This is a genomic window from Bittarella massiliensis (ex Durand et al. 2017), assembly GCF_017566145.1.
GTDB lineage: Bacteria > Bacillota > Clostridia > Oscillospirales > Ruminococcaceae > Bittarella > Bittarella massiliensis_A.
The window spans coordinates 114,401-170,224 of record NZ_JABFCL010000005.1 but is presented as its reverse complement, the minus strand read 5'-3'; the positions used below and the strand labels follow the sequence as shown (position 1 = coordinate 170,224).

Sequence of the window (55,824 nt, the reverse complement as noted above, 5' to 3'; positions counted from 1 at the left end):
GCCTCCGGGTGGTTGTTTTTCACCGTGGAGCGCACCGTCACCACGTCCCCGTCCTTCAGGGCCATCTTCTCCGCGTCGGTCATGGTGTTCCCGTCTTCGTCCAAAAGCTCGGTGCTCACGAACTGCGGCTGGTAGTGGGTGTATTTGGCGGAGGAAAAGGTGCCGCCAACGCTGTACACCCTGTCCAGGCCATCGTGGTTGGCCTTGGGCCAGCCGCACTCAGCAGTGAACGAAAAGTTGGCTTTGTCGTGTCCCGTCTTGGCGGTTTTATAGCTGCAGGTCGTCCCCCCAAAGTCAATTGTCATCGTTTGGGTAGCAGCGCTGTATTTGATCGTAAAGGCCTGGCGACCGTTGAGCAGGTCTGGCGAAAGGGCCTCCGAAGCGTATGCACTCATATCTGAACCGTGCGGATAAAAGCCGATTGTATTGGTGTTCCCGATTAAGTGTCCCACCCGTGAAAAGAAAATATAGGGTTCAGCGGGGGTCCCTACCTGCGCAATAAGGGAAGCATAGGTCATCTTATCGATGTACTCAACTGAAAAAGAGCTGACAAACTCCCAGTCAGCTTTCAGAGAGACCATATTTTTGCTCGTAACCGAACTGATGCAACCGTAATCGTTGGGAAAAGCTGCTGCCCAGTGCGGGGTAGTCTCGCTGGTGTCCGCCAGGTACATGTCGTTGCCCGACACATACCCGCCGGAAAAGCTGTTCTTGTTGTAGGTGAATATATCCAGCAGGTTATCGCTTCCCACAAATTCCGAGGAGCTGTCGCCGCCGGGGGCTTCCCCCTCTCCCTCGGCCAGGGCCGAAACGGGGGGCAACCCCAGACAGAGGGCCGCCGCCAAACCCAGCGCCGCAAGCCGCGTGGGCAGCCCCCGCCATTTTTGTTTCTTCATTGTCTGCTCTCCCCTTTGTTTCCATTATTTTTCTGTCGCCTGTTCGGGGGGTGTTGCCGCCCGCTGCCCAGCCCGCACCGGGGCTTTGTGGGCGGCATATTTCCCCCCTCTTTTTTCTAAGAGAGGGGACCGGCGAAAAAGTGGTCACAACTTGAAAAGAAAATTTTATTTGTTACAATGGGGAAAACCGACTTGTCGAAAAAAGGGGAAATAACAGGTGAAAAAGGCAACACACGGGCAGCTTGCCCAGTGGCTGGAAGGGGCCCGCCAAGGGGACGAAGCGGCCTTTCGCGCCCTCTACGACGCCACCGCCCCCCTGCAAAAGAGCCGGGCTTTGGGGATCTTAAAGGACCCGGAGTTGGCCGGCGAAGCGGTGCAGGAGAGCTATCTGGCCTTTTTCCGGTCGATGGGGAACATCCACTCGGGCAAGGCGGTGGTGGCCTACCTCAACAAGACCACCTACTACGCCTGCCTGGCGGTGCTGCGGCGGGAGAAGCGCCCCGCCGAGGGGGAGCAGGCCCTGCTGACGCTGGCCGAGCCGGAGGAGAACGGCCCCGAGGCCCAGGCCGACCGCAGCGACCGGCAGCAGCGGCTGCAAGCCGCCCTGGAAGCCCTTCCCCCCCGCCAGCGCCGGGCGGTGCAGCTGCGCTACTACCAGGGCAAAAAGCTGGCGGAGACCGCCCGGGAGATGGGCTGTTCCCAGAGCACTGTGCAGCGGCTGCTGCGGGAGGCGCAGGGCGCTCTCCGCGCCGCCCTGGGGGGCGGACTGCTCACCGTTTTGCCCCTGGGGGTGGCCGTGCGGGTGGCAAACCGCGCCCCCCAGCCGGGCCGCCGGGTATCCCGCTGGGCGGCGACGGCCGCCGTTTTGGGGGCGGGGGCCCTCACCGCCGCCGTCTGGCAGGCCCTGCCCCCTTCCATCCAGTCGGCAGAGGCCCAGGTGAGCGCCCCGGCCAACGCCGCCACCGTCGCCGTGCGCCTGGCCGGGCGAACGGCCCAACAGGTGCGGCTGATCGACGCCCAGGGGAACGCGGTGGACTTTGCCCCCCAGGGGAACGGCCTCTACCTGGCCACCGCCCGGCAAAACGGCGCCTACCGGGTGGAGGCGGCGGCCGGCGGCCACCTGATTACCGCCTCGGTGACGGTGGACGACCTGGACACCGAGGCCCCCGCCCTCCTCTGGGTCAAGAGGGAGGGGAGCGACACCCTGATTGCCCTGCAGGACGGCGACTCCGGGGTGGACTGGGCGTCCGCCGTCGCCTGCGCGCCCACAGGGGAGGTCTACGCCCCCCAGCCCCACGCACAGGGCGAGGACGCCGTCCGCTTTTCCCTGCCGCCGGGGCGCTACACCCTGAAGGTGCGCGACCTGGCCGGCAACTGGGCCCAGGGGCCGCTGCAGGTGCTGGGGTGACCGGCCAGAGGGGGGGGACGCGTCCCTCCCTTGCGAACAGCTGATCCTCCGCCCGGAACGCCCCCACAACCCCTCTCTCCGCCGCTGTCAAAAACGCCGCCCCCAGCAGTCTGCCGGGGACGGCGTTTTCGGCGCGTCACTGTGGGCGGTTCACACTTTCTGCCCCAACGGGGAGGCAGGGCAGATACTTCCCGCCTGCCAGGCCCGCAGGTGGTCAAAACTGGGCAGCGCCCCGCCCCTACCGGGAGAGGGGGGCCCCCATCTGCCGCACCCGCACCCGTTCCAGCAGACGAAGCATCCCGTAGAGCAGGGCGGTGTCCACCGGGAACATCACCAGCTGCTTGGTCAGCCGCACGGTGGAGATGAGGACAAAGGCCTTGCCGTAGAGGATGGAGAGAAACAGGGGGTTGAGCAACAGGTTGATGACCAGGGAGACGGTGAGCTTGGCGCAGACCGCCCGCCAGAGTTTCACCGGCTTTTTGTAGAGGTAGAGGCCATAGAGGAAGCCGGAGAGGCAGGCGTTGAAGGTGAAGCCGATGAAGTAGGGCCCATCGGGGTGGATGAGGTATTTGACGATGTCGCCGATCCCCCCGGCCGCCGCCCCCAGCAGCGGGCCGTAGAGGAAGCCGGTGGCCGCCACTGCCAGAAAGCTGAAGCCCACCTTGAGCAGCTCGGAGAGGCGAAGGGTGAAAAAGCTGAGCACCACGTTGAGGGCGGTCATCATCGACGCCCCGGCCAGGCTGGAGAGGGTTCGAAACTCCCTCGCTGCCAGCCGAAATCGGTTTTTGGTCTTGGTTGTCTCCTGCACGGGACACACACTCCTTTCTTGACAGCAGAAAGGGGCGGTGCGCCAAAGCGCGCCACCCCGTACAAGCCGGTATTGCCACATCGCGTAAAGGAGCGCCCCCGGCCCGGCCAATCTCCCCCAAAAGCAGGGGGAGCGGCCAAAGCCGGAGAATTTGTCAGGGGCGGGACAGGCCCGTCCTCCCTTCACCGTGCAGCAGCGGGATGCGGGGGCCGCACCGCAAGTTGCCTTTTCGTCCGCCCGACAACTCCCCGTTCGAGCGGCACTTAACGCGCGGTCCCCTACTCTGCTTAAGCAAGGCCAGTATAGCAGTTTTTGCCCCCCGCCACAAGGGGAATTTTGCGGCGGCCCCTCACTTCCACCGCAAAAAGCCGGGCAGGCCGCTGCCGTCAAAGGGGGGGATGAAGCTCTCCTCCGCCGTGTCCCCCTCCTGCACAAAACCCTTTTCCACCCCGCAGTCCACCGCGTAGTCCACCCACTGGTCGTACTCGTCGGGGGTGACGGTGCGGCAGAGCTCCGGCCAGGACGCCACCTGGGGGAGGATGGGGGTGTACTGGTTCATCAAACTCAAATAGACCCGGTCGCCGTAGCGCGCGTGCAGGGTCGCCGTCAGCCGCTGGGCCTCCCCCACCCGGCCGGGCAGCAGCAGCTGGCGGATGATGACCCCGCCGGTCATCACCCCCCGCCCGTCCAGCCGGGGCGGGCCAGCCTGCTCCACCATCTCGTCCAGGGCGGCTATGGCCACCCCAAAGTAGTCCCCCACCCCCGAGTAGCGGCGGGCCGTCTCGGCCGAGAGGTACTTGCAGTCGGGCAGATAGATCTGCACCTTCCCCCGCAGCAGGCGCAGGCACTCCACCCGCTCATACCCGCTGGTGTTGTAGACCACCGGCAGGCAGAGCCCCTGCGCCCGGGCCAGTTCCAGCGCCCAGAGGACGGAGGGCAGGTAGTGCCCCGGGGTGACCAGATTGATGTTGAGGGCCCCCTGCTCTTGCAGGTGGAGAAAGACCCGGGCCAGCTCCTCCTCACTGACCTCCTGCCCCTGCTGGCGGGCGCTGATGTCGGCGTTTTGGCAGTAGACGCACCGCAGGGTACAGTGGGAGAAAAAGACCGCCCCGCTCCCCGCCTGGCCCGAGAGACAGGGCTCCTCCCAGTAGTGGAGGGCGGCCCGGGCGATCTTGGGGACGGCCCCCGCCCCGCAAAAGCCGGTCTCCCCCGCCAGCCGGTTGACCCCGCAGCGCCGGGGGCAGAGCCGGCAGTGCTCGTAGAGAGGCAGATAGGGGTTTGTCCGCTCCACCTCGCCCCCTCCTTTCTCCTCGTCAAAATCTCCCCCCGTGCGCAGGGGGTGCCCTTTTGTGACACTGCCGAGCGCGCAGTGGTGTGTGGCCATGAGGCGGGGAGCAGACAAAGGTTGCGCATCTGCCCGGCCGTCCTCGGTATCACAGCTGCTTTGCGGCTATTATACCACATCCCCTCCCGCTGCAAAAGGGGACCTTTCCCCCACTCTGTTGCCGGGAGAACGGCCGTTGGTTTTTCCTCGATGGCCTTGAGAAGAGTCGGCCGATATGATAGGGTGTGGGAAAATGACAGGCCGCTTTTGGCGGAGAAATCACCGCGCGAAAAATCGCCGTTTGCCATTGGTTTTCGGCCGGCAACAGGAGGGGACAGACCGTGTATATCTACAAAACAGAAATTTTAAAGGTGGGCACAAAATGGCTTTCAGACAAGGCGGACGCAGGCGACATCGCCCTGTTGGACCAGTTGATCAACGAGAGGGCCGCCAGCGGGTGGGAACTTGTGACCTACAACTATATGGCCACGTCCATGCAGGTCAAGGGGGCCTTTGTCGTTACGTTCAAAAAGTGCGAAGGGTAGGCGAAAAGCCGCCTACAGAACTGTTTTAGGGCGTTTTCCCGGCGTTTCCCGTCTGTGGGGGAAGGGGGCTTTCCACCCGGTGGAAAGCCCCCTTTTTGACTCCCTCGGCAAAGGGCAGCCTGCCCCATTTCCCATCCGCGCACCTCTGCCGGCAGGGCCTTTCCCCTCGCCCGGCCACTGCCGCCGGGAGGGCGCGCCCTCCCATTTTGTGCGGAAAGGGGATTGACAAACAAATCACAGATATGTATCATTGTATTATTCCAGTAATACAATAGACAGATCACACCCGTGTTTCCCCCGTTGGGGGAGGAGGAGACCAGATGACACAGTTGACGCTGCAGGGAATCACCAAGTCCTTTGGGGAGAAACAGGTTCTCAAGGGGGCCGATTTTGCCTTTGAAAAGGGGAAGATCTATGGCCTGCTGGGCCGAAACGGGGCGGGCAAGACCACCCTTTTCAACTGCCTGTCGGGGGAGACCCCGCCGGACGGCGGCCAGGCGCTGCTGACCGACGAGGCGGGGAGCCGTCCCCTGGAGGAGGGGGATATAGGCTATGTCTTCTCCACTCCCATCCTGCCCGAATTTCTCACCGGGTACGAGTTTGTCAAGTTCTTCATGGACATCAACCGGGAGAAGATCCACTCCTCCATGGGGATCGACGACTACTTCGACTTGATCCGCTTTGCCCCGGAGGACCGGCACCGCCTCATCAAAAACTATTCCCACGGAATGAAGAACAAGGTGCAGATGCTCTGCTTCATCATCGCCAAGCCGCCGGTGATCCTGCTGGACGAACCCCTCACCTCCTTCGACGTGGTGGTGGCCCTGGAGATGAAAAACCTGTTGCGGGAGATGAAGGGCGAGCACATCATCGTCTTTTCCACCCACATCCTGCAGTTGGCCACCGACCTCTGCGACGAGATCGTCCTCCTCACCGGGGGCGAATTGGAGCCGGTGGAGACCTCCATCATCCACAGCCGCGAGTTCGAGGACCGGGTGGTGGAGCTGCTGAAGGAGGAAGGCCATGATTGACACCCTTCGCCAGAGCTTTCAAATCGGGGCGGCGGTGACCGGCAACACCCTCATCTACTGGTGCCAGCGCCTGCCCCTGGTGGGGAAACTCTTTAAAGACCGGCTCTACGCCGAGGGCTCCCTCAAAGACGGGGTCTGCGCCGTGGCCTTTTTGCTCAAGGCCTGCACCCAGGTGCTCTACAAGGGCCTTTACGTCTGCCTGGCCATCTGGCTGCCGGCGGCGGTGGTGATGGAGACGATCACCCCCCAGCAGCGGGTGGACGCCTTCCTCTGGTTTCTGCTGATGATGAGCTTTGTGGGGGGCGCCCTCATCAAGACCGCCATCGGGGACACCAGCGCCGTCAAGTACACCTGCGTCAAGTTGATGGGGATGCCCGCGCAGGAATACCTGCCGGTCAACGGCCTCTTCTCCCACCTGATGGACATCCTCTACCTGCTGCCCTCCACCGCCCTCTTTTCAGCCCTCGTCGGCTTTGGGGCCCTGCGGGGGCTGGTGCTGGCCCCCCTGTGGGTGGCCGCCCACCTGGTGGGGGAGCGGGTGCAGCTCTGGCTGTTTGACCGCTTCGGCCTGCTGACCCAAAAGAAGATGGCCTACCAGTGGGTGCTGATCGTCCTCATCCCCCTGGCGGCCTACCTGCCGCCCTTCCTGCAGGCTGTCCCCCCGGTGGGGCGGGTGGTCTCCTCCCCCCTCTTTTGGGCCGCCCTGCTGGGGCTGGGGGCGCTGGCTGCCCGCAGTCTCTTTCGCTACCGCAACTACCCCGCCTTTGCCCGGCAGGCCCTGCCCCTGAGCGAGGTGCAACTGGACGCCAAAAAGGCCTCCAACCAGGCCCAGTTCGCATCGGTCAAACTGCGGGACAAAGACTTTGCAGGCGACGCCCTGCAGACCGGCAAATACGACCGAAAAACGGGTTACGACTACCTCAACGCCATCTTCTTCGACCGGCACAAGCGGCTTTTCTTCCTGCCGGTCTGCCGCCGGCTGGCAGTGGTGGCGGTGGCCGCCCTCCTCTCCTTCGGCTGCCTTCTCTTCTTCCCCGAAATGGCCCGCGACCTGGGGAGCTTTCTCCCTAAGTCCCTGCCGCTGATGGTCTTTTTGATGTATCTTCTCTCCATCGGCGACCAGGCCTGCCGCGCCATGTTCTACAACTGCGACATCAGCCTGCTGCGCTATGGCTTCTACCGGCAAAAGGAGGTCGTCCTCCGCAATTTCCGCATCCGGCTGCGGCGGCTCTGCGGCTTCAACCTCATCACCGCCGGGGGGATCTGTCTCTACGTCCTCTCCTTTGGGCTGGCGGCCGGGCTGCACTGGCCCCCGCTGGACATCCTCTCCTACTGCGCCACCGTGCTGATGCTGGCCGTCTTTTTCTCGGTACACCACCTGTTCCTCTACTACGTGTTTCAGCCCTACACCGCTGAGCTGGACATCAAAAACCCCTTTTACACCCTGCTGAACACGGCGGTCTACATCGCCTGCTTCGTCTGCCTCAAGCTGGACAGCCAGCCCGCTGGCTTTGCTTTCATCGTTCTGGGGGCCACCGTCCTCTACACCGCCGCCGCCCTGGTCCTCATCTACCGCTGGGCGCCCAAGAACTTCCGGGTCAAATAAACGGCAACATCGCAAGCGCCGCGCCGCCCCATTTTGGGGTGGCGCGGCGCTCGCTTTTGGCGGGGGCGGGAGGGCGCCCCCCTTCCCCCTCTGCCTGGAGCCGGGAGAGAAAAGCGGCCCGGGGACGCCCCGCTAGCCGGCCGCCCTCTCCCCCTCCAGCCGCCGGCGCTGCCGCCAGAGGCAGAGCGCCGAGCAGAGGAACGCGCCCCCCTCTGCCAGGGGGACCGCCAACCAGATGCCCGCCGTCCCCCAGACCCGGGGCAGAAAGAGGATGGCGGGGGCCAGCAGACCAAAGGTGCGCAAAAAGGAGAGCAGGGCCGACGTCCTCCCGTCCGACAGGGCGGTAAAATAGGCCGAGGAGAAGAGGTTTATCCCCGAGAAGAGGAAGGAGTAGGCAAAGAGGGAGAAGCCCTCTGCCGCCAAATTTGCCACCGCCCGGTTCTCCCCCGCAAAGAGGACGGCGATCCATCCGCCCCCCAGCAAAGCCGCGGCGAACACCGCCAGGGAGGCAATCCCCACCGCCCCCAGGGCCAGGCGGGCGGTCCTCGCCAGGGCCCGCCGGTCCCCCTTTCCCCACTGGTAGCTGATGATCGGGGCCACCCCCATGGAAAAGCCGATGGAGAGGGTGCTGAAGACAAACTGGGAGTAGATGAGGACGGTGATGGCCGCCACCCCCTCCTCCCCCAGGCGGGCCATCATGGCGGCGTTGAAGAGGAAGGTGGTCACCGCCGCCGCCAGCTGGCCCACCATCTCGCTGCAGCCGTTGTGGCAGCTCTCGGCCACCGTCCGCCACCCGCCGCCGGGTCGGGCGAAGCGCAGGCTCCCCCCGTCCCGGGCGAAAAAACAGATACCGGCCGCTGTGGGGATGGCATAGCCGATCCCCGTCCCGAGGGCAGCCCCCGCCACCCCCATCCCCCCGGGGACGATGAAGAGCCAGTCCAGCAGGGCGTTGGCGCAGCCCGAACCCAGGGTGAGGCCCAGCCCCAGCCCGGGGCGGCCCGCCGTCACCAGCAGGTTTTGAAAGAACACCTGCCCCAGCCCCGCCGGGGTGAAGAGGAGGATGACGGCCAGGTAGTCGCGGCAGTAGGGGTAGAGCCGGTCGCTGGCCCCCAGCCCCCGGATGAGGGGGGAGAGAAAGAGCAGCCCTCCCAGGGCGATCAGCACCCCGAGGGCCCCGCCGAAGAGGGCCAACAGGGTAAATTTGCGGCGGGCGGCCAGGGCGTTCCCCGCCCCCATCTCCCGCGCCACCAGGGCGCTCCCCCCGGTGGCGAGCATGGTCCCCAACCCCACCGTCAGGTTGATGACCGGGCAGACGATGTTCACCGCCGAGAGGGCGTCGGCCCCCACCAGCCGGGCGATAAACAGGGTGTCCACCACCGTGTAAAGCCCCATGAACAGCATGGTCCCCACCGTGGGCAGGGCAAAGCGCAGCAGGGCGGCAGGGCCGAAGGGCCGGTCCAGCGGGTTTGCCCCCTCGGCCTTCTTACCCATCCCGCCGCCTCCCCTCCGAGGGAAAGAGGGCCATCTGCTGGGTGGGGTAGCCAAACTCCACCCGCAGCGGGCCCTCCACAAAGCCCAGGCGCAAAAAGGCGGCCCGGTAGCCCGGGTCGGCCCGGTCCCCCGCGCGGAAGGTGGTCAGGTAGAGGGGGCTGCCCGGCCAGCGGGCGGCGGCAAAGCGGAGCATTGCCCGGGCCGCCCCCCGCCGCCGGCAGTGGGGGGACACCGTCAGGTAATCGATCCAACCGGGGGTCCGACCCAGGATCAAGGCACCCGCCAGCTCCCCTTCCCCGGTGGGCAGGAGAAAGGCCCGCCCCTGCGCCACCGCCGCGGCGAGGGCGCGGCGAAAGGGCCCCTCCTCCAGGTGGGGAAAGCCCTCCACCGTGGAAAAGGCCAGCTCCATCCAGGCGGGGATGTCCCCCCTTTGGGCCGGGCGCACCGCCCCAAACCGCCGCGCCCCCCTGGCTGGGGGCTGCCAGGGGCGATGGCGCAGCTGGAGGGGGTAAAAGCGGCCCTCCTCCCGAAAGGCGCGGGGCGGCTGCTTGTAAAAGGCGGCAAAGGCGGCGGTAAAGGCCTGCTGGCTCTCATACCCCGCCGCCAGGGCGATCTCCGCCAAAGGCTGGCGGGTGTAACACAGCTGCAGCGCCGCCCTCGGTCAGCCGGCGGCGCTGGGCGTAGCGGGCGGGCGGCAGCCCCACCGCCCCCACAAAGGCCCGCTGCAGGTAGTAGGGGGAGTAGTGCAGCCTCTCGGCCAACTCGGCCAGCGGAATGCGGCGCTGCAGCTCCCCCTCGATGATGGCGACTGCCTCCGCCGCCAGGTTTTGCGCGCTGTTCAACGGTGCTCCCCCCTCTCTGTTTTTTTCAGTATAGCAGATCGGCGCGCGGGGCGCTTTCTCCCCCTTGCCCATTTTTCGGGGAGAAGCGCAAAAAATCGCTTAAAAGCGGAAACGGTTTGCCGTCGAAATGCCCCGCCGCTGTCAAGGGGCCGCCCTTTTTTCAGGACAGATGCCAACGGTGCCAGACTGCCCCCGAAAAATCGGCGGATTTGTGAGCAGTTTGCCCATTTCTTTCTGTCCTGCCGCCGTGGTATTCTGGGGGTACTTTGGAAAATGGAAAGCAGGAGGAAAGACGCCTATGGAGCTTTTGAAGCAGCGCATCTTACAGGACGGAAAGGTCAAGCCCGGCCACATTTTGAAGGTGGACAGCTTTCTCAACCACCAGATGGACATCCCCCTTCTCGACGAGATCGGGGCGGAGTTTGCGCGCCGGTTTTCGGGGACGCCGGTCAGCAAGATCCTCACCATCGAGGCGTCGGGCATCGGCATTGCCGCCATCGCCGCCCGCCACTTCGGCAACGTGCCGGTGATCTTCGCCAAAAAGACCAAGTCCAAGAACCTGGACGGGGACATCCTCACCGCCCAGGTGACCTCCTACACCCGGGGCACCACCTTTGACATTCAGGTGGAGAGCAAGTTTGTCAACCCGGGGGATCACATCCTCATCCTCGACGACTTTCTGGCCCGCGGACAGGCCCTGCTGGGGCTCATTCAGCTGGTGCAGCAGGCGGGTGCCACCATCGCCGGCTGCGGCATCGTCATTGAAAAGGGCTTTCAGGACGGCGGCGAACTGGTGCGCCAGACCGGCGTCCGGCTGGAGAGCCTGGCCGTCATCAAGGAGATGAGCGACGACAGCCTGGTCTTTGCCGACTGACCACCCGCCCAGACGCCACTGCCGGGGACGCCCCCTCTCGACCGCCGAGGGGGGGCGTCCTTTTTTTCGCGCAGAGTTTACAGTTTTTTCATAGCTGTCGCCAGGCCGCCCACTACAATAGAAAACACGGCCCGGCATATCTCCCCGGGCCGGGGACTAGACTACTGTATATCGGCCGCCCTCCCCGGCGGCACAGAAGAGAAGGGTGAAACGCAATATGTCACAAACGCTCTACTACAACGGCCACATCTACACCATGGAGCCCGGCGACCAGTGCCGCTGCGAGGCTGTTTTGGTGGCGGGCGGCCGCATTTTGGGAACCGGCTCCCTCGCCGCCATGGAACAGCTGGCCGACGCCGGTGTCCGCCGGGTGGACTTGGGGGGAAAGACCCTCCTCCCCTCCTTCATCGACCCCCACAGCCACCTCTCCATGCTGGCAAACACCCTGCACGCCGTCCCCCTGGGCGACTGCACCAGCCATCAGCAGATCGTGCAGCGGCTGCGAGAGGCGGTGGCCAGCAGGAATTTGGAGCCCGGCCAGTGGGTCGTCGGCTTTGGCTACGACCACAACCGCCTGGAAGAGGGGCGCCACCCCACCCGGCAGGTGCTCGACCAGGTCAGTTCCACCCGGCCGGTGCTCATCACCCACCAGTCGGGCCACATGGGGGTGGCCAACACCATCGCCCTGAACCAGAGCGGCTACACCCCCCAGACCCCCGACCCCGAGGGGGGCAAGATCGGGCGGGATTACGCCACCGGGGAGCTCAGCGGCTACCTGGAGGAAAACGCCTTTATCTCCTTTTCCTCCTCCGCCTCCGGGCTGGCCCCCACCTTCGCGCAGATGCTGACCCTCTGTGAAAGGGCGCAGGAGGTCTACCTCAAGCACGGCATCACCACCGCCCAGGAGGGGATGGTCAAGCACCAGAATTTCACCCTGCTGCGCACCCTGGCCGAGCACGGCAGCCTGAAACTGGACCTGGTGGGCTATGTCGACTTAAAGGACGAGGCGGAAATCGCCAGGGAAAACCCCGAATACCTGCGCCAATACCGCAACCGGCTGAAGATCGGCGGCTACAAGATCTTCCTCGACGGCTCGCCCCAGGGGAAAACTGCCTGGCTCTCCTCCCCCTATGAGGGGGAGCGGGACGGCTACTGCGGCTACCCCATCTACAAGGACACCGAGGTGGAGCGGTTTTGCAAGATCGCCATGAACGAGGGGATGCAGCTGCTCTGCCACTGCAACGGCGACGCCGCCTCGCAGCAGTACCTGGACGCCTTCACCGCGGCCAAGGCCGCCCTGCCGGACAGGGACACCTGCCGCCCGGTGATGATCCACGCCCAGACGGTGCGCCCCGGCGACCAGGTACCCCGGATGAAGGAGCTGGGGATGATGCCCTCCTACTTTGTCGCCCACACCTATTTTTGGGGGGACACCCACCTGAAAAACCTGGGGCAAGAGCGGGCCAAGCGCATCTCCCCCGCCGCCTCCACCTTAAAGGCGGGCATCCCCTTCACCTTCCACCAGGACACCCCCGTGCTGGAGCCGGATATGCTCCGCACCGTCTGGTGCGCGGTCAACCGCATCAGCCTCTCGGGGGCCGACATGGGGAAGGAGGAGCGCATCTCCCCCCTGGAGGCGCTGAAGGCCGTGACCATCAACGCCGCCTACCAGTACTTCGAAGAGGACGAAAAGGGTTCCATCGCCCCCGGCAAGCTGGCCAACCTGGTCATCCTCGATCAAGACCCCATGGAGGTGGACCCCATGGCCATCTGCGACATTCGGGTGGTGGAGACCATCCGCGAGGGCGAGACCCTCTACCGCGCTTGAGCGACTGGCAAAAAAAGAGTGTGCGAATGCAATTCGCACACTCTTTTTTCGCTTTAATCCTGGTGAAAGAAAACCCCCATGACGGTTTTCCACATCAACTTCAAGTCCTCTCCGAGGCCGAAGTTTTGCAGGTATTCCAGGTTGTAGCGCATCTTAGCGGGCAGTACCCGGGTGACATAGGCCTGGTCAATGTCGCCACAGCCCTCCTCCATGGCCTGGTTGAGGATGGTCTGTTCGTCCTTGAACTTGATGCTGGCGTTGGAGGTGATCCCCGCCGGCAATAGCAGGGTGGCCCGCATCTCGTCGGTGTAGGCGTCCACGTACTGGGGCACCTCGGGGCGGGTGCCCACAAAAGTCATCTGCCCCAAAAAGACGTTGATGAGCTGGGGCAGTTCGTCCAGCCGGTAGACGCGCAGCTTGTCCCCCACTCGGGTGACCCGGCTGTCCCCGGGGGCGGTGACGGCGCTGCCCAACTTGTCCGCATCCTGCACCATGGTGCGAAACTTGAAGATGCGAAAGGGCTTGCCGCCGGTGGTGATCCGCTCCTGCCGGAAAAAGACCGGCCCGCGGGAGTCGCACTTGATGACGATCGCCAACACCAGCAGCAGCGGCGACAGGCAGATGAGCATCAGGGCGCTGACGATCAGGTCAAAGGCCCGCTTGCAGAGAAGGCTCCCCCTTTTTTTGAGCAGCCTGTCCCTGTATTGGTGGATGATGGGGGCGTCCATTGCCCCCGTCAGTTTCCCTGGTATCATACATCTTCCTCAATGCTTTGCAAGACCGCCGCGATCACATAGTCCACCTGCTCGTCGGTGAGGGTGCTGTACAGGGGGAGGGTCACCTCGTTTACAAACTGGGCGTAGGCGTTGGGGTAATCGGCAATGTCAAAGCCCAAATTTTTATAGGCGCTCAGCAGCGGCAGCGGCTTGTAGTGGACGTTGGTGGCGACCCCCTTTTCGGCGATGCGCTCGATGAGGGCGTTCCTCTTTTCCAGGCTGTACCCGGGAACCCGGGTCAGGTAGAGGTGGCCGGAGGACTGGTATTCCCCGGTGTAGTGGGGCATGATCTCCAGCTTGCCGGCAAGGGCGGCGTCGTAGCGCGCGACCACGGAGCGGCGCTCGGCCAGCAGCTGGGGATAGCGCTCCAACTGGCTCTGGCCCAAGCCCGCCAGAATATCGGTCATATTGCACTTGTAGGCCGGGGAGACGATGTCGTACTCCCAAGCGCCCAACTTGGTTTTGGAGAGGGCATCTTTGGTCTGCCCGTGCAGGGAGAGCAGCATGAACTGGCGGTAGATTTCCTCTCCATCGATGCCGGGGAAGTCCAGCCAGGTGGCGCTCCCCCCCTCGGCGGTGGTGAGGTTTTTCACCGCGTGGAAGGAAAAACAGGTGAAGTCGGCCACAGAGCCGATCCGTCTGCCCTTGTAGGTGGCCCCCACCGAGTGAGCGGCGTCCGCCACCACGGCCACCCGGCCGATGGCCCTTTGCAGGTCGTTAGACGGGGTGAAGAGGTCCTTTTTTTGCTCCAGCACCGAGAAGATGGCGTCGTAGTCGGCGGGCACCCCGCCGATGTCTACCGGAATGACCGCCTTGGTTTTGGGGGTAATGGCCTTTTCCAGGTTGGCGGCCGACATGTGGTAGCAGCCCTCGTCCACATCGACGAGGACCGGGGTGGCCCCCACGTGGCAGATGACGCTGCAGGAGGCCGTATAGGTATATGCAGAAGTGATGACCTCATCCCCCGGGCCGATGCCCAGTACCCGCAGGGAGAGTTCCAGCGCGGCGGTGGCCGAGTTGAGGCAGGCGGTGTGGGAGGTGCCGCAGTAGGCGGAGAGGTCTTTTTCCAGCTGTTTGGTCTTGGGGCCGGTGGTGATCCAACCCGAACGGAGGGCATCGACTACATTGGCGATGTCCTGTTCGCTAATATCCGGGGGAGAAAAGGGAATTTTCATTACAAATCGCACTCATTTCTCTTGATTACTCGGTGGATAAGCCACAGAAGAAAGGACGGCACCCTGCCCGAGGCAGCATTGGGCCGACCTTGCTTGAATCAATTGTAATCGTTTCCCCATGGCCTGTCAAGAAATGGGGGCGGTTTATCACGGAAAATTCATTTTCTCCCCGACTTTTCAGGCAGCGTTTACACGGGGTTCACCTTCTCCCTTTTGCGGCCACCTCAGGGCCATTTTTTGCCCATATTCTTCCCTTTTCCACAGCTTCCTGTACCCGGCTGCTGCTGCTTGTGGTATAATGGCCAGGCAGGTGGGCAAATGCCCTTTGTTCCCTGCCCGATGGCCCGATCCCGCTGTGTGCAACACCTGCCCTCCGGCGATCCCCTTGCGCTTGCAGGGGGTTGCCGCCGGGCGGTGGATCTGCTGGGCCCCCGCCCCGCAAACTGGAAGCCGCCCATGCTGTCCGGCTCCCCGTTCCAGAGGTGGTAGAGCGCCTGTTTTGGCAGGGGGATGCCAAATCATCAAGAGAGAAAGAAGGCACTTTTGTGAAGGATAAAACCGTGGTTCTCAACGCCGATCGCATCAACTACGACGGCAAGATCGACTTCTCCCACATCGCTTCTCAAGTCACCGTTTACGGCGCCACCGACGAGGGGCAGCTGTTGGAGCGCATTCAGGGATACGACATTGTGGTGACCAAGGAGATGCCTGTCTCCGCCGAGAGCATCCGCCGGTTCCCCGATTCGGTCAAGCTCCTCTGCGAGGCGGGGACCGGCTACAACAACATCGACCTGGACGCCGCCAAGGCGCGGGGTATCACTGTCTGCAACATCCCCGCTTACAGCACCCAGCGGGTGGCGCACACCGTCTTTTTGCTGCTGCTCGGCCTCTTCTCCTCCATGCAAAAGCAGCAGGCCATGCTCTGCCGGGGCGATCACAGCAATTTTGAGCAGTTTCTCCAGGTCGACCACCTGGAACTCAATGGCAAGACCCTGGGGGTCATCGGGGCCGGACACATCGGCCGGGCGGTCACCCGCCTGGCCCACGCCTTTGACATGGAGGTGCTGGCCTACACCCGCACCCCCCGGCCCGACGAGGAGGGGGTGCGCTATGTTCCCCTCGACACCCTGCTGCGGGAGAGCGACGCCGTGACCCTCCACTGCCCCCTCACCGAGCAGACCCGCCACATCATTGACCAGGCAGCCCTCGCCAAGATGAAGCCGACCGCCTTCCTCGTCAACACCTCCCGCGGAGCCCTGATCGACGAGCCCGCCCTCATTCGGGCCCTGACTGCCCGGCAGATTGCCGGGGCTGGACTGGATGTATTGGAGCAGGAGCCCCCGCGGCCAGACAACCCACTCTACACCCTGGACAACGTGATTCTCACCCCCCACATGGGTTGGAAGGGGTTGGAGACCCGCCAGCGCCTTGTCAATTTATTGGGGGAAAACATCGCCGCCTTCTGCCGGGGAGAACCCCGCAACGTCATCGTCTGACCGCAATTGGCTGATTAAGTGGATAAAAGGGAGCCGGAGCAGCAAATACTGCTCCGGCTCCCTTTTGCTGCGAGTGTTTGAGAGGGAGGGCGCTTGGGGATGAGAGGTTCGCGTGGGGCGGCTGTGTCTGTGTAGGCGCTGAATCTTTAGGTTGTGTCCCCGCGTGGGGGACGACCCAACCTTCCCGCGAGTGGTTACTGTGTCCTCTGTATTTCAATCCACGTCCCCGCGTGGGGGACGACGAGCGATGCCGGTGGGTCACCCTGACCTACGCCGAATTTCAATCCACGTCCCCGCGTGGGGGACGACAGCAAAACAGCACAAAAACAAGGTACTGCTTTCCCATTTAGGATACCCTTTTCACAAAATCCTGTCAAATTTAAATTTCTTTTTTCCATACTTTCCCACTTAACTGCAAGCAACCAAAGATTTGCGGTGCGAACCTCCTGGCAGATAGATGTTCTCTTGGGGTTCGCACCCGCCACTTGGGGGAAAAGAGGACAAAAAAGCTGGACGCGACTGCGTCCAGCTTTTTAATCGAGATGTGCGCGGGGGCAGAACAATTAGCCCGGGGGCCAGGCCAGCGAGCGGCCGGCCAACACGTGAAAGTGCAGGTGCCCCACCGTCTGGCCGCCGTCTTTGCCGCAGTTGTTGACGATGCGGTAGCCGTCTTTCAATCCCAACTCCCCTGCCAGTTTGGCAATGGTGGCAAAGATGTGGGCGACAACGGCGCTGTTTTCTTCGGTCAGCTGGTCACAGCTGGCGACATGGGCCTTGGGAACGACCAGAAAGTGAACCGGCGCCTGGGGGTCGACATCGTAAAAGGCCAAGATAGAATCGTCCTCATAGAGCTTTTTCGAGGGGATCTCCCCCGCTGCGATCTTGCAAAAAAGGCAATCCACTGTGCACTCCTCCCTTCTCTCGGCGTGCCGGGGCTCTCCCCCGCCCGCCGGACGATTTTGGGTAAACTTTAAACGCCGCGCCCCGCCAAAGGCAGGGCGAAAAACCCGCTAGCGAGCGATCATCCGGGCGATGATGCTGGGCACCTGGGCGATGGCCTCGTCGATTTTGAAAATCTCCTTGACACCGGCCATGGCGTTGTCGGCCCGGCCGCCGCCGCTGCCCCCAGCCAGTTTGGCGATCTCCTTGACCAGGTTGCCGGCATGGACCCCGGCCTCGACGGCCTCTTTGCCGCAGGAGACGCAGATGGTGCCCTTGCCGTCCACCACGGTGGAGAGGACGGCCACCATCCGCGGCGCTTTATCCCGCACCCGCTCGCCCATTGAGCGCAGGCTCTTGGCGTCGGTGCCGGTGAAGGAGGCGCTGACCAGCCGCACATTTCCCACCTCGGTGGCCTGCTCGAAGAGGCTGTCCATCTGGATGGCGGCCAGCTGGCTGCCCAGCTCCTCGATCTGCTTGCCGCAGCGCTTGAGCTCTCCCATCACCGACTCGGCCTTCTCCACCAAGTCGGCGGGGTTTTGCAGTTTCAGCGCCCGGGCGGCCTGCTCAATGGCCTCCTGGTTGGAGTCAAACTGGCGGATGACGCCAAAGCCGGTCACGGCCTCGATCCGGCGGACGCCGGCGGCCACCGAGCTCTCGGAGAGGATCTTAAACAGCCCGATACAGCCGGTGTTCTTCACATGGGTGCCGCCACAGAACTCGCGGGAGAAATCCCCCACCGAGCAGACCCGAACGGTGTCGCCGTACTTCTCGCCAAAGAGGGCCATGGCCCCCAGCTGCTTGGCCTCTTCAAGGGGCATCTCCCGCACATCGGTGGGCACAGCCTCCATGATCTTGCGGTTGACCAGCTCCTCCACCTGGGCCAGTTCCAACCCGCTCATGGCCGAGAAGTGGGAGAAGTCAAAGCGGACGCGGTCCTTGGTGACCAGCTGACCGGCCTGGTGGACATGTTCGCCCAGCACCTCCCGCAGGGCGGCCTGCAGCAGATGGGCGGAGGTGTGGTTGCGGGCCACGGCGGCGCGGTAGTCCCTGTCCACCGAGAGGCGCAAGGCGTCGCCGGTGTGGAGGGTGCCGCACTGCACGGTGACGGTGTGGAGGTACTGGCCGGTGGGGGACTTGGTGCAGCCCTCCACCAGGGCGGCGATTCCCTCGCCGGTGATGGCGCCCCGGTCGCCCACCTGACCGCCGCTCTCGGCGTAGAAGGGGGTGGTGTCAAAGATGAGGGTGGCCTGCTCCCCGGCGGCGACGCTGTCAGCCAGCTGGCCGCCCGCGATGATACAGGCCAGACGGGCCACCGCGTCCAGCTTTTCATAGCCCACAAACTCGGTGCGGGGCAGATCCAGTTCGGCGGTGACGTCCTCCGACCAGGCGATGGTGTCCATCTGCTCCCTGGCGGCGCGGGCCCGCTGGCGCTGTTGCTCCATCAGCTCGTTGAAGGTCGCTTCGTCCAGTTCGATCTCCCGCTCGGCCACGATCTCCCGCACCAGGTCGATGGGGAAGCCGAAGGTGTCGTAGAGCTTGAAGGCCTTGTCCCCGGGAAGGACCGCTTTGCCGGCCTTGATCTGCTCGGCGCTGATGTGGTCGAGCATGGTGGCCAGCAACTCCATCCCCTGGTCGATGGTCTTTTCAAAGCGGAGCTCTTCGTTCTGGATGACCTTTTTGATGTACTCCCGCTTCTCGCCCAACTCGGGGTAGGCGCCGATGTTCTCGTCGATGACGGTATCACAGACCTGGTAGAGGAAGGCCCGGTCGATGCCCAGCAGCCGTCCGTGGCGGGCTGCCCGGCGCAGCAGCCGGCGCAGCACATAGCCCCGGCCCTCGTTTTGCGGCACCACCCCGTCAGAGACCATAAAGACGGTGGAGCGGATGTGGTCGGTCACCACCCGCAGGGAGACGTCGGTGCGGGGGTTTTCGCCGTAGTGGACGCCGGCGATCTTGCTGATGTGCTTCATGATGTTCTGGACGGTGTCCACCTCAAAGAGGTTGTCCACCCCCTGCATCAGGCAGGCGAGGCGCTCAAGGCCCATGCCGGTATCGATGTTCTTGTGCTCCATCTCGGTGTAGTTGCCCTCGCCGTCGTTGACGAATTGGGAGAACACCAGGTTCCAAAACTCCATGAAGCGGTCGCACTCACAGCCGGGACCGCAGTCGGGGCTGCCGCAGCCGTACTTCTCGCCCCGGTCAAAGTAGATTTCGGAGCAGGGGCCGCAGGGACCGGCGCCGATCTCCCAGAAGTTGTCCTCCTTGCCCAGGCGAACCACCCGCTCAGGGGCCACGCCGATCTCCTTGGTCCAGATGTCGTAAGCCTCGTCGTCGTCCAGGTAGATGGTGACCCAGAGCTTGTCCACCGGAATCTCCAGCCGCTGGGTGATGAACTCCCAGGCCCAGGCGATGGCCTCTTTCTTAAAATAGTTGCCAAAGGAGAAGTTGCCCAGCATCTCAAAGTAGGTGCCGTGGCGGGCGGTCTTGCCCACCTGCTCGATGTCGGGGGTGCGGATGCACTTCTGGCAGGTGGTGACCCGGACGTTGGGCGGGGTCTCCTGTCCGAGGAAGTACTTTTTCAAAGGGGCCATCCCCGAGTTGATGAGCAGGAGGCTGTTGTCCCCCTGGGGCACCAGCGGGGCGCTGGGGAGACGGGTGTGGCCCTTCTCCTCAAAAAAGGCGAGAAACTCTTCCCGCAGTTGATTCAGTCCAGTCCATTTCACGATCGACTCGCTCCTCTTTTCTCGTTGGTTGCGCCGAAGGGCCCTGCTCCAGCCAGCGGCCGCACCGCACAAAAAAACAGCCCCGCCCCCACTCTGGGACGAAAGCTGTCAGTTTCCGCGGTACCACCCAAATTGCGCAGGGCACAAAGGCCCCCGCCTCTTTGCGGCCGTAACGGGGCCGGGCCCGCCGCCGGTCCTCCCGGCGAAACTCCAAGGCGGCAGCCATGCGCCCCTCCCAAGGGCCCTTTCAGCACAGGGGCCCCTCTCTGGGTGGGGAGGCGCACAGCCTTCCTCTTCAGCGTCTTTCACAAAGATGATTGTACACGCACCAGCTGGTCTTTGTCAAGGAAAAGACGGCTTTTTCAGGCCATTTTCCCCACCTGCCCGGGCCGAATGCCCCATATCGACGGAAAGACCTTCTTTTTTAGCGCCCACTCTTGAAAAATGAGGCCAAATCGCGTATACTGGCTCTGTTTGGAAAAGCTAGAGAGAAAGGACGTGACCGGAGATGAAGATCGACTGGAAAGAGGAGGGGAAGAAGGTCCCCTTCATCGTGGCGGGAAACGCCATCCTGGCCCTGGGGGTGGTGGCCTTTATCGTGCCGGGCGGGCTGATCTCCGGCGGGGCCACCGGCCTGGCCCTGCTCATCAGCCACCTGCTGCCGGTGGACATCTCCCTGGCGCTCTCGGCCCTCAACTTCGCCCTCTTTTTCGTGGGGGCGGCCTTTTTGGGGCGGCGCTTTGCCCTGTCCACCCTCCTCTCCTCGGTGCTCTACCCGCTGTTTGTCAAGCTGTTTCAGTCTGTCCCCGCCCTGACTTCCTTCACCGACAACATCCTCCTGCAGACGGTGTACAGCGGGCTGCTGGTGGGATTGGGGGTCGGCCTGGTGCTGCGGGTGGGCTCCTCCACCGGGGGGATGGACATCCCGCCGGTGATCCTCCACGAGAAGATGGGGCTGCCCCTGGCGGGGCTGATGTACGGCTTTGACACGGTGATCCTGCTCTGCCAGATCGGCTATTCCAGCGCCGAACAGGTGCTCTTCGGGGTGTTGGAAGTCCTCATCAGCGCCCTGGTGATGAGCCGGGTGCTGCTTTTGGGCAAGAGCCAGACCCAGGCCATGATCATCAGCCCCAAGTACCGGGAGATCAGCCAGGCCATTCAAGAGCAGTTGGAGCGGGGCACCACCCTGCTGGCTGCCACCACCGGCTACCTGCTGGCCAACCAGCAGGTGGTGATGGCGGTGGTCTCCAACCGGGAGCTGGCCCGGCTCAAATCGGTGGTCACCGCCATCGACCCCCAGGCCTTTATGGTGCTTAGCGAGGTGGGGGAGGTGCGGGGGCGCGGCTTCTCCTTTGAGCAGGAGCGCCGTCGCCGCCCCGGGCAGGCCCGGTAAAAAGGAAGGGAGGAGCCCCTGGACGGCAGCGCTGTCCGGGGGCTCCTCCCTTTTGTCTGTCAAGGATGCTCACTCGACGGTGACTTCCAGGGAGTGGAGGAGGTTGACGGCCTCGGGGAAGGAGAAGCGGGCCCCCTTCATCCGGCTGGTGAGGACGTCGATCTCGTACCCTGTCGCCTCGCGGAAGTCCGCCCCCCGCAGGTCGCACTTGAAAAACTCGGTCCCCTCCAGCCGGCAGCCGAAGAAACGGCTTTCGAAGAGGTCGCACTCGCCGAAGGTGGATCGCAGGAGGGCGCAGCTGGAAAAGTCAAACCGGCGCAGGCTCATCCCGGTGAAGGTGTTGTACTTGAGCTGGCAGTCCTTCAGGCTGCCGATCGGCTCGGCGAAACGGCCGCCGGGCAGCAGTTCGCCCCAGTTGACCCCCACCAGGGAGGAGCCGGTCCAGTCGCTGCCGCGCAGTTCCGACCCTTCGCTGCGCAGGTTGGTCACCCGGCACCCCTCAAACCGGCAGCCGGAGAAGGTGCAGCCCAGCAGCCGGCCATTTTCGGCGGCGCAGCCGACAAAGGTGCAGTCGGCAAAGGTGCACCCCGCCAGGGTCTCCCCCTCCAGCCGCACCCCCTCGAAAAGGCGGTCTTCAAAGTAGCTGTTTTCAACCATTGGAACATACCTTGGCGTGGGGGATGGCCACCCCCTCGCCGATGCCGGTGGTCCCCTCCTCCTCGCGGGCCAGGATTTGGGCTTTATCGGCGGCCTTGTCGGCAAGGACCCCCAGACGGTCCATCAACTCCACCAGCTCGTCGACGGCCTGGGCCTTGCCGGCGGCCTGAAAGTGCAGCGCAACCCCCTGCTCGCAAAGCAACTCGGTGATTCGCATCTCTCTTGTACTCCTCTCTCCAAAAGGGGGCGGCCCCCTTTAAAACGATTTGATCTGCACCTGGGACGCCAGGCGCTCGGCCTCGGCCCCGGTGGCAAGGGTCTCGGAAAAGGCGGTGGCGCTGCCCGCGCCGACGGCCAGGGCGAAGGCGCGCCTGACGTCTCCCCCGCTCGCCAGCCAGCCGGCCAAAAAACCGGCCACCATCGAGTCCCCCGCCCCCACCGAGCCCTTGACCCGGCCCTGGGGGGCGGCGGCCCGAAAGCGGACGCCCCCCTCGCTCACCAGGACGGCGCCCTCCCCCGCCAGGGAGACGAGGACGTTTTGCGCCCCCCGGCGGCGAAGCTGCTCGGCGCAGGAGGCGATCTCCTTCTCCCCCGTCAGGGGCCTGCCGAAAATCTCGCCCAGCTCGTGGTTGTTGGGCTTGATGAGGAAGGGCCGGTAGGGCAGGGTCTCGCAGAGAAGGTCGCCGGTGGCGTCCACCGCGGCGCGAATGCCCCGGCCCTGAAGCCGCTTGAGAATGTTCTGATAGACATCGTCCGGCAGCGCGGCGGGGATGCTCCCGGCCAGCACCAGGATGTCGCCCTCTTCCAGCTCGTCGAGGATGGCGTAGAGCTCTCCCATCGCCTCGGGCCCAATCGGGGGGCCGAGGCCGTTGATCTCGCTCTCCTCCTCCGCCCGGACCTTGACGTTGATGCGGGAAAGGCCCGCGGGCAGGTGAATAAAGCGGGTGGCGCAGCGGCGGGCGTTCAGCCGGCGCTCGATCTCGTCGCCGGTGAAGCCGGAGACAAAGCCCAGGGCGGTGCTGGGGTAGCCCAGGTTTTGCAGCACCATCGAGACGTTGAGCCCCTTGCCCCCGGCGGCGATGGTCTCGCCGGCCGCCCGGTTGACCCGGCCCAGCTCCAGCTTTTCAAGGGAGAGGGTGTAGTCCAGCGAGGGGTTAAAGGTAACGGTGTAAATCACAGGGTATCGACCTCCCAAACGGTGGTTTTTTCGGCGTATCTCCGGTCGCCGAGGCGGGTGGTGACGATGGCGGCGTCGCCCAGACCGGCAAAGGTCACCGAGGAGAGCTTGCCGAACTTGCTGGGGTCGGCCAGCACAAAGGCCTCGCCGCAGTGCAGGAGGGCGGCCTCCTTGACCTGGGCTTCCCGCAGGTCGGGGGTGGAAAAGCCCCCCTGCAGCCCAATGCCGTTGGCCCCGAAAAAGCCCTTGGTGAAGTGGTAGCGGCCCAGGGCGGCCAGGGCTTCGCCGCCGACAATGCCGTCGGTCACCGCCCGCACCTCGCCCCCCAAGAGGACGGTGCGGCAGCCCTTTTGGGCCAGCTTTTGCGCGTGCACCACCCCGTTGGTGACGTAGACGGCCTCCCGCTCCTGTAGGGCGTCCACCAGCATTTCGGTGGTGGTGCCCGCGTCGATGTAGCAAAAGTCGCCCCTGGCGATGAGCCCGGCGGCATAGGCGGCAATCCGCCGCTTCTCCCCCGCGTTCTGCCCGTGGCGGACGCTGACCTCGTCCTCGCCGGCGACATAGCTGTTTTCCAGCGCCGTGGCCCCCCCGTGCACCTTGATGAGTTTGCCCATCCGGTGCAGGGCGGTCAGGTCCCGGCGGACGGTGGACTCAGAACTCCCCAGCAGGGCGGTCAACTCGGCCACCGTGGCGCTGCCCCGCTGGGCCACCCACTGCAAAATCTCCCGGTGGCGCTCTTCCATCAGCATCTCATTCCTCCCCTTCTGTCGGGGCTTCCCCCGCTCTGTGCCCCCATTATACTGCCAATATCAATCACATTCAATCATTTTTAATCAAATAATCGCTGTGCTTTTGACCGTATATGATTGTTTGGTTTTGTGAAATCTGCCCGATTCTCCCCTTTTCCCGCCCTTGCAAGGGGAAAACGCCGCTGCAGAGGGGCGACTGATTTTGACCGTTTGAAAGGGGCTGATCGGATTTGACCGAATCCGTCAGAGGGGTTTTCGGAAAGGGCGCCTGTTGGAACGTTTCCCCTTCTGGGCGGGTTTTATACGGCGCCAAGAGAGCGGGCCCCGGCGCGATCAGCTGCCGAGACCCGCCCTCTTTTCTCTGCGCCGGGCCGCTCTACTCCCTTTTCTCGAGATAGGCCTGGAGGGCAAGCCCCAGGAAGCGGGCGCACCCCTCTTTGCCAAAGTGGCGGTCGGTGCCCTCGATGTAGGCGGGGTTTGTCAAGTAGCACCCGGCCAGAAAGGGCCAGTACCCCTCGCCCATGTCGGCGCCGCCGCTGGCGCGCTGGGCCATGGCGACCCATTCGGCAACGGCGGCCTGCACCTCGGGCGAGCGGGGGTCCGCCTGCAAGTCGTTCAGGATGCGGTGGGCGACGGCATCCCCCTGGGCGACCAGTTCATCCACCTGGGAGGGCTCGACCGGCGGGCCCTTTTCCAGGTAGTTTTGGAAGTTCTCCTTCATGGCGGCCGCGTATCTCTCCATGCTGCCGTACTGCCGAAGCACCATCGGGGCGATGTCCCCGCTGTGGGCTCTCAGCTCGCCGAGCATCTCGTCAAAGGAGTCGACGCTGCCGAAGCGCTCGACGATCTTCTCCAGGTGGGTCTCCTTGAATTTTGCCAGAACGCAAAAGTACTCGCTCATGTCAAATTTGTCAAAGTCCATACACGTCTCCCCCTTTGCCAGCCTGTCCAACAGCTCCAACAGGCCGTTCAGCCGGTCCCGCTTCATCTCGATGAGCTGCCGCTGTTTGGCGAAGGCGGCCGCCCGGTCAAGGGCGGGGTCCGCCAAAATGGCCTGGATCTCCCGCAGGGTGAAGTCCAGCTCCTTAAAAAACAGGATCTGCTGCAAGGTCTCCAGGGCGGCCTCGTCGTAGAGGCGGTAGCCGGCCTCGCTGGTGGCGGTCGGTTTGAACAGGCCGATTTCGTCGTAAAACTGCAGGGTGCGCACGCTGACGCCGGTCAGCGAGGCGACCTGTTTGACGGTCATCACAGCTTGCGATCCCTCCCTCTTCGCGGTGGTGGTGGATGTTCGTTCTGCCGGCAGAGAGGGCGGCGGGAACCGCCGCCCTCTGTGACCACTATACCCCCTCACGCACCGTGAGGGTCAAGGGGGGAAATGAACTTTTTCAAAAAATTGCAAGTCCTATTGCAGGGCCATCAGCCCCTCGGCCAGCTCCTTGAAGATGGGGGCGGCCACGAAGCTGCCCTCGCCGCCGTTTTCGCAGAAGACCACCACCGTGTAGCGGGGGTTTTCCGCCGGGAAAAAGCCGGAGAAGTAGGCGTTGAGCTGCTCCTCCCCGTCCACAAAGACGCCGGTCTGGGCGGTGGCGGTCTTGCCGGCGATGGAGAGCCCCTCCACCTTGGCGCGGGTGCCGGTGCCGCCCTCCTCGGTCACCTGGAGCATGGCCTCCTTGACGGCCGCGGCGGTCTCCTCCGCAATCACCTGGCGGGCGGCGGGCGGCGCTTCGGCCCGCAGTTGGCCGTCCTGGTAGATGCCGCGCAGCAGGGTGGGCTGCCGGTAGACGCCGTTTTGGGCAAAGACGTTGACCATGGCCGCCAGCTGCACCGGGGTGGCCAGCAGCTTGCCCTGGCCGAAGGAGAAGTTCTCCATGTCCCCCTGCAACAGCTGCCGGGCGGTGGGCAGGTTGCCGGCCGCGGCGGATAGGCCGTCGCAGAAGACCGTCTTTTTGCCAAATCCCATGTCCTTGGCCAGAGAGAGGAGGAACTGGTCCCCCATCTGCTGGGAGAGCTGGACAAAATAGCAGTTGCAGGACTTCTCGATGGCCCCGGCCATGTCCAGCTCGCCGTGGCCCTGCAGCTTGTGGCAGCGGTAGATGGTGTCCCCCACCGTCACCTGGCCCTCGCAGGTAAAGCGGGTGTCGGCGGAGATGCCGCTCTCCACGGCGGCGGAGGCGGTGACCAGCTTGAAGGTCGAGCCCACGGCGTAGGCCTCAAAGGCCTTGTTCACCAGGGGGGAGTGGGGGGCGCTCAGGCTGGCGGCCACGTTGCCCGGGTCGTAGGTGGGGAAGCTGGCGCAGCCCCGAATCTCGCCCGAGGCGCTGTCGAGAACCACGATGGCCCCCGACTCGATCGAGCGGCCCCCCACCTCCTCGCAGAGGGACTGGACGCGGCTGTCCAGCGTCAGCACCGGACCGCGGTTGAGGTCGGGGTCGGACTCGCCGGTGATTTCCCCCGAGAGAAGGGGGGAGCCGGTGGCGTCCACCCCAAAGGAGAGAGAGCGCTCGCCGCCCAGCTCCTCCAACTGGTCGTTGAGGGCCTTTTGCAGCCCCACCACCCCGCCGCTTTCATCGGTGTAGCCGATGATGTGGGGGGCCAGCTGCCCCTCCCCCACCGGCTTTTGGTAGGCCGCAGTGTAGCCGCCGGAAAAGTGGATCGGCCCGGTGAGGCCGACTGAAAAGATCTTTCCCTTGGCCGCCATCTCCAGGGCGTAGTCCCGGTCTTCGGGGACAATTTTTGACAGGATGGTCTTGACCTGGCCGAAGTTCTTGGTCACCACCAGCTTGTAGCCGGTCTCGGCGTTGGTGAGCCGCTGCAGGTTGCAGTCAAAGATGGTTCCCCGGTTCTGGGCGATGACCACCCGCCGGGTGGATTGGCTGCGGGCGGCCGAGACGATCTCCTCGTCCCGGCCCAGGGCATAGATGCGCCCCCCCAGCAGCGCCGACACGGCCGCCAGCACCAGGGCCACCACCCGGATGCGCTTTTGCAGTTTGGTTCGCTTCTCCCTTGCACGGCGCATAAAAAAACGCCTCCCCTGTTTTTTCCCTTAGTATGGGCGGCGGGGAGGAGAGATAAACTGCAAGGCGCGTCTCCACTTTTTTGTGACCAAATCGCCGGAGCGCCCATTTCTTGTGTTCTTTCACCAGTGGACTGAAGCACCTGCCCAAACCGCCTGTGAAAAGCGGCCTTTATTGGCAGAGCGAGTTGCGCTATTAGCGCCCTGTGCACCGGGGGGAGAAAAGCGGTCTTGCCCCCCTAAAAGCGCACCGGCGGCTCCCTCGGTCCCCTCCCCCGCAGGCCGTCGAATACGCCCTGGGCAGCCTGCCGGCGAAGGACCCGCCGCCCCCGCCGTGACGGGGCAAAAAAGCCGCCCATGCGGGCGGCTTTTCCTTTTTTACCTGCGGCCGTTCAGCCGTCGGTGTGTTTGAGAAACTCGAGAAAGGCAAAGACGATGGAGACCACTGTGAGGACGGCGACAATCAGTTCTGACATGTTGTTGGCGTACTCGGCCTGCCCGGGGGACAAGGCCCCCAGCACCAAAAAGTAAACGCACCAGATAAACCCCAGAAGCAGCCCGAGGAAGGTGAGGTATTTGGCCACCCGGGCCGCCCGTGCCAGGGCCTTTCGGGTCTGCGCCACCTGCTGCTGGGAATAGTCCTTTTTGCGGCAGAGGGCCTTGATCGCCCCACCCAAAAAGCCCAGTATGACCCCGACCGACACGGCGAGGCAGAATCGATAGAAGACGCCCATTTCCATTCCCCTTTCTCCCCGCCGGGCGCACCGGTTTTCCCCGATTGTAGCCCCTGTCCCGGCAAATGTCAAATATCTGGCAAAAGCAGACCGGCGTCTGGCCACTGGCTGCCGGACGCCGGTTCGCTTGGAAATGAGAGGTTTTCAAAATGGGAGAGAGGGGCAAGCCGCTAGGCCTTGACCTCGTTTTTCATGGTGTTGATGACTTCCTGCTCCAGGCCAAAGGCGCTTTTGACCTTGATGGAGCCGCCGGTGATCCCCTCTTTGCACTGGGTGATGTAGTCCTGTACCTCTTGGGGGGTGTTTTGCTTGTAGAAGTCGTTTTCGGAGAGGCCGATGGCCCCCCGGGCAATGCCCCAGGTCTCGTTGGTTCCGTACATCTCGGTCTCGCCGTTCATGGTCATCTTGGTCAGGTCGTAGATGGCCACGTCGTTGCGCTTTTGCATGGAGACCAGAATCAGATCGGCGATCTCGGGCTTGCTCTCAATAAAGAAGTTGCGCTGGTCGGCATCCACGCCGATGCCCCAGGTCCCCTCTTTGGTGCTCAGGGCCTCAAACACCCCCAGTCCGGCGCCGCCGGCCACCTGGTGGATGATGTTGGCGCCGCTCTGCTCGATCTGCAACAGGGCCAGTTCTTTGGCCTTGGGGGCGTTGGAGAAGTCGCCCACAAAGGAGATGGCGACCTTGCCGGTGGGGCTGGCGTGCTTGCTGCCCTCGATGTAGCCCACCAAAAAGTCGTTGATGACCGTGTCCTCCCGGCCGCCCACCCAGCCGATGACCCCGTTTGAAGACATCTTCTGGGCCAGGGCCGCCGCCAGGAAATCGCCCTCGTTCTGGGCGTAGGTGATGCAGTAGACGTTGGGGTGTTCGGGCACCTTGCTGGGGTCGACGTCAAAGGCTACAAACTTGACGTCGGGGAACTCGGCGGCGTGCTTCTGCACGTATTCCAGCCGCTCGCTGCCGGAGAGGAACACCAGGTCGTAGTTCTCGGCGGCGTCGAGGATACTGGGCTCGATCTTTGCCTTGTCGGTGCCGTACTCGATGGTCTTGTAGGTCAGGCCAAACTCCTTGCCCGCCTTTACCAACCCCTCGTTGGCAATGTCGGACATGGACTTATCGCCCAGGTTGGCGGTGACATAGCAGATGCTCTCAATGTGCTTTTGCTGGCTGGAACCCTCGTTCCCCGCCTCTTTTTTCTCCCCGCAGCCGGTCATCGTCAACCCTGCGAGAACGCTCAGCGCCAACAGTGATGCCATCCATTTCTTCATGGTTTTCATATCCTCCCCATCTGTTTTTTGACCGTTGTCAGCTGTCTTTGACGTCCGACCAACTTGTATCTAAAACATAACATCAAGACAACAAGCTGTCAACACGGGGGCTTCATTTTCCCCTTTCTGCCAAAAGAGCGAACCCTTTCTTTGTACATTTGTACTAAGTATATAACAAGTTGCGGGTGCCATGGGGAATCAAGACGCACTGCCGATCAAAAAAGGACCCGGCATCTGCCGGGTCCCGCTGTCCATTGGTTATTGCCGCCGGCCGCTCTCCCCCCGCAGCTGCAGCCGCTGGATGTGGGGCATTACCACCCGCAGGGTGGTGCCGGTGACCACCCCCATCACCACCCCGGAGACCAAGAGCACCGGCAGGTAGTAAAAGGCGGCGGTGGTTTTGAGGAGGAGGACCGACATCCCGATCTGGCCCAGGTTGTGGCCGATGGAACCGGTCATGGCCAGGGCCAACAGATCCACCCTGCGGCTCTTCTTGGCGGCGCGGGAGAGGAGGACGACCCCCTCCATCGCCAGCACCGAGACCAGGCTGCCCGCCAAACTCATGCAGGCGGAAATGGCCCCCCGCATCAAAAAGGCCGAGAGTCCCTTGAGGGCGGTGAGGGTGAGGGCGCTGCGAAAGTCGAGACAGAGCAGGCTGTACATCACCACGATGTTGGCCAGCCCCAGCTTGACCCCAGGGGGCATGGCGGGCAGCGGCGGGATGAGCCCCTCCAAAAAGGAGAGGACCAGAGAGGCGGCAAAGAGAAGGCCCATCAGGGCGATCCGCCTGGTTTTTTGGCGCATGGTGCCGCTCCTTTCCCCCGGGCGCTACGAATCGGCCAGGTGATAGTTTTCGCCGGTGAGGACAAAGTCGTCCTTGATGTTGTCCGAGAGGTAGACTGCGCCGGTGGTATCGACGGCGAGAAGGGAAAACCCCTCCCGGTTCAGGTTTTCCCTGACGCCGTCCATTCCTTCCACAAAGAGGGCGGTGGACATGGCGTCGGCCAGGGCCCCATCCGGGGAGATGACCGTCACCGACAGCAGGTCGGACTGGGCGGGCCGGCCGGTGGCGGGGTCGAAGATGTGGTGATAGCGCTGGCCGTCCACCTCGAAATACCGCTCGTAGGCGCCAGAGGTGGAGATCACCATCCCGTCGGCATGGAGGGTGCCCAGGAGTTCGGCCCGGTCCTTGACCGGGGCAGACAGCCCAATGTCAAAGGGCTTTCCCCCCGGCTGGTGACCGACGGTGTAGACATTCCCCCCAATGGAGAGGACCGCCGCCTCCACCCCCTGCTGCCGGTAGACCTGCCCGGCCACCGCGCAGGCATACCCCTTGGCAATGGCTCCCAGGTCCAACTTCTGCCCCGGGCGGCGGAGCATCACCGTCCCCCGCTCCTCGTCCAGCAGGATGTCGCGGTAGTCCACCAGGGCCAGGGCCTGGTCGATCTCGCCCTGGGCGGGAACGCGCGGGTGCTTGCCGGTGATGTCCCAGAGGAGAGAGAGGGGGGCCACGGTGATGTCAAAGGCGCCGTCGCTCTCCTCGGAGAGGGCCTTGGCCCGGGCGATGAGGGCAAACACCTCGGCGTCCACCTCCACCGGCGCAATCCCCGCATTTTGGTTGATGGCCTCGACCTGGGAGCCGTCTTGGTAGAGGGAATAGACCGACTCGAACTGGCGCAGCCGCTCAACCACGGCGGCGATCGCCTCCTCCCTGTGGGGGCCGTACACCGTCTGGCTGACAAAGGTGTTCATCAAAAAGTCGGTGCTGGAAGAGGAAGCCCGCCGCTCCTCGTACCAGCGGCCAAAGAGGAGGAAGGCCAGGAGCAGCGCGGCGACCGCCGCGACCGCCGGCCAGCGCTTTGTCCGCCTTTTCACCGTTTCCACAAAACCCATCCCCCTCTCCGGCAAAACCGCCTATTTGCTGTCCGATTTCTCTATTGTAGTTGCCCCAAACTGCGGTGTCAACACTCCCTTTGAAAAGGATCGTCGAAACTGTACGAAAAAAGGCGAGTTTAGACCGTCTCTCGCGATTGACAAATTGGATATAATAGGGTATATTAATAGCCAGCCCGGAAATGATAAATGGTGAGGTGCGCCATTTGCCACAATTTTTCGGCCTGTGTTTGTCCCCACGCCAGCGTCCGGGGGCGGCGCGCACCAGATGAGTTTTTTGCGCTGGAGAAAAGGAGAATATCATGAAGAAAGTGTTGTCCATTGCTATGGTCGCCATTCTCGCCCTCTCCGTTTTTGTTGGCTGCGGCAAATCCGCCTACAAAGATGGCACCTATAAGGCCCAGTACAGCGCTGCCGACGAGCACGGCTGGACCGAGTATGTGGAGGTCACCGTCAAAGACGGCAAAGTCACCGCCTGCACTGCCGACGCCACGAATGCCGCCGGGGAGAAAAAGTCCGAAAACGCCGAGTACCGCGCCTCCATGGAGCCGGTCAACGGCAACTACCCTGAGAAATTCTACAAGGACATTGCCGCCCAGTACATGGAGAAGCAGTCCGCCGAGAAGATGGCCGCCGTTGCCGGCGCCACCAACTCCACCAACTCCATCAAGGTTTTGCTGGTCGAGCTGGAGAAGAGCATGAAAGAGGGCAAAACCGACACCGTCACCGTCACCGCCGCCTAGGCGCACCGCTGACAGTTGGGCCCATCTTTTTCAAAAAAGGGAGGTACTACCAAAAGTAGCACCTCCCTTTTTTGCGTTAAGTCAAGGCAATTCTCCGGCGGATATGCAGGGGCTGATTTCTCCTTTTTACCGTCAAGTGACCGGCACGAGGGGTCATTCCGGCGAATGCCGTCCCCACCCGCCCCGCAAAACTCCTTTTTTCGGGATACAGCGGTGTATTTTGCCGTTTTTACAATTTCCCCCGGCCGCCTTCAGTATAGCACCCCGCTCCCCACCCCGCCAGTGCCCTGTTCCTGTCCCCAGCACACCAAGAGCGCGCCCCCTGCTTCCCCGCAGAGGGCGCGCTCTTGGCGTTTTTTCAGTTTCCCGCAAGGGCGGGCACCTCCGCCAGGGAGGGCAGTTCGCAGGCCAGGTAGACCCCGCCGGTGCCGGGGGTGACCTTGACCCGGAGAAAGGCCTTGCTGCCCGCCAGGGTCTCGGCGTAGGCGCGCCCCTCCTCCATGTCGGCTTCCGGCAAGAAGAAGGTGACGGCCCCGTCGACACAGCGGATGCGCTCGATCTTCTGCTCCACCGGGATGGTTTTGAGGATGTCGAGAAAGCCCACCGCCACCGCCTGGGGCTGCATCTCGGCGCGCAGGGCCGAGTCCCCCAGGGCGTCGGTGTAGTCAAAAAAGAGCTGCAGGGTGTCCCCCCTGCCAAAGAGCACCTGAATGTAGGGGCGGGGGTCCACCTCGCTCTTCAAAAAGAGGCGGGCGGTGCTCACCAAATTGCCCAGGGCCGAGCGCTCGACCCTGCCCGCCACCGCCCGGGTGGCGTAATAGGTGGCCTCCATGGCCACAATGCAGGAGGCGACCGCCCCCAGCAGCAGAGCCGCCGTGCGAACCCGGCCCTTTACTGCGCGCTTTCCAGCGTTTCCCATTCTTCCATCAACCCATCCAATTTGGACTGGAGCGCCTCCAGGGCGGCAGTGATGTCCGCCAGCCGCTGGTAGTCGCTCTGCACGTCGGGCTCGGCCAGGGCCTCCTGCTGGGCGGCCATCTCCGCCTCACAGGCCTCGATGGCCCGCTCCACCCGGGAGAGGGCCTCCCGCCGCTGGGCGGCCCGGCGCCGCTCCTCCTTGGAGCGGTAGCTCCCCGCCTCCTGCTTGGGGGCGGGCTTTTTCTCCTGCTCCTGCGCCTGGCGGGCGGCCTCTCTGGCCTCCAGCTTGGCGCGGTATGCCTCAAAATTGCCCGGGGTGATCTCCACCCCGCTGCGGGACATCTCGATGATGTAGTCGGCGGTGTCGTTGAGGAGATAGCGGTCGTGGGAGACCATGAGGATGGTCCCCTCGTAGGCCTTGAGGGCCTTTTGCAGCTCCTCCTTGGCAAAGAGGTCCAGGTGGTTGGAGGGTTCGTCCAGCACCAGGACATTGGGCCGCTGCAGGCTCAAATTGGCAAACTTCAGCTTGGCCAGCTCCCCGCCGGAGAGTTCGCCCACCCGCTTTTCGATCTCCTCCCCGGTAAAGGCGAAGGCCGCCAGATGGGAGCGCAGCTCCAACTCGGTCATGCCGGGGAACTTGTTGTGCAGGGCGTCCAGCACCGTTTCGCCGGGGTGAAAGGGGTTTTGCTCCTGCTCAAAGTAGCCGATCTTCACAAAGCCGCCTGTCTGTATCCTGCCCCGAAGGGTGGGCAACATTCCCAGCGCCTGCTTTAAGAAGGTGGACTTGCCCGCCCCGTTCTCCCCCACGATACAGGCCTTCTCCCCCCGCTTGACGGTGAAGGAGACGTCGTGGATGAGGGCTTTGCCCTCGACGCAGACATCCACCCCCTTGACCGAAAAGACATTTTCAAAGGGGGGCCGGTCAAAGGGGAAGGTGAAGCGGACCACCTCCTTCTCCTCGCTGGGCCTCTCCAAAACCTCCATCTTCTCCAGCGCCTTGCGGCGGGATTTGGCCATCTTGGAGGTGGAGGCCCGCACCAGGTTTTTCTGGATGTAGTCCTCGTACTTTTCAATGACCTTTTGCTGCTTTTCATAGGCGCGGGAGCCGGCGTAGAGCTCCTCCTCCTTAAGCTGCTTGTAGCGGCTGTAATTGCCCTTGTAGCTCTTGACCCGGTGGCGGGAGACCTCGAGGATCTCGGTGACGGTGGTGTCGAGGAAGTAGCGGTCATGGGAGACCACCACTACGCAGCCCTTGTAGCCCTTGAGGTAGTTTTCCAGCCAGAGGAGGGTCTTAAAGTCCAGGTGGTTGGTGGGTTCGTCCAACAGCAGCACCTGGGGGCCGAGGAGGAGCAGTTTGGCCAGGGCCAGGCGGGTCTTTTCCCCGCCGGACATCTTGTAGATCTCCTTGGGGAAGTCCTCCTCCCCAAAGCCCATGCCGAAGAGAACTGTGCGGATGCGGTAGTCGATGGTGTAGCCGTCGCCCGCCTCAAACTCCGTGTTCAGGGCGGCGTAGTCGGCGGCCATCCGGGCATAGTCGGCTCCGGCGGGGTCGGCCGCGGCCATCTGCCGCCGGAGCGCAGCCATCTGCTCCTGGCAAAAAAGCAGCCGGGAAAAGACCGAGCGCATCTCCTCGAAGATGGTGCGCTCAGCCGAGAGGCCGCTGTTTTGCTTGAGAAAGCCGATGCTGGTGCCCCGGGTGATGAACAGATCGCCCGCGTCGGGGGCCAGTTCCCCGGTGATGAGTTTGAGGAGGGTGGACTTGCCCGCCCCGTTCTGGCCGATGATCCCCACCCGGGAGGTGTCGGTCAGGGTAAAGTTGACCCCCTGCAAAACCGGGAATTGGCCGAAGGAGAGGGAGAGGTCGTTGCACTTGATTTCCATGGTGTCACCTGTTGTGTCATCGAGAGATTTTCAAAACAGGTCTATCATACCACATCTGCCGCAAAAAAGACAGCGGGGGCGAAGGGAAACCGCTTTACAAAAAAAGAGGGGGTGTTTATACTGGAAAGCAGGGGATTGCGGGGCGTACAGCCGCGATTTTGCGCCGGCCGCCCCCGCCCAAAAAGGAGGGGCCGCCATGACCGAACAGCTGGAAAAAACCATTGCCGCACTGCAAAAAAACAATATCCAAGCCCAATTTGTGGAGAGTCCGGAGGCCCTGACAGCCCTTTTGCGCCGGGACTACCTGCGGCCCGGCGACACGGTGGCCATGGGCGGCACCGTGACCGCCGCCGAGACGGGGGTGGCCCAGCTACTGGCCTGCGGGGACTACCGCTTTCTCGACCGGGCCCGCCCTGGCATCACCCCGGAAGAGGCCGGGGAGATGATGCGCCGCGCTTTTTTTGCCGACTGGTATATCACCTCGACCAACGCCGTCACCGAACAGGGGGAACTCTTCAACGTGGACGGCAACGGCAACCGGGTGGCGGCCATGGCCTTTGGCCCCAAAAAGGTCCTCGTCATCGCCGGGGAGAACAAGATCGTCCCCGATTTGGAGGCGGCGGTGGAGCAGGTCAAGGCGGTGGCGGCGCCGAAAAACTGCCTGCGCCTGGGGCTTTCCACCCCCTGCGCGGCCACCGGCCACTGCGGCCAGCAGCGCTGCCGCAGCGAAGGGCGCATCTGCTGCGATTTCTCGGTGCAGTCCTATCAGCGGGACCCCCAGCGCATCCACCTCTTCTTCCTGCCGGGGCAGCTGGGCTACTGATTGTTTGAGACGGCCAAACAGAGACAAAGACGATAGAGAGAAGGAGCGATCTTCATGATTCCAAACCGCCAACAAGCATACGACATCCTCACCAAGTACACCCACTCCCCCGATTTGGTCAAACACGCCCTCTGTGTGGAGGGGGCCATGCGCCACTTCGCCCGCCTCGCGGGGGAGGACGAGGAGTTGTGGGGGGTCGTAGGGCTGCTGCACGACGTGGACTACGACCAGTACCCCGAGGAGCACTGCAAGAAAGCAGTGGAACTGCTGAAGGCCGAAGGGGTCGACGACAGCGTCATCCACGCGGTCTGCTCCCACGGGTACGGCCTCTGCTGCGACATCGAGCCCGAGAGCGAGCTGGAAAAAACCCTCTACACGGTGGACGAGCTCACCGGCATCATCACCGCCGCGGCCCTGGTGCGCCCCAGCAAGAGCGTGATGGACATGGAGCTCAAAAGCCTGAAAAAGAAGTTCAAGGACAAAAAATTTGCCGCCGGCTGCAACCGGGACGTGATTCGCGGCGGCTGTGAGCTGCTGGGCAAAGAGTTGGACTGGGTGATGGCCGAGACCCTGGAGGGGATGAAAGGGGTGGCCGACCAGGTCGGCCTGGGAATGGCGGAGTAACCGCCCTCCCCCCACCGCCACAAAAAAAGGAACGGATTTCTCCGTTCCTTTTTTGCCCACCGGGACAGATTAATCAAACAGGGCCTTGAGCTTGCTCTTGGGCTGAAAGCCCAGGGTGCGCTTGATCTCCTGCCCGTCCTGAAAGAGGACCAGGGTGGGGACGCTCATCACCCCAAAGCGGTTGGCGATGTCGGGCGCCTCGTCGATGTCCAACTTGTAAAAGTCGGCCTGCCCCTCCATCTCGCCGGCCAGCTCTTCGAGCACCGGGCCCAGCATCTTGCAGGGGCCGCACCAGGTGGCGAAAAAGTCCACCAGCACCGGTTTGCCGCTGCCCTTGACGGCGGTTTCAAAATTGCTTTCATTCAGATGTTGCAACGTCATGGTTCGTTTGACCTCCTTGGCTTTCTTCTTTTTATACCAGTTTAGTATAGTTTCGCCCATTTGTCAACCCTATCCTTTCCCCGCTTCGACCGGTTATGCGGGGAGGACACCTCTCTCCCCCGCCGCCGGTCCCCATTGTCTCTCTTCAACATATACGAAAAGGAGTGGATTTCCATGCGCGTGCGCATCGACGCCGACGCCTGTCCGGTGACCCGGCTGGCCCTCGCCCTCTGCCGGGAGCGGGGGGTGGCTGTCACCCTCTACTGCGACACCGCCCACCGGTTTTCGCCGGGCGAGGGGTGCGAGGTGAGGGTGGTCTCCCAGGGGGCCGACGCCGCCGACTACGCCCTGGTGGGCGACCTGGCGCCGGGGGACATCGCCGTCACCCAGGACTACGGGGTGGCCGCCATGGCTCTGGCCAAGGGGGCGCGGGCGCTCAACCAAAATGGGCTGGTCTACACCGACGAAAACCTAGACGGTCTGCTGATGAGCCGCCATCTGGGGAGGAAGATCCGCCGGGCGGGCGGCCGCACCAAGGGGCCCAAAAAGCGCACCGCCCAGCAGGATAAGGACTTCTGCCGGGCACTGGAAGGGCTGCTGGACGCCCGCTCCTGACGGCGGGCGAAAAAAGAAAAAGAGCGGGGGCGCACCCAATCTGGGTGCGCCCCCGCTCTTTTTGGGGTGCTGTTTTATGTATGTGTAGGCAGATCAGATGGCGGCCTCCAAATCCTTTCGCAGCCGCTTGATGATCCGCTTTTCCAGCCGGGAGATGTAGGACTGGGAGATGCCGATGAGCTCGGCCACCTCTTTTTGGGTGTGCTCCTTCTGCCCTCCCAGGCCAAAGCGCATCTCCATGATGATCCGCTCCCGGGGGGCCAGGCGGGCCACCGCCTGCTGCAAGAGGGTGCGCTCGGCGTCCTTTTCGATCCCCTTGCCCACGCTGTCGGGCTCGGTGCCGAGGATGTCGGAGAGGAGCAGTTCGTTGCCGTCCCAGTCCACGTTCAGCGGCTCGTCGATGCTCAAATCCTGGTGCTTGTTGGAGGCCTTGCGCAGGTACATGAGAATTTCGTTTTCGATACAGCGGGAGGCGTAGGTGGCCAGCTTGATCTTCTTTTGGGGCTGAAAGGTATTCACCGCCTTGATGAGGCCGATGGTGCCGATGGAGATCAGGTCCTCCACCCCCACCCCGGTGGACTCAAACTTCTTGGCGATGTAGACCACCAGCCGCAGGTTGTGAACGATGAGGGTCTCCTTGGCGCTCTCCTCCCCCCGCTCCAGTTGGTCAAACACCTCTGCCTCGCGGCTCTTTTCCAGGGGCGGAGGCAGCACCTCCGGCCCGTTGATGTAGTAGACGTGTCTACCGCCGAACCATTTTTTCCACAGTCTTCGCAGCCAATCCATTGTCGGTCCTCCCTATGATCTCTCCTTGCAAAATACAGTCGTTTTCCCCCTTGCCAAAGCGCTCGGCCACCACCCCCACGCAGACCCGGCCAGTGCTGCAGAGCACCCGGCCGCGGGCGTCCTCCACCAAAATCCGGTCAGGGGTAAAGGCCGGGAGCAGCGCCTTGCCGCTGGCGGTGCCGTAGGGGATGAGGCGAAGGCCGGCGGGGTCTTTGGTCTGCGAGCTGAGCACAAACAGCTGCTGGTGGGCGGTGAGGAGGGGGGCTGCCGCCGAGAGGGAGAGCAGGACCACCGGGTCCCCGGTATAGGGGTCGGCAAGGGTGTTTCCGGTGTCCACAAAGCCGGTGCAGACCGTCTCTCTCCCCCCCTTTTGAACCCGCACCCGGTACTGGGCTTTTGAAAACCGCCCTGACAGCCAGCTGACCCCCTCCACCAGCAGGTAGGAGAGGCCGGCGAAGAGGACAAAGGCGCCAATGGGCAGGTCCAGGTACAAAACCCCGTTAAAATAGGCCATCCGCCTGGGGGAAAAGGCCAGCTCCAGCCCCATGATGGCCCCGGCAAAGACAAAATTCACCAGCAAAAACAGAAGGGCGTTCTTTCCAAATCCGGCCAGAGACCGGTTGGGAAAGGCCACCGCCACCGTCAGGATGCAGAGGGCGATCTTGAAAAACAGGTTGTCAAATCCCGGCAGCAGGATACAGGCGGAGAGGAGCCCCGAAAGGGCGCTGGCCGCCAGGATCCGCAGCCGACCGGCGGGGATCCCCCCCAGGCAGGCGGTGCCCAACAGGAGCAGATAGTTGATAAAGACGTTGATGGCCACCAGGACGTCCAGGTAAACGGTCACGGCGATCCCCCCTGTCTCTGATAATAGCCCGAGCGGGGAGCGGGATTTGGCGAATTCTGCCCCCGAAAACAGGGCGGCCTCCCCTCTCTCCCCTCCTCAAAGGGCTCCCGGTGACCTAGGAGCGCCCCCTCTTAATGGAAATTTCATTTTTGCGGCCGGTTTGCTTGCCCCCTTTTTACACCCGCCTTTCTATAATGAAAGCAGAAGGAGGGGGAAACCATGATGAGCCGTGTAATTTCTCTTTGCAGACAACCTTCCCTGGACCGGCGGTTGGGCCGCTGGGTGGCGCAGCACCCCTATTTGAGTTATGGGCTGCTCTGGCTGGTCATGCCCCTGGGGCTACTGGCAGCAGTCTTCATGCTGGCGGCGGCGATCGCCCTCCCTTTTGCCTGGCTATTCGGTTGTCTCTGATAAAAACCGCAGCCGTCTTAATCTTATCTTAATCTCTCGCGCGGAGCCCCTAACACTCTTTTTAGGGACTCCGCGCTAAACTTTGACAAGGAGAGGAGGGAATCGAAAAATGGAAATACTCGTTGCCGCAATCGGAGGGATTGCGGTGGTCCTTTTGATCTACTACATCGCAATTTTGATGAGAGGTGACAAACAGTGATGGGAACCATTGTGCAATACATCCTCTACCTGGCGGTACTCGTCGCCCTGGCCATCCCCCTGGGCGGCTACATCGCCAAGGTGATGAAGGGGGAAAAGACCTTTTTGTCCCGCCTTCTGACCCCCTGTGAACGGGCGGTCTACAAGGTGATGCGGGTGGACCCCGGCGAGCAGATGGGGTGGAAGCGGTACGCCGCCAGCGTACTTCTCTTCTCAGGCATCAGCCTGGCCGTCCTCTTTTTGCTGCAACTGCTGCAGGGCGTGCTGCCCGGCAATCCCCAAAACCTGCCGGGGGTGGGCTGGCACCTGTCCTTTAACACCGCCGTCAGTTTTGTGACCAACACCAACTGGCAGTCCTACACCGGAGAGAGCACCCTGAGCTACCTGACCCAGGCCCTGGGGCTGACGGTGCAAAACTTCCTCTCGGCCGCGGTGGGCATCGCCGTTTTATTCGCCCTCATCCGCGGGCTGATCCAGGTGAAAAAAGAGGGGTTGGGCAGCTTCTGGGTGGATATGACCCGCATCACCGTCCACATTCTGCTGCCCCTGAACCTGGTGCTGGCCATCTGCCTGGTGGCCGGCGGGGTGATTCAAAACCTAAAGCCCGCCCAGACCGTCTCCCTGCTGGAACCGGTGGCGGTGAGCGCCGAGGGAGAAATTTTAGAGGGGGCTGACATCGACCTGGAATCCGGCGCCGTGACCCTAAACGGCCGGGCGGTCGAGGGGGCCCAGATCGTGACCGAACAGTTTGTGCCCATGGGGCCGGCTGCCAGCCAGGTGGCCATCAAACAGTCGGGCACCAACGGCGGCGGCTTTATGGGGGTCAACTCGGCCCACCCGCTGGAAAATCCCAACCCCTTTACCAATCTGTTGGAGATGATCTCGCTGCTGCTGATCCCGGCAGCCCTCTGCTTCACCTTCGGCCGGTGCCTAAAGAACAAAAAACAGGGCGTCGCCATCTTCCTGGCCATGTTCCTCTGCCTGGTCACCGCTCTGGCGGTGGTGGCCGTCAACGAGCAGATGGCCACCCCCCAGCTGGCCCAGAGCGGGGCGGTGGACCTCTCGGCCGTGCAGCAAGCCGGCGGCAACATGGAGGGCAAGGAGAGCCGCTTTGGCATCGCCACCTCCTCCACCTGGGCGGTCTTTACCACCGCCGCCTCCAACGGCTCGGTCAATGCCATGCACGACAGTTTCACCCCCCTGGGCGGGATGGTCCCCATGCTTTTGATGCAGCTGGGCGAGGTCATTTTCGGCGGCACCGGCTGCGGCCTTTACGGAATGCTGGCCTTTGCCATCCTCGCCGTCTTTATCGCCGGGCTGATGGTGGGGCGCACCCCTGAATTCCTGGGCAAGAAGATCGAGCCCTTTGAGATGAAGTGGGCGGTGGTGGTCTGTCTGGCCACCCCGGTGGCCATCCTGGTCGGCAGCGGCATTGCCGCCGCCCTCCCCCAGGTGGCGGAGAGCCTGGGCAACACCGGGGCCCACGGCTTTTCCGAAGTGCTGTACGCCTTCTCCTCCGCAGGGGGGAACAACGGCTCCGCCTTTGCGGGGCTAAACGCCAACACCGTCTTTTTAAACCTCTCCCTGGGGCTGGTGATGCTCTTTGCCCGGTTCGTGCCGATCGTCGGCACCCTGGCCATTGCCGGCAGCCTGGCCCAAAAAAAGAGGCTGGCAGTGACGGCGGGCACCCTCTCCACCACCAACGGAATGTTTGTCTTTTTGCTCATCTTTGTGGTGCTGTTGGTGGGCGCTTTGAGCTTCTTCCCCGCCCTGGCCTTGGGGCCCATTGCCGAGTTCTTCGGCGCCATTGCGTAAAGGAGGCCTTTCCTGTGACAAAACAAAAAAAGAGCGCCCTCATGGACCGGGCGATGGTCCTGCGGGCGATCAAGGATTCATTTGTGAAGCTGGCGCCCCGGACGCAGGCCCAAAACCCCGTCATGCTGCTGGTCTACCTCTCCGCCATCCTCACCACCGCCCTCTGGGGCTTCTCCCTCTTCGGCATTGGCGACGCCCCGTCGGGCTACACCCTGGCCATCGCCGTCATCCTCTGGTTTACCGTTTTGTTTGCAAACTTTGCCGAAGCCATCGCCGAGGGCCGGGGAAAGGCCCAGGCCGACGCCCTGCGCGCCTCGAAAAAAGAGGTGAGCGCCCGCAAGATCCCCTCTGCCCAGCGCAAGGACGAGGGCTGCGCGTGCCCCTCGTCCCAGCTGAAGAAGGGGGACATTGTGCTGGTGCAGGCGGGCGAGACGATCCCCGCCGACGGCGAGGTCATCGAGGGGGCCGCCTCGGTGGACGAGAGCGCCATCACCGGCGAGTCGGCCCCGGTCATCCGCGAGGCGGGCGGCGACCGCAGCGCCGTCACCGGGGGCACCACCGTCCTCTCGGACTGGATGGTGGTGCAGGTCACCAGCGACCCCGGTCAGAGCTTTCTGGACAAGATGATCGCCATGGTGGAGGGGGCGGCCCGAAAAAAGACCCCCAACGAGATCGCCCTGCAAATCTTTTTGGTGGCCCTCTCGATCATCTTCATCCTGGTGACCCTGTCCCTTTACACCTACTCCCTCTTTTCGTCCAACCAGGCGGGGATCCCAAACCCCACCTCGGTCACCACCCTGGTGGCCCTGCTGGTCTGCCTGGCGCCCACCACCATCGGCGCGCTCCTCTCGGCCATCGGCATTGCCGGGATGAGTCGCCTCAACCAGGCAAACGTCCTGGCCATGAGCGGCCGCGCCATTGAAGCCGCCGGGGATGTGGACATTCTGATGCTGGACAAAACCGGCACCATCACCCTGGGCAACCGGCAGGCTCACACCTTCATCCCGGTGGACGGCACCGCCCCAGAAGAGCTGGCCGACGCGGCGCAGCTTTCCTCCCTGGCCGACGAGACCCCCGAGGGGCGCAGCGTGGTGGTGCTGGCCAAAGAGCGCTTTGGCCTGCGGGGGCGCAGCCTCTCTGACAAGGAGATGACCTTTATCCCCTTTACCGCCAAGACCCGGATGAGCGGCGTCGACTTCGGCGGCAGTGAGATCCGCAAGGGCGCCGCCGAGGCGGTCAAGTCCTATGTTCTCGCCGGCGGCGGCCGGTACAGCGAGGCCTGTGAACGGGTGGTGCGCCAAATTTCCGAACAGGGGGGCACCCCTCTGGTGGTGGCCAAGGACCACCGGGTCCTCGGGGTCATTCACCTCAAAGACATCATCAAAAAGGGGGTCAAAGAGCGCTTTGCCGACCTGCGCAAGATGGGGATCAAAACCATCATGATCACCGGTGACAACCCCCTCACGGCAGCGGCCATTGCCGCCGAGGCCGGGGTGGACGACTTTTTGGCCGAGGCCACCCCTGAGGGAAAACTGAAGATGATCCGCGACTTTCAGGCCGGCGGCCACCTGGTGGCCATGACCGGCGACGGCACCAACGACGCCCCCGCCCTGGCGCAGGCCGACGTGGCCGTGGCCATGAACAGCGGCACCCAGGCGGCCAAAGAGGCCGGCAACATGGTGGATCTGGACTCCTCCCCCACCAAGCTCATCGACATCGTGCGCATCGGCAAACAACTGCTGATGACCCGGGGGAGCCTGACCACCTTCTCCATTGCCAACGACGTGGCCAAGTACTTCGCCATCATCCCGGCGCTGTTCACCGGCCTCTACCCAGGGCTGGCGGCGCTGAACATCATGGGGCTGCACTCGCCCCAGAGCGCGATCCTCTCGGCCATTATCTACAACGCCCTCATCATCATCGCCCTGATCCCCCTGGCCCTGAAAGGGGTCAAGTACCGAGAGGTGTCAGCCGGCAAGCTGCTCTCACAAAACCTGCTCATCTACGGCCTTGGCGGCATCATCGCCCCCTTTATCTTCATCAAGCTCATCGACCTGCTGCTGGTTTTCTTTGGACTGGCATAGTCGGCCAGACCCTTTTAAATCACTGCAAACGGAGGGATTTTCTGTGAAAAAAATCAAGTCGATCCTGCCTCGGGCGGCCATGCTTCTGCTGGTATTCACAGTGGTCTGCGGGCTGCTGTACACCCTGGCCGTCACCGGCATCGCCCAAGTGTTCTTCCCCCATCAGGCAAACGGCAGCATCATCGAAGTGGACGGCAAGCGCTATGGCAGCGAACTGCTGGGACAGCAGTACACCGACGAAGGACACATGTGGGGCCGCATTATGAAGTTGGACGTGAGCACCTATCGCGACGAGGAGGGGAGAGCGCTGCTCTATGCCTCCCCCTCCAACTTGAGTCCCGCCAGCGAGGAGTATGAGCAGCTGGTGGCCCAGCGGGTGAAAAAACTGCGGGCGGCCGACCCCGAGCGGGGTGACGAGCCCATCCCGGTGGACCTGGTGACCTGTTCGGGCAGCGGCCTGGACCCCCACATCTCCCCCGCTGCGGCCGAATACCAAGTCCCCCGGGTGGCCCGCGCCACCGGCAGGAGTGAAGACGAGGTGCGCCGCATCGTCAAAGACTGCACCGACGGCCGGTTTTTGGGCCTCTTCGGCGAGGAGCGGGTCAATGTGCTGGAGGTCAACCTGCGCCTGGACGGCATTCTCTGACCCCTGCCGCAAAGCCGGCGAGTTGTCTTCATACAATTTTAATCCCCTGGGTGCGTCTCTTATGCTGCACTTAGGGGATTTCGTGTTAAAATAGCATAAGGAAAGAGGAGGTGTGCCCCTTGGAGGAGACGAGGAGAGACCCGGAGGACTTTCTCCGGCAAATCCGGCGGGAGGAGCGGGCCAAACAGCGGGGCCGGCTGAAAATCTTCTTCGGTTACGCCGCCGGGGTGGGAAAGACCTACGCCATGCTCAAGGCCGCCCAGGCGGCCCGGCGGCGGGGGATCGACGTGTTGGCCGGATATGTGGAGCCCCACGCCCGCCCCGACACCACCGCCCTTCTAGAGGGGCTGGAGCAGCTGCCCCCTCTGGAGGTGGAGCACCGGGGCATTGCCCTGCGGGAGTTTGACCTGGACGCGGCCCTCGCCCGTCACCCCCAGCTGATACTGGTGGATGAGCTGGCCCACACCAACGCCGAATGCTGCCGCCACCAAAAGCGCTATCAGGATGTGGACGAACTGCTGGGGGCCGGCATCGACGTCTACACCACCGTCAATGTGCAGCACATCGAAAGCCTCTATGACACGGTGGCCGCCATCACCGGGGTGACGGTGCGCGAGCGAATCCCCGACCGGGTATTCGACGGCGCCGACCAGGTGGAACTGGTGGACATCGAACCGCAGGAGCTGATGGAGCGGTTACAGGCGGGGAAAATTTACCGGGAAGAACAGGCCCAGCGGGCGCTGGGCCATTTTTTTGACGAGAAGAACCTGACGGCCCTGCGGGAGATCGCCCTGCGCCGCTGCGCCGACCGCATCAACCGGTTGGCCGAGCGGGTGCGGCTGGCCGAAGAGAGCGGCTACTGCACCGACGAACACATCCTCGTCTGCCTCTCCCCCTCCCCCTCCAACGCCAAGTGCATCCGCACCGCCGCCCGGATGGCGGGGGCCTTTAAGGGAAACCTGACCGCCCTCTTTGTCGAGACGCCCGACTTCCCTGGCCTCGGCGTGCAGGACCGGGCCCAGCTGCGGGAAAACATCCACCTGGCGGGGCAGTTGGGGGCCTCGGTGGAGACCGTCTACGGCGAAGACGTCCCCTATCAGATCGCCGAGTTCGCCCGGGTGTCGGGGGTGTCAAAGATCGTTATCGGCCGCAGCAGTACCCGCCGCAAGTACCCCTGGCGGGGACCCAACCTCACCGACCGGCTGATCGCCGCCGCCCCCAATCTGGACATCCACATCATCCCCGACGACAGCGCCGGCTACTACCGCGCCAGGCGGGTGCGCCAGCGCAGCGCCGACAAGGTGGGACCCGACCTGCTCAAAAGCGCGGCCCTGTTGGCCGGGGCCACGGGGGTGGGCTTTCTCTTCAAGGGGCTGGGCTTTACCGAGGCCAACATCATCACCGTCTACATCCTCGGGGTGCTGCTGACGGCAGTCATCACCAAAAAGCGTGTGTACAGCCTGGCCTCGTCGGCGGTGAGCGTGCTCACCTTCAACTACTTTTTCACCGCGCCGCGCTATACCCTGGCGGCCTACGACAGGGGCTACCCCGCCACCTTCGCCATCATGTTTATCGCCGCCTTCCTCACCAGCACCCTGGCCGGGCGGCTCAAACAGCAGGCCCGCCGCTCGGTGGAGACCGCCTACCGCACCAAGACCCTGCTGGAGACAAACCAGCTGTTGCAGCGCTGTGACAGCCGGGAGGCGATCGTCGGCACGGTGGCGGGGCAGCTGGTCAAGCTGTTGCGGCGGGACGTGGTCTTCTACCCCGCCCGGGACGGCGGGGTGGGGGAGCCCCTCTCCTTCCCCGCCCAGGGCGGGGCGCCCCGGGCCGAGCTCACCGCCGAAAACGAGCGGGCGGTGGCCGCCTGGGTCTTTCAAAACAACAAGCGCGCCGGGGCCAGCACCGGCACCCTGGGCAGTGCCAAATGCCTCTATCTGGCGGTGCGGGTCAACGAGGTGGTCTACGGGGTGGCGGGCATCGCCCTGGACGGCGAGCCCCTGGACGCCTATGAAAACAGCATCATGCTCTCCATCCTGGGGGAGTGCGCTCTGGCACTGGAGAGTGAAAACGCCATTCGGGAGCGGGAGGCGGCGGCCGTGCTGGCCAAAAACGAACAGCTGCGGGCCAACCTGCTGCGCTCCATCTCCCACGACCTGCGCACCCCCCTCACCTCCATCTCCGGCAGCGCCGGCGTACTGCTGGAGAGTGAGAAAAACCTGGACGAGGGCCAGCGCCGGCAGCTTTACAGCGACATCTATGAGGACTCCCTCTGGCTCATCAACCTGGTGGAAAACCTGCTCTCGGTGACCAAAATCGAGGACGGCACCATGCGCCTGAACCCGACGGCCGAGCTGGTGGAGGAGGTGGTGGGCGAAGCGCTGCGCCACGTGAGCCGCAAGCGCGCCGAGCACCACATTCAGACCCATTTCCCCGACGAATTTCTGCTGGCAAAGATGGACGCCCGCCTGATCGTACAGGTCCTCATCAACCTGGTGGACAACGCCATCAAGTACACCCCCGTCGGCTCGACCATCGCCGTCTCGGCTGTCCGCAAAGGGCGGTGGGCGGTGATCTCGGTGGCCGATGACGGCGGCGGAATCCCCGACAGCGCCAAGGAGCGCATCTTCGACATGTTCTACACCGTCAACTCGGGGGTGGCCGACAGCCGCCGCAGCATGGGGTTGGGGCTGGCCCTCTGCAAATCCATCGTCACCGCCCACGGCGGCGAGATCGCCGTGGCCGACAACGCCCCCCACGGAACCGTCTTTTCCTTTACACTGCCCATCGAGGAGGTAACGCTGCATGAACAATAAACCACTGATTCTGGTGGTGGAGGACGACCCTGCCGTCCGCAACCTGATCTCCACCACCCTGGAGGCCCACGACTACAAACACCACACCGCCCCCACCGGGGAGGCCGCCATCCTGGAGGCCTCCTCCCACAACCCCGACGTGATCCTTCTGGACCTGGGTCTGCCGGATACCGACGGCATTCAGGTGATCCAAAAAATCCGCAGCTGGTCAAACACCCCCATCATCGTCATCAGCGCCCGCAGCGAGGACACCGATAAGATCGAGGCGCTGGACGCCGGGGCGGACGACTACCTGACCAAACCCTTCTCGGTGGAGGAACTGCTGGCCCGGCTGCGGGTCACCTTTCGCCGGCTGCACGGGGGAAGCGGCGGCAGCCAGGACGGGGCCGTCTTTGAAAACGGCGAACTCAAGATCGACTACGCCGCCGGCTGCGCCTACCTGGGAGGCGAGGAGATCCACCTGACCCCCATCGAGTACAAGCTGCTCTGCCTGCTGGCCAAAAACGTGGGCAAGGTGCTGACCCACGCCTACATCACACGGGAGGTGTGGGGCAGCTCCTGGGAAAACGATGTGGCCTCGCTGCGGGTCTTTATGGCCACCCTGCGCAAAAAGATCGAAAAGGACCCCTCCGCTCCCCAGTACATTCAGACCCATGTGGGGGTGGGGTATCGGATGCTGCGGGTGTAGCGCGCCCCTTTGGGCGACAAAAATCCCCTGCTCAACGGATGGGCAGGGGATTTTTTCGTTTAGAGGATCGCCTCCTGCGGCTGCTCCTCCAAAACCGAGGTGCAGTGGGGGCAGCGGGTGGCCGAGGCGGCGATCTTCTCCCGGCAGTAGGGGCAGGTCTTTTCCCGGGGCGCTTCGGGCGCCTTGTCGCGCTTGCCCAGGGAAGCCACCTTGTTGACGGCCTTGAGGATGCAAAAGAGCACCAGGGCAATCAGAAGAAAGTTGAGCACCGCCGAGAGAAAGGCCGAGGCAAAGCCGGCAATGTCCTTTAGGCCGTAGGTGGCGCTGCCGGTGACCACGTTCAAAATAGGGTTGATAAAATTGGCTGTCAGGGCGGTGACAATGCCCGAGAAGGCGCCGCCGATGAGGATGCCCACCGCCATATCCACCACGTTGCCTCGCAGGGCAAAGGCCTTGAACTCCTGCATAAACCGCTTCATAATTCGCTCCTTTTCGACTTGTTTTTCCAATTAGTATAGCAGGAAACCGCCCGGAAGGAAAGGGGGGGCTTGCCAAACGGGGTGCACTGCCGTAAACTGTAAAAAAACAACACCAAGAGGAGGCGGACCGATGGCCACCATTGCACAGTGGAAAGAGGCCCTGGAGCGCGGGGCGCTGGACGAACAGTTGGAGCGGCTGTCCCCCGGCCATGTGGCGCGGCAGCGAACGCGGTTGGCGCGGGGGCTGGCGGGCTTTGCCGCCCGGTGGCAGGAGGAGGGGCCGGTGCGTCTCTTCTCGGCCCCAGGGCGCACTGAACTGGGGGGCAATCACACCGACCATCAGGGGGGGCGGGTGCTCTGCGCCGCCGTCGACCTGGACACGCTGGTGATCGCCGCCCCCGCCGCGGGAACGGCCATCGAACTGGTGTCCGAGGGGTTTTCTCCCTGCCGGGTCGCGCTTTCCGACCTCGCCCCCCGCCCGTCGGAGAGGGGGAGCACCGCCGCCCTGCTGCGGGGGGTCGCCGCAGGATTGCAGGAGGGTGGGGCCTCCCTGGGCGGGGCGCGGCTCTACGCCCTCTCCGACGTGTTGCCGGGGAGCGGGCTCTCCTCTTCCGCCGCCTTTGAAATGGCGGTGGCCGCCGCCCTGAACGGATTGTTTTGCGGCGGGCGCACCCCGCTGGAACTGGCGGCGATCGGCCAGCGGGCCGAGAGCGGCTACTTCGGCAAGCCCTGCGGGATGATGGACCAGGTGGCCAGCGCGGTGGGGGGGATCGCCCAGCTGGACTTTGCCGCCCCCCTCCACCCCGCCGTCTCCCCCCTCTCCTGCCGCTGGGAGGACAGCGGCCACCGGCTCTGCCTGGTGGCGACCGGCAGCAGCCACGCCGACTTGACCGAGGACTACGCCGCCATCCCCCGGGAGATGGGAGAGGTGGCCGCCTGGTTTGGCCAGGAGCGGCTGTGCCAGGTGGAGGAAGAGGACCTCTACGCCAACTGGGCCGCCCTGACACAGGAGTTGGGGGAGCGGCCGGTCCTGCGGGCCGCCCACTTCTTTCGGGAGGACCGGCGGGCCGCGCAGGAAGCAGAGGCCCTCGCCCAGAACGATTTTCACAGCTTTTTGCGGCTGGCGCGCCAATCTGGCCGCTCCTCCGCCCTCTACCTGCAAAACCTCTACTCTCCCACCCAGCCCCGCAGCCAGCCTCTGACGGCGGCCCTTGCCCTCTGCGACCGGCTGCTGGCCGGGCAAGGGGCCTATCGGGTCCACGGAGGCGGTTTTGGCGGAACCGCTCTGGTCTTTCTCCCCGGCGAGATGGCCGCCCCCTTTTGCAGCGCCATGGAGAGGGCGCTGGGCCCCGGCTGCTGCCGGTTTCTCTCCATCCGCCCTGTGGGGACGGTGGAGCTCTCCCTCCCCCAATAGCCGTGCAAAAAGGCGGGCACCCCTTTTAGGGTGCCCGCCTTTCCTCTCTTTCCGGCCACTACTCCTCGTAGTCCACCGCCGCGCGCTGACAGACCACGCTGTGGACAAATTTTTTGACCTCCAGGTGGTCCGGGTGATTCTGGTACCCCTCTAGCGCCGCCCGGTCGGTGAGCTAGGAGACCAGGCAGAGGTCGTACCCGCCGGGGGTGAAATTTTGGTGCACCCCCGCCGAGAGCAGGCCGGGCACCCGGCCCACCAGCCCCTCTAGCAGCTCCTTCATCTTGCGGGCGCTGGCGGCCCGCTCGGCCTCTGGGGCCTCTTTCAAATTCCAAAAGACAATGTGTGTGACCACGGTAAAACCACCTCTCAAATTTCACAGGATATGTGGCAAAGCTGTAAGCTTATTGTAATAAAGGGCCATGGAAAAGGCAACCGTTTTGCCCTATAATAAAGGCAATAAGAACCGGCAGCCCTGCAAAACAGAGTTGCCGCAGAGGGGAGAAATGCCGGATGAAGCGGTTTTTGCGCTATCTGCGAAACGCCCTGATCGCCGTGCTCTGCCTGGCCATCATCGCCGGGACCGCCTTCGCCGTCGCCTGCTTTGGCGATTACCGCAAGCGGGTGGAGGCGGAACCGGTGGCCGAAAAGGTGGCCGCCCTCCGCCAGGAAGAGGGGTATGTCCCCATCGGCGAGATCTCCGAAAACTTTCAAAACGCCATTGTCGCCATTGAAGATCACCGCTTTTACTCCCACGGGGGGATTGACATCATCTCCATCGGCCGGGTGCTCTGGAAAAGCCTCTGGAACGGGCGGATCGTGGGGGGCGCCAGCACCATCACCCAGCAAGTCTGCAAGAACATCTACCTCTCCCAGGAGCAGAGCCTCTCCCGCAAGGTGACCGAGGTCTTCTTCGCCTTCAAGTTGGAGCGCGAACTCTCCAAAGAGGAGATCCTGGAGCTCTACTGCAACACCAGCTATTTCGGCAACGGGCGCACCGGCATTGCCGCCGCCAGCGCCTACTACCACACCGCCCCCAGCGATCTGACGGTGGCCCAGGCGGCGTTTCTGGCCGCCCTTCCCCAGGCCCCCAGCTACTTTGCCGACAACCCCGAACAGATGGAGGGGCGCTGGCGGGCCGTGTTGGGCGCCATGGTGGCCTACGGCTACCTCACCGAGGGGGAGCGCGACGAGATCGTCGCCCAGGGTTGCCCCATCCCCGAAGAACTGCGCTAGGTGGTTTGTTCAAAAAGGCCGCGGGCCCACAGAGGGGCCTGCGGCCTTTTTTGCCGGTTTGTCATCGCCCGCCGAGGGGGAAGGGGGCGCGTCATCCCCAGCGGAAAGCGTCTTCCCTCCCCGCGGCCGGCCGCTACCCCTCCCCCAGCAACTGTGCGAGGGCGCGCTGGCCGGCCGCCCAGCTCTCCTCCGCCTCGGCGGCGAGGGCGGCAAAATAGCTGTCCACCACCGGCTGGCGGGCCCGGGCCAGCGCCTGGGCGGCAGGGGTGTAAAACTGGCCGGCAAGGCCCTTTAGCTTGCAGCCATACTCCCGCAGCAGAGAGGGGCCCTCCCCCTCCTCGCCGGGCAGAGGGCGGCCCGCTTCCCCGACTTGGTAGAAAGGCTCCCCGATCTGCCCCCCAAAGCGGATGACCCGGGCCGCGCCCAGGGCGCCGGTCTGGTCCAACTTGTCGGCGTCAAAGAGGATCTTGGCCTCGATGGTCTCGGGCCGGCGGCCGGCCCGGTAGCGGTGGCGGAGGATGCAGTCGGCCACCCAGCGGGCCCGCGCCGGTGGATAGCCCTCCGCCAGCAGAAAATCCAGCGCCTTTTGGCTGCCCACCTCGGCGTGGCAGCGGGTGGGGTCTGCCCTCTCCTCCGGGCGGCCCACATCGTGGAGAAGGGCGGCCAAGGCCACGATCTCCCCGTCGGCCTCTGGGGTCTCCCCGGCAATGGAGAGGGCGTACCCCAGCACCCGGCGCAGGTGCCCCTCGCCGTGCACCCCGCCGTCGGTACAGGCCGCCATAAAGGCCTCGGCCCGCGCGAAGAGAGACCTATCCATTCCGCCCGCCCCCTCCCTGCAGGGCGCGCAACAGCCGCGCCCTGTCCCGCCGCAGCAGCGGGGCCATGCTCTCGCCGTAGCGGTCCAAATCGAGGCCCTCCAGCGCCCGGCAGAAGGGGACCGCCAGGGCGGGGACGTCGCCCACAGCCCCCTCCCAGGCGCGCAGGTACTGTCGCAGGGCGGTGGCCCGTACCTCCTCTTGCAGCAGCGCCAGCAGCTGGGGCGTCCAGCGCGCAAGCACCTCCGGTGCGGCCCAGCGGGCGTTTTGCAGCAGCAAGAGGGCCCCGCGGGTGCGCCGGTAACTGCTGGGACTTGTCAGCAGGGCGGCCAGCTCCTCCCAATGGGAATAGACGTCCCGCCCGGCCCGCGAGCGCGCCAACAGCTCTTTCAGGGCGGCGTATCCCTCCCTCTCGTCCCCTGCACACAGCCGCTGCACCAGCACCTGTGTGGGTTCGCCCTTCACCGCAACCACCCCTCTCTGCGGCCGTCCGCCACCGCCCGCTTCATCAGCGCGGGCTGGATGCAGGGGTAGGTCATCCGCCGGGGGACGGCGGGGCACAGTTCCACCCGCTCGATCTCCCGGGGCGGCAGGGGGCCAAAGGCGGCGACCTCCGCCCGATAGAGCACCCCGTAACTGGGCCTTTCCGCCCCCCGGCGCACGGCGTAAGGCCCCACCTCTTTGAGGGCAAAATCGGTGGCGCCGGTCTCCTCCCACAGCTCCCGCCGGGCGGCCTGCTCCGGGGTCTCCCCCGGCTCCCGGTGGCCGCCGGGCAGTTCCAGGGTGTCGCGGCGGCAGTGCTTGCAAAAGACCCACCGCCCCCGGTGCCGGGCCGCCACCACCGCAAAGAGAAGGTCCTCCGGCGAGGGGGGCTCTGCAAAGGCGACTGCCGTATCTTCCAGCGCCCGCCCCTCGGCCAGCACCCTCTCGATGAACCGCTCTTTCCCCTCGGTGTAGGCCACCCTGTCCGCGCTGTTGGCGGCCGCCAACTCCTCTTTGAGGGCCTGATAGGCCGCCCGCTTCTCCCCGTCCCGGTTGAGGGTGTCGGAAAAATAGCAGTAGTCCCGCCAGCGGCGGCCATCGTACTCCACCAGGTGGACGTGATGGGTGCGGGTGTCGGCCCCCTCGTCCCCGGCGCTCAAAAAGAGACTGTCCGGGCCGTCCACGTGGGGGCGGTGGACAAATCCCGCCGCAGCCAGGGCGGGGTAAAGGGCTTCAGCCCGCTCCAGGTCCCACATCCCCACCGCCAGGTCAATGATGGGCTTGGCCGCCAACCCCTTGACCGAGGTGCTGCCCACGTGGCGGACTGCCGCCGCCTCGCTGCCAAACAGCTCCTGCAGGCGGGTGGCGGCGCGCGCCCCCTCCTCGGCCCAACTCGCCTGGTAGGGCAGCAGCCGCACTGTGCCCCGCTTGAGTCCCAACATTCAAAAGCGCCTCCTCTCCTCCCCCGTCCAGCCCGAAAAGGAAATTTTTGGGGAATACAGCCATTGTAGCACAAAATCCGCCCGGGTCAAATGCCCGGGCGGATTTCTCACCGACTTTCTCCCTGTCCTACGGCTGGGGGTCAGGCCGCCACTCCAACAGGTCGCCCAGCTGGCAGTCCAGGGCTCGGCAGATTTTGTCCAGGGTGGAAAAGCGCACCCCTTTGGCCTTTCCCGTCTTTAAGGCCGAGAGGTTGACGGCGGTGACACCGACTTCCTGGGACAGCTGCGTCAGGGTCATCTTCTGCCGGGCCAGCACCAGGCCCAACTTGACCGCTACCACCCCCTTCCCCCTCTGACAACCACAGCACACCGAAATCCAATTATTCACTTCAAAATACTGTAAAAAATATGTGTTCAGAAAGAGACCCGGGCCATTGGCCCGGGTCTCTCTTGTTGTGTTCTATTTTTTCTCTACACGCCCGGCGCAAAGAGGGCTCTGCTCACGCTCACTGGCCGCTGCCCTGGGGCAGGGAGCGGATGGCCTGATCCCCCATCACCACATCGTAGGTGAGCATATCCCAAAAGAGATTGTCCCCCTCGGAGAACTGGTAATCGTAGAGGGGCTGGCTCTCCATCTCGTCCAGGGCGGCATTTTGATCGGCGGTGAGGGGCGCGCCGGTGGTTTTCAGTAGCAGGTAGGGCAGGTAGAAGGAGGAGACGCTCTCCTCCGTGGGGAAGGCGCTCAAATCGGCGCCGTAGTTGCTCCACACCAGGTAGCGCTGCTGGTAGAGGGCGTCGCAGTTGTCGCTGCCAATGCCCAGCTGGCTGTACACATCGCCCGCCGCGGTGAAGGAGGGGAAGTGATCCCCCATAAAGAGGACGATCGTGGGCTCGTCGCTCGCGCGCAAATCGCCGATAAACCGGCCCAGCGCCTCGTCGGTGTGCTGCACCTTGTCCAGGTAGTAGTCGATCTCGCTGAGGGAGCTGTTCTCGTCCAGGTAGGGCTGGTGGTTTTGCATGGTCATGGCAAAGACCATCTGCGGCTGATCGCTCTCGCCGATGAGCTGCTCGATCTGCTCAAAGACACAGCCGTCGTCGGTGTAGGTCTTGTAGTTTCTCTGGGGGACGCTCAAATCGCCCTGAAAGAGCATCCGGTCGAAGCCGTAGCTGCCGTAGGTTTTGTCCCGCCCGTAGAAGGTGCCGCTAAAGGGGTGTAGGTAGGTGGTCTCGTACCCCAGGGACTGGTAGTACCGGGGAAAGGCCGCCTGGGCCCGCTCCCCCAGCAACTTGTGGGGGATTTCGGCGTTGTAGAGGGAGCGCACCGGCAGGCCGAAGAGCAGTTCAAACTCGCTGCGCACGGTGTAGCCGCCAAAGGTGGGCACCGCCGCCGTGCCGCTGGCCCCCTCGGCAGCCATCTGGTCGGCGTTTTGATAGATTTCATCCCGCACCCCCAGCCCTTTGAGGGCGCGAAAATCGGCATAGGACTCCGAGAGGACAACCACCACGTTGGGCTTTTTGTAGTCCGCCGCCGCGGCGGTCTCCCGGCCCGATTGGGCGGCGGCGGTGTTCAGGTAGGCGCGGTAGTCGCTCTCCCTCTCGGCGAGGGACTCGTTTTGGGAGAGAGCGGTCTCCACCAGGTTGGCGATCATCTGGTTGGAGGTGAACTTGTCGCCCTGCTCAAAGGTGTTGTAGGCGCTCTCGGCCCGGATGCCAAAGAGGTCCATCGCCCCGGCCGAAACGGTGGGAACGGCAAAAAAGCAGACCAGCACAGCGGCCACCGTGCCCAGGGTGGCAAAGCGACGCCGCCCCGCCAGCGGCAGGGTGGGCCCCAGCCAGAAGACCGCCGCCCAGTAGCCCAGCACCAGGAAAAAGCAGAGGGCCAGCACCGGGGTGATCTGAATGTCGGCAAAGCGGGCAATGTCCGAGGCGTTGGTGGTCATCACCAGATCCCCCAGCACAAAGTGGCTGCCGCTGGTGCGGCACTTGAAAAACTCGACGCAGGAGAAGATGTAGAGGGGCAGGGCGGTCAGCAGCACCGCCAGGTGGCCCCGCCGGAACAGCAGCAAAAAGGCCGCGTAGATGAGCCCCACCAGCAGCACGTCAAAGAGGAGGACGGTGGGGCGGGCGAGCCAAAACCCGAACATGTCGCCGAACTTCTGGCTCTGGTTGAGCTCGCACACCAGCACAATAAAGAGGGGGTAGAGGGCCAAAAGCACCCGGCCGGCGCGGGGGTAACGGGCTGGCATCTGCGCGCGCAGGGCAAAAAGGCGGCCGATGCGCCCCTGTTTTTTCTCTTCCATCTCGATCACCTACCACTCCGCCAGGCCATTGTCCCACGGCTTTCTCTATTCTATGCCTTCATTCTATCGGGACAATATGACAGTCTCGTGATAAAAAAAGTGACAACTTTATGAACAACCCCTGTCGATTTGCCGACAGCCCTATATCCAGAGGCGAATCGCCCCCAGCAGCACCAAAATCGCCCCGGACAGCCAGGTGAGCCCGCCCTGAAACCGCCCTGCCAACTTGGCTCCCAGGCGGTGTGCCCCCTCGATGAGGGCCAGCCCCAGCAACAGGGAAACCGCCAGCAGCGCCAGCGGGCGGGCCCCAAACAGCCCCAGGCCAAAGCCCGCCCCCAGGGAATCCGCCGAGAGGGGGACGGCCAGCAACAGCGCCTCTTTGGGGCTGAGGGTGCGGGAGCGGTCCCGGTCGGCCCGGGTCTCGTCCAGGCAGATTTCCGCCAGCACCTGCACCCCGGCCACCTGAAAGCGGATTTCCCGCTCCCGCCCGCCCTGGCGCAACCAGCCCCGCAGGGCCGCGCCCCCCAGGGAGAAAAGCCCCAGCGCGATCAGCAGCCAGGCCCCTGCCGCCGCGCAGAGGGCGGGGTCGAGGGCGCCGGTGAGCAGCCCCGCCCCCCAGACGGCGGCGGCCAGAAAGCCGCTGCCCACCCCGGCGATCACCAGGGCCGAGCGCAGGGGGATGCGGATGCCCGCCGCCCCATAGGAAAAACTGGCGGCAAAGGCGTCGGCGCACACCGAGAGGGAGAACAATATCATCTGCAGCAAACCATCACCCCATTTGTTGGATTCAAACCAGTCTATGGGGCGAAGGGGAAAACGTTCAAAAAGGGGGGCAAATCCATCGGTTTTTTACAGGATACCAGAATCGGGCCCAAATGGCAAGGCGAAGGGTGTAAATACAATGGGGCGGACAGGCTTATTCCCGCCCCCGCCATCCCCGTCCGGCGCGAAGGGCCGCCTGTGCCAGCTGTACCCCCCGCTGTCCGCCCTGCAGCAGCGCGGCGGACAGCGGGCGGTAGACCCAGTCAAATTCCCCCGCCCACTCGGTCACCCGGCCGCCAAACCCCTTTTTAAAGCGGTAGATGCCGTAGGCCGGGTGGCTCGGTTCCAAAAAGTGGGGGACAGCTCCAAAGTCGTAGACCGCGCATCCCCCCGCCAGGGCCCAGCGGATCATCTCCCACTGCATGAGGTAGTTGGGCATGGACTCCCTCCCCCAACTGGACGAGGCGCCATAAAG

53 protein-coding genes, 1 pseudogene and 1 riboswitch (1 of these 55 running past the window's edge) are annotated in these 55,824 nt (G+C 63.8%); of the genes and pseudogenes, 20 read left to right on the top strand and 34 right to left on the bottom strand.

The window, feature by feature from the left end; all coding sequences use genetic code 11:
* Window positions 1–896: hypothetical protein (locus HJY11_RS07650; RefSeq protein ID WP_208075394.1), on the bottom strand; the 896-nt coding region annotated here is incomplete at its 3' end.
* A 217-nt stretch (window positions 897–1,113) separates the two neighbouring features.
* On the opposite strand from HJY11_RS07650, the gene HJY11_RS07645 reads away from it, so the two are divergent.
* Window positions 1,114–2,304, top strand: coding sequence for an RNA polymerase sigma factor (locus tag HJY11_RS07645; RefSeq protein WP_208075393.1), 1,191 nt, complete (start codon window positions 1,114–1,116; stop codon window positions 2,302–2,304).
* Window positions 2,305–2,542: 238 nt separating this feature from the next.
* On the opposite strand, the gene HJY11_RS07640 is transcribed toward HJY11_RS07645, so the two are convergent.
* Window positions 2,543–3,112 carry a folate family ECF transporter S component gene (locus tag HJY11_RS07640; RefSeq protein ID WP_368041558.1) on the bottom strand — a complete coding sequence of 190 codons (570 nt, stop codon included), beginning with the start codon at window positions 3,110–3,112 and terminating at the stop codon, window positions 2,543–2,545.
* 191 nt (window positions 3,113–3,303) lie between these two features.
* A riboswitch (THF riboswitch) is annotated at window positions 3,304–3,400 on the bottom strand.
* 61 nt (window positions 3,401–3,461) lie between these two features.
* Window positions 3,462–4,403, bottom strand: coding sequence for a radical SAM protein (locus HJY11_RS07635; protein WP_368041557.1), 942 nt, complete (start codon window positions 4,401–4,403; stop codon window positions 3,462–3,464).
* 374 nt (window positions 4,404–4,777) lie between these two features.
* Here HJY11_RS07635 and HJY11_RS07630 point away from each other — a divergent pair, with 374 nt between their 5' ends.
* The 3 genes from HJY11_RS07630 to HJY11_RS07620 all read left to right on the top strand — a co-directional run bounded on the left by HJY11_RS07630 (window position 4,778) and on the right by HJY11_RS07620 (window position 7,618).
* Window positions 4,778–4,981 (top strand): DUF4177 domain-containing protein, encoded by a 204-nt coding sequence (locus tag HJY11_RS07630; RefSeq protein ID WP_208075391.1) that lies wholly within the window; start codon window positions 4,778–4,780, stop codon window positions 4,979–4,981.
* 320 nt (window positions 4,982–5,301) lie between these two features.
* On the top strand, window positions 5,302–6,012 hold the full coding sequence (locus HJY11_RS07625; RefSeq protein ID WP_208075390.1) for an ABC transporter ATP-binding protein: 711 nt from the start codon (window positions 5,302–5,304) through the stop codon (window positions 6,010–6,012).
* Window positions 6,005–7,618, top strand: coding sequence for a hypothetical protein (locus HJY11_RS07620; protein ID WP_208075389.1), 1,614 nt, complete (start codon window positions 6,005–6,007; stop codon window positions 7,616–7,618). The genes HJY11_RS07625 and HJY11_RS07620 overlap by 8 nt, the downstream gene beginning before the upstream one ends.
* A gap of 132 nt (window positions 7,619–7,750) precedes the next feature.
* On the opposite strand, the gene HJY11_RS07615 is transcribed toward HJY11_RS07620, so the two are convergent.
* Genes HJY11_RS07615 through HJY11_RS07605 form a run of 3 tightly spaced genes read right to left on the bottom strand, consistent with a single transcriptional unit; the run spans window position 7,751 to window position 9,951 of the window.
* Window positions 7,751–9,109 carry an MATE family efflux transporter gene (locus HJY11_RS07615; protein WP_208075388.1) on the bottom strand — a complete coding sequence of 453 codons (1,359 nt, stop codon included), beginning with the start codon at window positions 9,107–9,109 and terminating at the stop codon, window positions 7,751–7,753.
* Window positions 9,102–9,731: a GNAT family N-acetyltransferase gene (locus tag HJY11_RS07610; protein WP_208075387.1), complete on the bottom strand. Its 630-nt coding sequence runs from the start codon at window positions 9,729–9,731 to the stop codon at window positions 9,102–9,104. Before HJY11_RS07610 ends, HJY11_RS07615 begins: the two co-directional genes overlap by 8 nt.
* Entirely contained in the window at window positions 9,700–9,951 is a 252-nt protein-coding gene (locus HJY11_RS07605) for an AraC family transcriptional regulator (protein ID WP_208075386.1), read from the bottom strand. The genes HJY11_RS07610 and HJY11_RS07605 overlap by 32 nt, the downstream gene beginning before the upstream one ends.
* A 298-nt stretch (window positions 9,952–10,249) precedes the next feature.
* Between HJY11_RS07605 and HJY11_RS07600 the strand changes: the two genes are divergently transcribed.
* Both HJY11_RS07600 and HJY11_RS07595 read left to right on the top strand, forming a co-directional pair.
* Window positions 10,250–10,825 carry a xanthine phosphoribosyltransferase gene (locus tag HJY11_RS07600; RefSeq protein ID WP_208075385.1) on the top strand — a complete coding sequence of 192 codons (576 nt, stop codon included), beginning with the start codon at window positions 10,250–10,252 and terminating at the stop codon, window positions 10,823–10,825.
* Window positions 10,826–11,042: 217 nt separating this feature from the next.
* The gene (locus HJY11_RS07595) at window positions 11,043–12,653 is read left to right on the top strand and encodes an amidohydrolase (RefSeq protein ID WP_208075384.1); all 1,611 of its coding nucleotides are present in this window, start codon (window positions 11,043–11,045) and stop codon (window positions 12,651–12,653) included.
* Window positions 12,654–12,706: 53 nt separating this feature from the next.
* Here HJY11_RS07595 and HJY11_RS07590 read toward each other — a convergent pair whose 3' ends face one another.
* Window positions 12,707–13,408: a sugar transferase gene (locus HJY11_RS07590; RefSeq protein WP_208075383.1), complete on the bottom strand. Its 702-nt coding sequence runs from the start codon at window positions 13,406–13,408 to the stop codon at window positions 12,707–12,709.
* Entirely contained in the window at window positions 13,405–14,604 is a 1,200-nt protein-coding gene (locus tag HJY11_RS07585; RefSeq protein WP_208075382.1) for a DegT/DnrJ/EryC1/StrS family aminotransferase, read from the bottom strand. Before HJY11_RS07585 ends, HJY11_RS07590 begins: the two co-directional genes overlap by 4 nt.
* 545 nt (window positions 14,605–15,149) lie before the next feature.
* On the opposite strand from HJY11_RS07585, the gene HJY11_RS07580 reads away from it, so the two are divergent.
* Window positions 15,150–16,100 (top strand): NAD(P)-dependent oxidoreductase, encoded by a 951-nt coding sequence (locus HJY11_RS07580; RefSeq protein ID WP_208075381.1) that lies wholly within the window; start codon window positions 15,150–15,152, stop codon window positions 16,098–16,100.
* 563 nt (window positions 16,101–16,663) lie between these two features.
* Here HJY11_RS07580 and HJY11_RS07575 read toward each other — a convergent pair.
* Together HJY11_RS07575 and alaS are read right to left on the bottom strand one after the other, a co-directional pair.
* Window positions 16,664–17,002 carry a histidine triad nucleotide-binding protein gene (locus HJY11_RS07575; protein ID WP_208075380.1) on the bottom strand — a complete coding sequence of 113 codons (339 nt, stop codon included), beginning with the start codon at window positions 17,000–17,002 and terminating at the stop codon, window positions 16,664–16,666.
* Window positions 17,003–17,110: 108 nt separating this feature from the next.
* Window positions 17,111–19,765 carry an alanine--tRNA ligase gene (alaS, locus tag HJY11_RS07570; RefSeq protein WP_208075379.1) on the bottom strand — a complete coding sequence of 885 codons (2,655 nt, stop codon included), beginning with the start codon at window positions 19,763–19,765 and terminating at the stop codon, window positions 17,111–17,113.
* A gap of 508 nt (window positions 19,766–20,273) precedes the next feature.
* On the opposite strand from alaS, the gene HJY11_RS07565 reads away from it, so the two are divergent.
* The gene (locus HJY11_RS07565; protein ID WP_208075378.1) at window positions 20,274–21,158 is read left to right on the top strand and encodes a YitT family protein; all 885 of its coding nucleotides are present in this window, start codon (window positions 20,274–20,276) and stop codon (window positions 21,156–21,158) included.
* Between the two features lie 69 nt (window positions 21,159–21,227).
* On the opposite strand, the gene HJY11_RS07560 is transcribed toward HJY11_RS07565, so the two are convergent.
* The 10 genes from HJY11_RS07560 to HJY11_RS07515 form a co-directional block, all read right to left on the bottom strand.
* Complete coding sequence (locus HJY11_RS07560) at window positions 21,228–21,815, bottom strand: pentapeptide repeat-containing protein (protein WP_208075377.1); 588 nt, start codon at window positions 21,813–21,815, stop codon at window positions 21,228–21,230.
* Window positions 21,808–22,032 carry a PTS sugar transporter subunit IIA gene (locus HJY11_RS07555; RefSeq protein ID WP_208075376.1) on the bottom strand — a complete coding sequence of 75 codons (225 nt, stop codon included), beginning with the start codon at window positions 22,030–22,032 and terminating at the stop codon, window positions 21,808–21,810. The genes HJY11_RS07560 and HJY11_RS07555 overlap by 8 nt, the downstream gene beginning before the upstream one ends.
* 39 nt (window positions 22,033–22,071) lie before the next feature.
* The gene (pfkB, locus tag HJY11_RS07550) at window positions 22,072–22,992 is read right to left on the bottom strand and encodes a 1-phosphofructokinase (RefSeq protein WP_208075375.1); all 921 of its coding nucleotides are present in this window, start codon (window positions 22,990–22,992) and stop codon (window positions 22,072–22,074) included.
* Window positions 22,989–23,741, bottom strand: coding sequence for a DeoR/GlpR family DNA-binding transcription regulator (locus tag HJY11_RS07545; protein ID WP_208075374.1), 753 nt, complete (start codon window positions 23,739–23,741; stop codon window positions 22,989–22,991). The genes pfkB and HJY11_RS07545 overlap by 4 nt, the downstream gene beginning before the upstream one ends.
* Before the next feature lie 376 nt (window positions 23,742–24,117).
* On the bottom strand, window positions 24,118–24,987 hold the full coding sequence (locus tag HJY11_RS07540) for a MerR family transcriptional regulator (RefSeq protein ID WP_243764306.1): 870 nt from the start codon (window positions 24,985–24,987) through the stop codon (window positions 24,118–24,120).
* A gap of 156 nt (window positions 24,988–25,143) precedes the next feature.
* Complete coding sequence (locus HJY11_RS07535; protein WP_208075372.1) at window positions 25,144–26,757, bottom strand: peptidoglycan D,D-transpeptidase FtsI family protein; 1,614 nt, start codon at window positions 26,755–26,757, stop codon at window positions 25,144–25,146.
* Between the two features lie 389 nt (window positions 26,758–27,146).
* Window positions 27,147–27,494: a transporter gene (locus tag HJY11_RS07530; RefSeq protein WP_243764305.1), complete on the bottom strand. Its 348-nt coding sequence runs from the start codon at window positions 27,492–27,494 to the stop codon at window positions 27,147–27,149.
* 164 nt (window positions 27,495–27,658) lie between these two features.
* The gene (locus tag HJY11_RS07525) at window positions 27,659–28,756 is read right to left on the bottom strand and encodes a BMP family ABC transporter substrate-binding protein (protein ID WP_208075371.1); all 1,098 of its coding nucleotides are present in this window, start codon (window positions 28,754–28,756) and stop codon (window positions 27,659–27,661) included.
* Between the two features lie 258 nt (window positions 28,757–29,014).
* Entirely contained in the window at window positions 29,015–29,560 is a 546-nt protein-coding gene (locus HJY11_RS07520) for a Gx transporter family protein (protein ID WP_208075370.1), read from the bottom strand.
* Between the two features lie 24 nt (window positions 29,561–29,584).
* Window positions 29,585–30,640 (bottom strand): FAD:protein FMN transferase, encoded by a 1,056-nt coding sequence (locus HJY11_RS07515; protein WP_208075369.1) that lies wholly within the window; start codon window positions 30,638–30,640, stop codon window positions 29,585–29,587.
* A gap of 311 nt (window positions 30,641–30,951) precedes the next feature.
* Between HJY11_RS07515 and HJY11_RS07510 the strand changes: the two genes are divergently transcribed.
* A complete protein-coding gene (locus HJY11_RS07510) occupies window positions 30,952–31,392 on the top strand; it encodes a hypothetical protein (protein ID WP_208075368.1) in 441 nt (146 codons plus the stop codon).
* Between the two features lie 358 nt (window positions 31,393–31,750).
* On the opposite strand, the gene HJY11_RS07505 is transcribed toward HJY11_RS07510, so the two are convergent.
* Together HJY11_RS07505 and abc-f are read right to left on the bottom strand one after the other, a co-directional pair.
* On the bottom strand, window positions 31,751–32,311 hold the full coding sequence (locus HJY11_RS07505; protein WP_208075367.1) for a hypothetical protein: 561 nt from the start codon (window positions 32,309–32,311) through the stop codon (window positions 31,751–31,753).
* Window positions 32,284–34,191 (bottom strand): ribosomal protection-like ABC-F family protein, encoded by a 1,908-nt coding sequence (gene abc-f, locus HJY11_RS07500; RefSeq protein ID WP_208075366.1) that lies wholly within the window; start codon window positions 34,189–34,191, stop codon window positions 32,284–32,286. The genes HJY11_RS07505 and abc-f overlap by 28 nt, the downstream gene beginning before the upstream one ends.
* 196 nt (window positions 34,192–34,387) lie before the next feature.
* Between abc-f and HJY11_RS07495 the strand changes: the two genes are divergently transcribed.
* Entirely contained in the window at window positions 34,388–35,014 is a 627-nt protein-coding gene (locus tag HJY11_RS07495) for a lactate utilization protein (protein ID WP_208075365.1), read from the top strand.
* A 54-nt stretch (window positions 35,015–35,068) separates the two neighbouring features.
* A complete protein-coding gene (locus HJY11_RS07490) occupies window positions 35,069–35,638 on the top strand; it encodes an HDIG domain-containing metalloprotein (RefSeq protein ID WP_208075364.1) in 570 nt (189 codons plus the stop codon).
* Window positions 35,639–35,707: 69 nt separating this feature from the next.
* Here HJY11_RS07490 and trxA read toward each other — a convergent pair whose 3' ends face one another.
* On the bottom strand, window positions 35,708–36,019 hold the full coding sequence (gene trxA / locus HJY11_RS07485; RefSeq protein WP_208075363.1) for a thioredoxin: 312 nt from the start codon (window positions 36,017–36,019) through the stop codon (window positions 35,708–35,710).
* 174 nt (window positions 36,020–36,193) lie between these two features.
* Here trxA and HJY11_RS07480 point away from each other — a divergent pair, with 174 nt between their 5' ends.
* A complete protein-coding gene (locus HJY11_RS07480) occupies window positions 36,194–36,634 on the top strand; it encodes a YaiI/YqxD family protein (RefSeq protein ID WP_208075362.1) in 441 nt (146 codons plus the stop codon).
* Between the two features lie 93 nt (window positions 36,635–36,727).
* Here HJY11_RS07480 and sigE read toward each other — a convergent pair whose 3' ends face one another.
* Window positions 36,728–37,420 (bottom strand): RNA polymerase sporulation sigma factor SigE, encoded by a 693-nt coding sequence (gene sigE, locus HJY11_RS07475; protein ID WP_021661242.1) that lies wholly within the window; start codon window positions 37,418–37,420, stop codon window positions 36,728–36,730.
* Complete coding sequence (locus HJY11_RS07470; RefSeq protein ID WP_208075361.1) at window positions 37,377–38,264, bottom strand: sigma-E processing peptidase SpoIIGA; 888 nt, start codon at window positions 38,262–38,264, stop codon at window positions 37,377–37,379. Before HJY11_RS07470 ends, sigE begins: the two co-directional genes overlap by 44 nt.
* A 222-nt stretch (window positions 38,265–38,486) precedes the next feature.
* On the opposite strand from HJY11_RS07470, the gene HJY11_RS07465 reads away from it, so the two are divergent.
* From HJY11_RS07465 to HJY11_RS07440, 6 genes are all read left to right on the top strand, one after another.
* On the top strand, window positions 38,487–38,675 hold the full coding sequence (locus HJY11_RS07465; RefSeq protein ID WP_208075360.1) for a hypothetical protein: 189 nt from the start codon (window positions 38,487–38,489) through the stop codon (window positions 38,673–38,675).
* Window positions 38,676–38,870: 195 nt separating this feature from the next.
* Entirely contained in the window at window positions 38,871–40,688 is a 1,818-nt protein-coding gene (kdpA, locus tag HJY11_RS07460) for a potassium-transporting ATPase subunit KdpA (RefSeq protein ID WP_368041556.1), read from the top strand.
* Window positions 40,689–40,729: 41 nt separating this feature from the next.
* The gene (kdpB, locus tag HJY11_RS07455) at window positions 40,730–42,772 is read left to right on the top strand and encodes a potassium-transporting ATPase subunit KdpB (RefSeq protein WP_243764322.1); all 2,043 of its coding nucleotides are present in this window, start codon (window positions 40,730–40,732) and stop codon (window positions 42,770–42,772) included.
* Window positions 42,773–42,815: 43 nt separating this feature from the next.
* Complete coding sequence (kdpC, locus tag HJY11_RS07450) at window positions 42,816–43,418, top strand: potassium-transporting ATPase subunit KdpC (protein WP_208075357.1); 603 nt, start codon at window positions 42,816–42,818, stop codon at window positions 43,416–43,418.
* A gap of 119 nt (window positions 43,419–43,537) precedes the next feature.
* Window positions 43,538–46,234, top strand: coding sequence for a sensor histidine kinase (locus HJY11_RS07445; RefSeq protein ID WP_208075356.1), 2,697 nt, complete (start codon window positions 43,538–43,540; stop codon window positions 46,232–46,234).
* Window positions 46,224–46,922: a response regulator gene (locus HJY11_RS07440; RefSeq protein WP_208075355.1), complete on the top strand. Its 699-nt coding sequence runs from the start codon at window positions 46,224–46,226 to the stop codon at window positions 46,920–46,922. The genes HJY11_RS07445 and HJY11_RS07440 overlap by 11 nt, the downstream gene beginning before the upstream one ends.
* A gap of 59 nt (window positions 46,923–46,981) precedes the next feature.
* Here the strand turns inward: HJY11_RS07440 and mscL are convergent, their stop codons facing one another.
* Window positions 46,982–47,401: a large conductance mechanosensitive channel protein MscL gene (mscL, locus tag HJY11_RS07435; protein ID WP_208075354.1), complete on the bottom strand. Its 420-nt coding sequence runs from the start codon at window positions 47,399–47,401 to the stop codon at window positions 46,982–46,984.
* Window positions 47,402–47,531: 130 nt separating this feature from the next.
* Here mscL and HJY11_RS07430 point away from each other — a divergent pair, with 130 nt between their 5' ends.
* Window positions 47,532–48,815, top strand: coding sequence for a galactokinase (locus tag HJY11_RS07430; RefSeq protein ID WP_208075353.1), 1,284 nt, complete (start codon window positions 47,532–47,534; stop codon window positions 48,813–48,815).
* 58 nt (window positions 48,816–48,873) lie between these two features.
* Here the strand turns inward: HJY11_RS07430 and HJY11_RS07425 are convergent.
* A pseudogene (locus HJY11_RS07425) lies at window positions 48,874–49,167 on the bottom strand (Dabb family protein).
* A 158-nt stretch (window positions 49,168–49,325) separates the two neighbouring features.
* Between HJY11_RS07425 and HJY11_RS07420 the strand changes: the two are divergent.
* Complete coding sequence (locus tag HJY11_RS07420) at window positions 49,326–50,048, top strand: transglycosylase domain-containing protein (protein WP_208075352.1); 723 nt, start codon at window positions 49,326–49,328, stop codon at window positions 50,046–50,048.
* A gap of 133 nt (window positions 50,049–50,181) precedes the next feature.
* Here the strand turns inward: HJY11_RS07420 and HJY11_RS07415 are convergent, their stop codons facing one another.
* The 7 genes from HJY11_RS07415 to HJY11_RS07385 form a co-directional block, all read right to left on the bottom strand.
* Window positions 50,182–50,865, bottom strand: a complete 684-nt coding sequence (locus HJY11_RS07415) for an HD domain-containing protein (RefSeq protein ID WP_208075351.1) — start codon at window positions 50,863–50,865, stop codon at window positions 50,182–50,184.
* Entirely contained in the window at window positions 50,858–51,328 is a 471-nt protein-coding gene (locus tag HJY11_RS07410; RefSeq protein ID WP_208075350.1) for a hypothetical protein, read from the bottom strand. Before HJY11_RS07410 ends, HJY11_RS07415 begins: the two co-directional genes overlap by 8 nt.
* Window positions 51,325–52,287, bottom strand: coding sequence for a GrpB family protein (locus HJY11_RS07405; RefSeq protein WP_208075349.1), 963 nt, complete (start codon window positions 52,285–52,287; stop codon window positions 51,325–51,327). Before HJY11_RS07405 ends, HJY11_RS07410 begins: the two co-directional genes overlap by 4 nt.
* Window positions 52,288–52,414: 127 nt before the next feature.
* The gene (locus HJY11_RS07400) at window positions 52,415–52,627 is read right to left on the bottom strand and encodes a helix-turn-helix domain-containing protein (RefSeq protein ID WP_208075348.1); all 213 of its coding nucleotides are present in this window, start codon (window positions 52,625–52,627) and stop codon (window positions 52,415–52,417) included.
* A 166-nt stretch (window positions 52,628–52,793) separates the two neighbouring features.
* Window positions 52,794–54,587, bottom strand: a complete 1,794-nt coding sequence (locus tag HJY11_RS07395; RefSeq protein ID WP_243764319.1) for an LTA synthase family protein — start codon at window positions 54,585–54,587, stop codon at window positions 52,794–52,796.
* A 141-nt stretch (window positions 54,588–54,728) separates the two neighbouring features.
* Window positions 54,729–55,343, bottom strand: coding sequence for a manganese efflux pump (locus HJY11_RS07390; RefSeq protein ID WP_243764318.1), 615 nt, complete (start codon window positions 55,341–55,343; stop codon window positions 54,729–54,731).
* A gap of 160 nt (window positions 55,344–55,503) precedes the next feature.
* Window positions 55,504–55,824 carry the final stretch of a lipid II:glycine glycyltransferase FemX gene (locus HJY11_RS07385; RefSeq protein ID WP_208075345.1) on the bottom strand. Its footprint extends 750 nt past the window's final position, so the window shows 321 of its 1,071 coding nt (coding positions 751–1,071); its start codon lies beyond the right edge, outside the window; it ends in the stop codon at window positions 55,504–55,506.

Excerpts from the sequence above, each read along its gene's own strand:
- HJY11_RS07625 (WP_208075390.1), top strand. The coding sequence starts at position 5,302 with ATGACACAGTTGACGCTGCAGGGAATCACCAAGTCCTTTGGGGAGAAA.
- HJY11_RS07620 (WP_208075389.1), top strand. The coding sequence starts at position 6,005 with ATGATTGACACCCTTCGCCAGAGCTTTCAAATCGGGGCGGCGGTGACC.
- HJY11_RS07615 (WP_208075388.1), bottom strand. The coding sequence starts at position 9,109 with ATGGGTAAGAAGGCCGAGGGGGCAAACCCGCTGGACCGGCCCTTCGGC.
- HJY11_RS07600 (WP_208075385.1), top strand. The coding sequence starts at position 10,250 with ATGGAGCTTTTGAAGCAGCGCATCTTACAGGACGGAAAGGTCAAGCCC.
- HJY11_RS07595 (WP_208075384.1), top strand. The coding sequence starts at position 11,043 with ATGTCACAAACGCTCTACTACAACGGCCACATCTACACCATGGAGCCC.
- HJY11_RS07590 (WP_208075383.1), bottom strand. The coding sequence starts at position 13,408 with ATGATACCAGGGAAACTGACGGGGGCAATGGACGCCCCCATCATCCAC.
- HJY11_RS07585 (WP_208075382.1), bottom strand. The coding sequence starts at position 14,604 with ATGAAAATTCCCTTTTCTCCCCCGGATATTAGCGAACAGGACATCGCC.
- HJY11_RS07565 (WP_208075378.1), top strand. The coding sequence starts at position 20,274 with ATGAAGATCGACTGGAAAGAGGAGGGGAAGAAGGTCCCCTTCATCGTG.
- HJY11_RS07560 (WP_208075377.1), bottom strand. The coding sequence starts at position 21,815 with ATGGTTGAAAACAGCTACTTTGAAGACCGCCTTTTCGAGGGGGTGCGG.
- HJY11_RS07555 (WP_208075376.1), bottom strand. The coding sequence starts at position 22,032 with ATGCGAATCACCGAGTTGCTTTGCGAGCAGGGGGTTGCGCTGCACTTT.
- HJY11_RS07545 (WP_208075374.1), bottom strand. The coding sequence starts at position 23,741 with ATGCTGATGGAAGAGCGCCACCGGGAGATTTTGCAGTGGGTGGCCCAG.
- HJY11_RS07540 (WP_243764306.1), bottom strand. The coding sequence starts at position 24,987 with ATGACCGTCAAACAGGTCGCCTCGCTGACCGGCGTCAGCGTGCGCACC.
- HJY11_RS07535 (WP_208075372.1), bottom strand. The coding sequence starts at position 26,757 with ATGCGCCGTGCAAGGGAGAAGCGAACCAAACTGCAAAAGCGCATCCGG.
- HJY11_RS07530 (WP_243764305.1), bottom strand. The coding sequence starts at position 27,494 with ATGGAAATGGGCGTCTTCTATCGATTCTGCCTCGCCGTGTCGGTCGGG.
- HJY11_RS07525 (WP_208075371.1), bottom strand. The coding sequence starts at position 28,756 with ATGAAGAAATGGATGGCATCACTGTTGGCGCTGAGCGTTCTCGCAGGG.
- HJY11_RS07520 (WP_208075370.1), bottom strand. The coding sequence starts at position 29,560 with ATGCGCCAAAAAACCAGGCGGATCGCCCTGATGGGCCTTCTCTTTGCC.
- HJY11_RS07510 (WP_208075368.1), top strand. The coding sequence starts at position 30,952 with ATGAAGAAAGTGTTGTCCATTGCTATGGTCGCCATTCTCGCCCTCTCC.
- HJY11_RS07505 (WP_208075367.1), bottom strand. The coding sequence starts at position 32,311 with ATGGGAAACGCTGGAAAGCGCGCAGTAAAGGGCCGGGTTCGCACGGCG.
- abc-f (WP_208075366.1), bottom strand. The coding sequence starts at position 34,191 with ATGGAAATCAAGTGCAACGACCTCTCCCTCTCCTTCGGCCAATTCCCG.
- HJY11_RS07495 (WP_208075365.1), top strand. The coding sequence starts at position 34,388 with ATGACCGAACAGCTGGAAAAAACCATTGCCGCACTGCAAAAAAACAAT.
- HJY11_RS07490 (WP_208075364.1), top strand. The coding sequence starts at position 35,069 with ATGATTCCAAACCGCCAACAAGCATACGACATCCTCACCAAGTACACC.
- trxA (WP_208075363.1), bottom strand. The coding sequence starts at position 36,019 with ATGACGTTGCAACATCTGAATGAAAGCAATTTTGAAACCGCCGTCAAG.
- HJY11_RS07480 (WP_208075362.1), top strand. The coding sequence starts at position 36,194 with ATGCGCGTGCGCATCGACGCCGACGCCTGTCCGGTGACCCGGCTGGCC.
- sigE (WP_021661242.1), bottom strand. The coding sequence starts at position 37,420 with ATGGATTGGCTGCGAAGACTGTGGAAAAAATGGTTCGGCGGTAGACAC.
- HJY11_RS07465 (WP_208075360.1), top strand. The coding sequence starts at position 38,487 with ATGAGCCGTGTAATTTCTCTTTGCAGACAACCTTCCCTGGACCGGCGG.
- kdpB (WP_243764322.1), top strand. The coding sequence starts at position 40,730 with ATGGACCGGGCGATGGTCCTGCGGGCGATCAAGGATTCATTTGTGAAG.
- HJY11_RS07440 (WP_208075355.1), top strand. The coding sequence starts at position 46,224 with ATGAACAATAAACCACTGATTCTGGTGGTGGAGGACGACCCTGCCGTC.
- mscL (WP_208075354.1), bottom strand. The coding sequence starts at position 47,401 with ATGAAGCGGTTTATGCAGGAGTTCAAGGCCTTTGCCCTGCGAGGCAAC.
- HJY11_RS07430 (WP_208075353.1), top strand. The coding sequence starts at position 47,532 with ATGGCCACCATTGCACAGTGGAAAGAGGCCCTGGAGCGCGGGGCGCTG.
- HJY11_RS07420 (WP_208075352.1), top strand. The coding sequence starts at position 49,326 with ATGAAGCGGTTTTTGCGCTATCTGCGAAACGCCCTGATCGCCGTGCTC.
- HJY11_RS07415 (WP_208075351.1), bottom strand. The coding sequence starts at position 50,865 with ATGGATAGGTCTCTCTTCGCGCGGGCCGAGGCCTTTATGGCGGCCTGT.
- HJY11_RS07405 (WP_208075349.1), bottom strand. The coding sequence starts at position 52,287 with ATGTTGGGACTCAAGCGGGGCACAGTGCGGCTGCTGCCCTACCAGGCG.
- HJY11_RS07395 (WP_243764319.1), bottom strand. The coding sequence starts at position 54,587 with ATGGAAGAGAAAAAACAGGGGCGCATCGGCCGCCTTTTTGCCCTGCGC.
- HJY11_RS07390 (WP_243764318.1), bottom strand. The coding sequence starts at position 55,343 with ATGATATTGTTCTCCCTCTCGGTGTGCGCCGACGCCTTTGCCGCCAGT.